Raw genomic sequence first — 57,671 nt, forward strand, 5'->3', positions numbered from 1 at the left:
CACGAGGGCCGAGAGGCTCGCGTCGATCGCGGCGCCAGACAGCGAGTTCAACACGACGTCGACCCCCTCGCCCTTCGTCGCGGCCAGCACTTGCTCGGCGAAGTCCAGCGACCGCGAGTCCATCACGTGCGCGATCCCCTGCTCGCGCAGCCACGCCCGTTTCTCCGGCGTACCCGCGGTCGCGAAGATCTCCGCGCCGAGGTGGCGGGCGACCTGCACGGCAGCGAGCCCGGTGCCCCCCGTCGCCGAGTGGATGAGCACGCGCTCGCCGGCCCGGAGCCGGCCCAGATGGACGAGACCATACCAGGCCGTCATGAACGCGATGGGCAGCGCGGCCGCCCGCGCAGCGGTCAGCGCCGCGGGGCGAGGCGCGACCATCCGGGCGTCGACGGTGACGTGGGTGCCGAAGCTGAAGGGCGCGATGGCCATCACCTCCTGGCCGATACGAAGGCCCTCGACGCCTTCGCCCGTCGCGACGATTCGGCCGGAGCACTCGGCGCCCAGCGCGACCGGACCGTCCCCCTGCCCAGGGCAGATCCCCATGGCCTTCATCACGTCGAGGAAGTTGAGCCCCGCCGCCTCGACGGCGATCTCGACCTCGCCCGGTCCAGGAGAGCGCCGCTCCGTGGCTCGGAGCACCAGGGAGTCGAACACGCCGGACCCATCGATCTCCAGCCGGAAGGGCCGGCCTCTGGCGGGCTCGATCGTCTCTCGGCAGCCGGCCTCGGGCAGCCTCTGGACGAGCCGGGCCACGCGCCGCTCGCCGCCACGGAACGCGACCTCCTCCTCGGCGTCGTCGGCCAACAGCTCGGCCAGCAGGACATCGACCTCTCCGTCGCGCCGCGCTGGATCGAGGTCGATCCGAGCGCAGCGCAGCTCGGCGTGCTCCAGGGCGATGACGCGGCCGAGCCCCAGGAGCGGCGCCTGCGTCACGGAGACGTCGCCGGCGCCGACGGCCTGCGCGCCGCGCGTCACGAGCCACAACCGCGGAGGATCTCGGAAGCCCATCCCGGCCACGGCTTGCACGGTCCAGAGCACGCTGTCGCAGCCGCGCACCAGCGACCCCTCGAGGGCTTCGGCGTCGAAGGGCCCCTCCGCGTCGAGCTCGCCGCGCTCATCGAGGCTGCCGAGGTGCACCACCGACGTCGGGGCCTGGCCGTTGAAGGACGCCTTCAAGAGCGCCTGCAACCCGGCGGCGCTCGTGCCGTGCCCTGTCTCATGAACGACGGAGTGGCCAGCTTCCGTCAGCGCCGAGCAGAGCGCAGCGCCGAGCCCGCCGCCCGAGCCGACGAGCAGCCACCGGCCCGCCGTGACCTTGGAGCCGGGGGCCGCGGCCGGTTCCCAGGCGGGCTCCAGGAACCAGTCGTCTTCTTCCCGCCGGCGCGCGCCTCCCGCGAGCCGCTGCATCACGAGCCCGGAGATCTCGGCGACCGCCGCGCCCGTGCCGTCGACCACCCAGAAGTCCGTGCTCCGCCGATCGGGGGTCGGCTCTCCGCGGCTCGCGCTCCGCGCATGGCACCACAGCTCCCCCGAGGGCCGCTGGAACAGCCGCAGCGAGCCGATTTCCACGGGTACCCACGGCGTCGTGTCGCCGCGGTCCGCGAAGGCGCTGCTCACATGGAAGCACGAATCCAGGAGCGCGGGGTGCAGCCGGTATGCCGCTGGGGAGCCGGCGGCCTCGGGAAGCCGCACCCGCCCCAGCGCCTCGCCCTCCCCCTGCCACAGCTCGACGAGCCCCTGGAACGCTGGGCCGTACGCGATCCCCATCTCGGCCAGCGCCGCATAGGTAGCCGCAGCGGGCGCGCTGGCCTGAAGCCGGGCGCGCAGCGCGGCCAGATCCAGCGTCGCGGGGACCTCGGCGCGCACCGCGTGGCGCAGCTCCGCACGGGCGTGGGTGCGAAAGGCAGCGCGGCCTTCGCCCGGTACCCGGCTCGCGACGTGGAATGACACGCGCCCTGGCTGCTCCTCGGTCGCCATGACCTGCACCGCCGCCGCCGTGTCACCAGCGAGGACGAGCGCCTCGATGAAGACCACGTCGGTGAGCTGGAGCGGACCGTCACCCAGGGCCTCGTGCGCGGACGAGAGCGCCATCTCCAGGTACGCCGCGCCCGGGAACACGACCGCCCCCTGCACCCGGTGATCGCCGAGCCACGGCAGCCGCCTGAGATCCAGCGTCGTCTCCCACACGCGCGCGCTCTTCTGGGTCGACAGGGTCTGCATTTCACCGAGGAGCGGGTGACCGCCCGCATGAACGAGGCGGCCGCCGTTCGCCGCGCCGCCGGCGCTCGCTTCGACCCAGTACCGCTCACGCTGCCATGGATACGTCGGCAGCGGCACGCGATGAAAGCCCGCGCCGTCCGCGGAGAACAGCCGCTCCCAGCCCACCGCAACGCCGTGTACCCAGAGCGCCCCCAGCGCCTCCAGCATGGACAGGCGCTCGTCCTGTCCACGCCGCAACGAGCCCACCGCGACGCCCTCCCGCTTCGTCGCCAGCCGGATCTCCTCGACCGACGTTGAAAGGATCGGATGCGGGCTCATCTCCACGAACAGCCCGTGACCGCCTTCCATCAGCGCTTGCACCGCCTCGGCGAAGCGCACCGGCTGTCGAACGTTGTCCGCCCAGTAGCTCGCCCCGAGCTCCGGGCCCCCCACGGTCGTCCCCGTCACCGTCGAATGCATCGACACCGTCGCTCGTCGCGGCTCGAGCTCGCCCAACGCTGCCACGAGCTCGTCGCGCAGCGGGTCGATCTGCGGGCTATGGCTCGCGACGTCCACCTTGACGCGACGGCAGAACACCCCCTTCGCCGAGAGGATCTCCAGCACCTCTGCCAAGGCTGCCGGCTCGCCCGCCAAGACCGTCGAGCGCGGGCTGTTGCTCACCGCCACGCTGAGCCGGCCTTCGTAGCCGAGGAGCGCGGCCTCGGCCTCGGCCAAGGAGAGCTCGACGACCGCCATCTCGCCCCGACCGCTGATCCGCCGCAGCAGCTGGCTGCGCCGGCAGATGATCGCCACAGCGTCCTCGAGCGACAGGGCGCCGGCGACGTGCGCGGCCGCCACTTCGCCCATGCTGTGGCCTACCACCGCATCCGGCTCGATGCCCCACGACCGCCACAGCGCCGACAGCGCGACCTCGATCGCGAACAGCGCCGGTTGCACCACGTCGATGCGGCCGAGCTGCGAGGTGGCCTCGTCGGCCGCGAGCTCCGCGAGCAGCGACCAGCCTGCCTCGGCCTGGATCGCTCCGTCGCACGCCGCGAGCGCGGCGCGGAAGACGGGCTCTTCAGAGAGGAGCTTTCGGCCCATGCCCAGCCACTGAGAGCCTTGGCCAGGGAAGACGAAGACCACCTTCGGGGCGCTGCCCGTGGAGGCGTGGCCGCGGACCGCTCCGGGCGGCGCCTGCCCCTGCGCCGCCGCGTCGAGCGCCGCACACAGCGCCTCGCGCGAGGTCGCCGCCACCGCGAGCCGGTACGCCATCGGGCTGCGGGTCGTTGCCAGGCTGAACGCCAGGTCGCCGAGGCCGAGCTCCGGGCGCGCAACCACATGCGCCGAGAGCCGCGTCGCCTGCGCCGAGAGCGCCGCGGCGCTCCTCGCCGACAGCACGAAGAGCTCCGCTGAACGCGCCGCCGCCGGCGAGAGCGTCGCCGCTGGCGCCTCCTCCAGCACCACGTGCGCGTTGGTCCCGCTGACGCCGAACGAGCTCACCCCCGCTCGTCGCGGCGCGCCGTTCCTCGGCCATTCGAGGGGGCTGGCGGCCACCTGCACGGCGAGCTCCGACCATGGGATGTGCGGGTTGGGCGCGCCGAAATGCAGGCTCCTGGGGATGAGCCCGCGCTCGATCGCCAGCGCCACCTTGATGACGCCGGCGACGCCCGCCGCAGCCTGCGTGTGCCCGATGTTGGACTTCACCGACCCGATCACGAGCGGCCGATCCGAGGGGCGCCCCTCTGCCAGCGCGGCGCCCAGCGCCTGCACTTCGATGGGGTCGCCCAGCGTCGTGCCGGTCCCGTGGCACTCGACGTAGCCGATGTCCGCCGGGGCCAGCCCCGCCTGCTCCACGGCCCGACGGATCACCTCTTGCTGCGACGACCCGCTCGGCGCCGTCAGTCCGTTGCTGCGCCCATCCTGGTTCACCGCGGTGCCGCGGATCACCGACAGGATCGGATCGCCATCGCGCTGCGCGTCGCGCAGCCGCTTGAGCAGGAGCATGGCGCAACCCTCGCCCCACCCCACGCCGTCGGCTGCGGCCGAGAAGCTCTTGCACCGCCCGTCGGGAGCCAGGCCCCGCAGCCGGCTGGACTCCACGAACGACGCCGGCGTGAGCATCAGCGCCACGCCGCCGGCCAGCGCCGCCGAGCACTCGCCGTGCCGCAGCGCCTGGCAGGCCAGGTGCACCGCGACCAGCGACGACGAGCACGCGGTGTCCACCGTCAGGCTCGGCCCCTTCAGCCCGAGCACGTACGAGATCCTGCCCGAGGCGACGCTGGCCATGGTGCCGGTGCCCAGGTAGCCGTCGAACGCCTCGAGCGGGCCGGCGAGCGCGGCGTACTCCTGGTAGAAGAGCCCCACGAACACGCCGGTTTCGCTGCCCACCAGCCGCTCGGGCGAGATCCCGGCGCGCTCGAGCGCCTCCCAGCTCGTCTCCAGGAGCAGCCGCTGCTGCGGATCCATGGTCGTCGCTTCGCGGGGCGAGATGCCGAAGAAGGCCGGCTCGAACCGGTCGATATCGGACAGGAAGCCGCCGAAGCGCGTCGTCATCTTGCCCCGCGCGTCCGGATCCGGATCGTAGAACGCGTCGATGTCCCACCGCTCGTGCGGCACCTCGGCGATGGCATCTCGGCCCTCTTCGAGCAGCCGCCAAAACGACTCCGGATCGGTCACGCCGCCCGGGAAGCGGCAGCCGATGCCGATGATGGCAATGGGCTCGTCGAGGGCGATCTGCGGTGACGACCTCGCGGACGACACGCTCGGCTCGGCCACGGCCAGGACCTCGTCGAGCAGCCAGCGCGTGAGCGCGTCGACCGTCGGGTGATCGAACGCCAGCGTCGCCGGCAGCGTCGCGCCCACCCGCTGGCCGAGCGCGTTGCGCAGCTCCACCGCCGTGAGCGAGTCGAGGCCCAGCTCCGACAGCGGCCGATCGACGGGCACGGCGCCCGCGGCGCTCCATGAAAGCACGCGCGCGATCTCGGCCTGCACGACCTTGCGCACCTCGTCGGCGCGGCGCGCCTCGGGCAGCGCCTCGAGCCGCGCGGCCCACGCCCCCTGCACCCCGGCCGCCGTCTGGGTCGCCTCCGGCGCGCGCACCAGCGCGCGCCACACAGGGGGCACCGCCGCCCCCAGGGCTTGGCTCGCCGCGCGCACGTCGAGCGACATCGCCCCGAGCTGCGTCTCCGGCCGAGCCAGCGCCTGTCCGAGCAGCGCGGTGCCCTGCGCCGGCGACAGCGCTCCCATCCCTTGCCGAGCGAGCCGCGCCTGCAGCGCCGCGCTGAGCCCCGCTGCCATGCCTCCGTCCGACCATGGGCCCCACGCGAGGCTCTGCGCCGGGAGGCCTTCGGCCCGCCGGTGCGCGGCCAGCGCGTCGAGGAAGGCGTTGGCCGCCGCGTAGTTGGACTGCCCGGCCGAGCCCAGCAGCCCCGACATCGAGGAGAACAGCACGAAGAACGCGAGATCTTTGCCCGCCGTGAGCTCATGCAGGTTCCACGCGCCAGCCACCTTCGGCGCCAGCACCCGCGAGAAGCGGTCGGTGGTCTGCTCATCGAGCACGCCGTCATCGAGCACTCCGGCCGCGTGGATCACGCCCTGTAGCGGCCGCTCCGCCGGAATGGCCCGGAGCACGGCGTCGAGCGCATCCCGATCGGCGACATCCGCCGCCGCGATCGTCACCCGAGCGCCCAGCGCCTCGATCTCCGCGACGGCTCCGGCAGCGCCGGGCGTGTCCAGGCCCCGTCGGCCTGTGAGCACCAGGTGCGGCACGCCCTGCTGCGCGAGCCAGCGGGCCACGTGGAGACCCAGCGCTCCGAGCCCACCGGTCAGCAGCACGGTGCCCTCCGGCGCCATGGACGCCGCGGAAGGCGCTTGCAGCAGCACGACCTTGCCCTGATGCCGCGCTTGCGCCATGAACCGAAACGCTGCCTCGGCCTTCGTGATCGCGAACGCATGCACGGGCAACGCGCGCAGGTGCCCCGCGGCGAAGCCCTCGACCACGCGCTCGAGGATCTCTTGAGTCCGATCCGGAGCGAGCTCCAAAATGTCGAATGCCCGATAGCGAACACCGGGATGCGCCGCCGCGACCGCGGCTCGATCCCGTATGTCGGTCTTGCCCATCTCGAGGAATCGCCCGCCCGCCGACAGCAGGGACAGGCTCGCGTCCACGAACTCGCCGGCCAGCGCGTTGAGCACCACGTCCACGCCCCGGCCGCCGGTGATCTGCCGGAAGGCCTCGGCGAACTCCAGCGTCCGCGAGCTGGCGATGTGCGTCCGCGGCACGCCCATGGCCTGAACCGCTGCCCACTTGGACGGGCTCGCCGTGGCAAACACCTCGGCCCCCATCCAGCGGGCGATCTGCACCGCGGCCATGCCCACCCCGCCGGCCGCAGCATGGATCAGCACCCGCTCGCCGCGCTGCAGGTTCCCCAGGTCGTGCAGAGCCAGCCAGGCCGTCAGGAACGCAATGGGCACCGTGGCTGCCTGCGCGGGAGTCAGCCCTGCAGGCTGCCGGACGACCCGCCGCGCGTCGACCGTGACGAATCGATGCAACGTTCCCAGCGTCATGACAGCATCGCCGACCGCGAGGTGGTGCACCCCCTGGCCCACCGCCGTGACGATACCGGCACAATCTCCGCCCATCGGCCCGGCGTCGCCCGGATACATCCCCAGCACATCGAGGACGGTCCGGAAGTTGAGGCCCGAGGCGGCTGCCTTGACCTCGACCTCGCCCGGGCCAGGTGCACGGCGCTGTGCCGGCGCGAGGCGGAGCTGGTCCAAGGTGCCCTTCTGCCCAACCTCCAGCCGATAGGACTCCGCGTCAGGGACCAGGAGCCCTTCTGGGGTCGTCGCTTTCACCAGCCGCGCCACGCGGCGCTTTCCGGAACGGAAGGCCACCTGTGTCTCGTCGTCGGAGCGACCGAGCTCCCGCAACAGGACATCCGCTGAATGCGCTGCGTCCGCCTCCGGTTCCAGATCCACGAGGGTGCAGCCGAGCTCCGGGCGCTCCAGCATCACCGTCCGGCCCAGGCCCCACACCGGCGCCGCGGCGACCTGCCCCCGCTCGCCTTCCTCGACAGCCGCTGCGCCCGTGGTCACCCACCACAGGCGCACCGCACGGCCCCTGAGCGCCTGCACCACCGAGAGGCCCTCGGTCGCCACGCGCTCCGCCGCCGCCGGCACCTCCTCGTGGGCTCCGGTTTCCCAGAGGCAGATCACACCTGCGGGAGACGCCCCCGCGAGGACCGCTTCGAGGCTTCGGGGCTCGGCGAGGACGCAGCGGCTGAGCCGTCTTGCCAGCGCCGCGGCCACCTCCGAGCCAGGGGCCGCCACCACGACCCAGCTCCCCGCGATCCGCTCCGCAGGCGCGCTGGGCAAGGGCGCCTCGGGCCAGTCGAGGCGGTACAAAGCCGCGGCCGACGCGCCCGACTCCTGCCGCAGGAACGCCTCTCGCGGCGCCCGGCGGCAAACAAAGCCCTCCACCTCGGCGACCACCTCGCCAGCGTCGTCGACCAGCACGAAGCTCGTGTCCCCCAGCGCGTGCGACCGCGGCACGGCGCCACACCGCACCCTTCCAACCGGCGCTCTCCACCACCGCACCCGTTCCACGGCGAACGGCAGCCGGGGCGTGCGGTCGTCGTCTGGCCCGCTCCGGGTTGCCAGCACGCTCACCGCAAAGCCGTTGTCCAGCAGGATCGGGTGCAAGGGCGCCACGTCGTAGGCGTTCGGATAGGTCGGCGCGAGGGTGGCGAGCAAAGCCTCCTCGCCGACGCGCCCGTCGTGCAGCCATCGCCAAAGCGGACCCCAGCCGATCTGCACGGCCGACAACCTGTCGAGGAACGCGGCGGCGTCGAGGGGCTGGATCGCGCGGTCCTCCAGCGCCTCGGGGCGTGGCAAGGCGCCGGGCGCGCCCTCCGTCGGCTGCACCCGACCGCGGGCGTGGGTCGTCCACCGGCGTTCGGTCTCCGGTGCCGCCAAGGTGGAGAGCTCGAACAGGTAGCCGTCCCCGGCAGCTTCGGGGGTGAGCACGGCGTGGAGCTCGACCTCCTGGCCGGGCTCCAGCGCAATGGCCTTCAGGAACTCCACGCCTGTCAGCTCGATCGCCCGCTCGGGCCAGCGCTCGGCGGCGACGCTGAGGATCACGGCGACGTGAAAGGCGCCGGGCACCACCACCTTGCCGAACACGACGTGATCGCTGAGGAAGGGCTGGTGGCGTGGGCCGATCGAGATCACGTGGTGCAGCACGGCGCCGGGCATGCAGAGCCCGACACCAGCGAGCGGCCAGCGACCCACGATCCCTGCGGGCGCGGAGCTACGCGGGAGGGGGGCCATCCAGTGGCGCTCACGCTGCCAGGGATATGTGGGCAGCGCGACGCGGCGCGCGCCCTCGGGGAACACGCCCTTCCAGTCGAGCGCGCCTCCCCCGGCATAAAGGGTCCCGAGCGCCGCGAGGACCACCTCGCACTCCGGGCGATCCGCGCGCAGCGAGGGCACGAGGATCGCGTCCGCTCCTCCGAGGCACGCTGGCACGAGCCCGAGCAGGACCGGCTTCGGGCCGACCTCGACGAACGTGGAGGCGCCCGCGGTATGCAGCGCCTTTGCCCCGCCGCCGAAGCGCACGGCGCTTCGAACATGCCGGACCCAATACTCGGGCGTGGCGATCTCGGGGCCTGCGACGTCGCCGGTGACGTTCGACACCACGGGGCGGTCTGGCGCGCTGTACGCGACCGTCGCGGCGACCCGCTGGAAATCCTCCAGCATCGGCTCCATGAGCGGCGAGTGGAACGCATGGGAGACAGCGAGCCTCTTCGTGCGTATCCCGCGCGCCGCGAACGCCGCGCCGAGGGCGAGCACCGGCGCCTCGGCGCCGGAGATCACGACGGCGTCAGGACCGTTGACCGCGGCGATCGACACCGAGGCGGCGTGGGCTGCCACGGCGGCGGCCACCTCGGCCTCGGACGCTGCGATGGCGACCATGGCGCCGCCGGCGGGCAGCGCCTGCATCAGCCGCCCGCGTGCGGCCACGAGCCTCACGGCATCTTCGAGCGAGAACACGCCCGCCACGCAGGCGGCTACCAGCTCGCCGATGCTGTGGCCGAGGAGCAGCTGCGGCTCCACGCCCCACGAGCGCCACAGGGCGGTCAGCGCAACCTCCAGCGCAAAGAGAGCCGGCTGCGCGTACGCGGTCTGATCGAGCTGCGCCGCCCGAGCGAGGTCCGGCGCAGCCCACATCACCTCGCGCAGAGGCTGGTCGAGCTCCCGATCGAAGAGCGCCGCGCAGCGATCGAACGCCCTCCGGAACGCAGGCCACGCCTCGTACAGCCCGCGGCCCATGCCCGGCGTCTGCGCGCCCTGCCCGGTGAACAGGAAAGCCAGCTTGCCGCGTGAGGACCCGGCCTTGCCGCGCGCCACGCCCGGCGGCGTCCGCCGCTGCGCCGCGGCGTCCAGCGCGCCCCGCAGCGCCTCGCGCGAGGTCGCGACCATGGCGAGCCGGTGCTCCATCGGGCTGCGCGTCGTCGCCAGGCTGAACGCCACGTCGCCGAGGCTCAGCTCCGGGTGCGCGGACAGGTGCGCCGAGAGCCGTGCCGCCGCGGCGTCCAGCGCCTCCGCGCTCTTGGCCGACAGCACGAAGAGCTCCGCGGAGCGCTCCGGCGCCGCGGGCGCCGGCTCCGCCTCCGGCGCCTCCTCCAGCACCACATGCGCGTTGGTCCCGCTCAACCCGAAGGAGCTCACGCCGGCCCGACGCGGCCGTGCGCCGCGCGCCCACGGCACCGCCTCGCGTGGCACCGCCACCGGCAGCGTGCTCCACGGCAAGTGCGGGTTGAGCTCCCCCAGCTCCGGCTGGGCTGGTATCTGCTCGTGCCCCAGCGCGAGCACCGCCTTGAGCAAGCCGGCCAGGCCCGCCGCCGCCTCCAGATGCGCGATGTTGGCCTTGGCGGCCCCCAGCACCAGAGGTCGGTCCCCGGGGCGCCCTGGTCCGTACACCTCGCTCAGCGCCTGCACCTCGATCGGATCGCCCAGCGCCGTCCCGGTCCCGTGGCACTCCACGAAGTCAACGTCGACCGGGGCCACGCCCGCTTGCGAGAGCGCCTGGCGCAGCACGGCCTGCTGGGCAGGCCCGTTGGGCACGGTCAGCCCGCTGCTCGGGCCGTCGTGGTTCACCGCGGTGCCCCGGATCACCGCCAGGATGGAGTCGCCGGCGCGCTGCGCGTCCTGGAGCCGCTTGAGCACCACCACGCCGCACCCCTCGCCCCGCGCGTAGCCGTCGGCGTCGGCCGAGAACGTCTTGCACCGCCCGTCGGGCGAGAGCGCGCGCATCCGTGAGAGCAGCACGAAGCTGTCCGGCGCGAGCAGCACGTTGACCCCGCCGACCAGCGCCTGGTCGCACTCGCCCAGTCGCAGGCTCTGGCAGGCGAGGTGCAACGCGACCAGGGATGACGAGCACGCCGTATCCACGGCCAGCGTCGGGCCGTGCAGACCCAGGAAGAACGACAGCCGCCCCGCCGCGACGCTGAGCATGTTGCCGGTGCCGCCGTACAGGCCTGCCGCTCCGTCGGCGAGGCCGCGCACCCGGTCCACGTAGTACTCGTTGAGCCCCGCGCCCACGAACACCCCGGTGCGGCTCTCGCGCAGCGTGTCCGGGTCAAGGCCCGCGCGCTCGATCGCCTCCCAGCTCACCTCCAGCAGCAACCGCTGCTGCGGGTCGAGGCTCATCGCCTCGCGAGGCGAGACGCGGAAGAAGGTCGCATCCAACCCCTGTACGTCGCGCAGGAAGGCGCCTTGGGTCACGTAAGTCCGGCCTGGGGTCTCCGGATCAGGGTCGTACCAGTCCGCGGCATTCCACCGGTCGGCCGGCACCTCGGCGCTGACCACCACGCCCTCGGCCAACAGCTGCCAGTAGGACTCCAGATCCTCGGCCCCGCCCGGGAAGCGGCAGGCGGCGCCCACGATGGCGATGGGCTCGTCGGTCGCCGGCGACCGGATGCTTCGCACGTCGGTGTGGTCCTGCAGGTCCAGCACCTGGCTCAGCAAGTAGTCCGCCAGCCGCTCCACGGTCGGATGGTCGAACGCCAGCGTCGCCGACAGCGGCATCCCCAGCTCACCCTGAAGCCGCTTGCGGATCTCCACGGCCATCAGGGAGTCGAGGCCCTGCTCGGCGAAGCCCCGCCGCACGTCGAGGGCGCCCTGGTCGGTGAAGCCCATCACCGCGGCGACCACGCCGCGCACGAGCGCGTGCAGCGCCGAGCGGGTCTCCGCAGCAGACGCTTTACGCCAGCGCTCCAGCGCTGGGGCGGTCGAGGAGGAGGCCCCTTTCGTGGCGGTGACCAGCCGCTCCAAGAAGCGGCCTCGGCTCGCGCCGGGCGGAGCCGCCCCCACGTGGGCCCAGTCCATCTGTACGACCACGCGCTGCGTCGTGCGCGTACCGAGCAGCCGTTCCATCGCCGCCAGGGCCCCGCCTGTCGGCATCGCCCGGATTCCCGAGGCCTCGTGCTCGCGGCGCTGCGCCTGCGAGCCCATTCCCCCCTCCGCCCACAGACTCCAGGCGATGCTCAGGGCCGCGAGCCCCTGCGCTCGGCGGAGGTCCGCCAGCGCGTCCAAGAAGGCATTGCCGGCCGCGTAGCTGCCCTGGCCGAGCGAGCCGAAGACGCCTGCCGCCGAGGAAAAGAGGACGAACAGGTCCAGCGGCTGCTCGCGGGTGAGGGTGTGCAGCACCCATGCCCCCTCCACCTTGGGGCGCAGCACCCGCGCGAGCCGCTCCGCGTCCTGGTGGGCCAGCAGCCCGTCGTCGAGCAGACCCGCGGCGTGCACGACCCCCCGCAGCGGCGGCTCGAGCGCCGAAACGAGCGCCGCCATGCCGCCGGCGTCGGCCACGTCGACCGCCGCCACGGTGACCCGCGCGCCCTGCGCCTCCAGCGCCTCGACCGCCGCGATGCGCGCGCGCACCTCGGGCGGCTGCTCTCGGCCCCACGCCTCCCGGTCGGGCAATCCGTGCCGGCCGAGCAACACCAGGTGCCCCGCCCCCCGCTGCACCAGCCACCGCGCCACGAGCAGGCCGAGGGCGCCCAGCCCGCCCGTCACCAGGTAGCTCCCCTCCGCGGACAGCGACACCGGCGCCGCGCTTCCCTCCGGTGGGGCCGCCACGAGCCGCGCGGCGCGCCGGCGCCCTCCACGCAACGCCAGCTGATCGTCGGCGTCCGGCGAAAGCAGCTCGGCCACCAAGGCCTCGACCTCGGTCGGGCTCTGCTCCGGATCCAGATCCACCAGCCCGCCCCAGGAGGCGGGGTGCTCGAGCGCCGCGACCCGGCCCATGCCCCATAACGCCGCCTGACAGGGGGCGATCGCAGGCCCGTCGCCCACCGCGCAGGCCCCTCGGGTCACGATCCAGAGCCGGGGTGAGCAAGACGCGGTGCTCAGAAACCGAGCCAGGCCGAGCACCGGCGCGGTGGCGCGACGGGTCGCGTCGCCGACCTCCTCGGCCGATGCCCCGGCCTCGACGACGGCGTCCAGACCCCACAGGTACAGCACCCCCTGCCAGTCGTTGCGGCCACCGAGCGCCTGGGTCACCTGCTCGGCGACCGCGGAGGTCTCGGCCGCCGCATGGAGCACGGCGCACGGAAGTCCGCGTGTCGACAGCGCCGCCGCGACCGCCTCGCCGACTCCACCCCTGTCAGCCAGCACCAGCCAGCCCCCGCGGCTCGCCTCCTCTGATTCCTGGAGGCTGCGAGGGATCTCCGGCCAGTCCACGCGATAAAACCAGTCCTGGGTGGGATCCTCGGCCGCGCGGCGACGGCTGTCAGGCTCGATGTCGATCCAGTACCGCTGCCGCTGCCACGGATAGGTCGGCAGCGACACCCGCCGCGCATCGGCGGGGAAGAGGCCCGCCCAGCGGACCGAGCCACCGGCGGCCCACAACCCGCCCAGCGCCTCGATCACGCTCGCAGGCTCCTCGCGCCCGGCGCGCAGGGACGCCAGCAGCGTCAGCTCCGTGTCCGGCAGGCACGCTGGCAGCAGGCCCAGCAGCGTCGGCTTCGGGCCCACTTCGAGGAAGGTGCAGGCACCGGCGTCGTGCAGCGCCTTGACCCCGTCCGCGAAGCGCACCGCCTCGCGCACGTGGCGCACCCAGTAGCCCGGCGCGCTCACCTCGTCCGTGACCAGCTTGCCGCTCAGGTTGCTCACCAGCGGAAGCGATGGCCGATGGTACGTCACCGACGCGGCCACCCGCCCGAACTCCTCCAGCATCGGCTCCATCAGCGGCGAGTGGAACGCGTGCGAGACCCGCAGCGGCTTGGTGCGCACGCCGCGCGCCGCGAACCCCGCCGCGAGCGCACGCACCGCTTGCTCGGCGCCCGCGATCACCACCTGCTCCGGCCCGTTGACCGCCGCGATCGACACCGACCCCGCGTGCGGCGCCACCGCCGCCGCCACCTCGGCCTCCGGCGCTCCGATCGACACCATCGAGCCGCCGGCCGAGAGCCCCTGCATCAGCCGCCCGCGCGCCGCCACAAGCCTCACGGCGTCTTCCAGCGAGAACACGCCCGCAACGCAGGCCGCCGCGAGCTCCCCGACGCTATGGCCGACGACCAGCTCCGGCTCCACGCCCCACCACCGCCACAACGCCGTGAGCGCCACCTCCACCGTGAAGAGCGCAGGCTGCGTGAAGGCCGTCTGGTCGAGCAACAGCGCCTCGGCGCTCCCCGGCTCGGCCCACATCACCTCGCGCAGCGGGCGGTCGAGCTCCCGATCGAACAGCGCCACGCAGCGCTCGAACGCCTCCCGGAACGCCGGCCAGGCGGCGCACAGCCCGCGGCCCATCCCCGGCGTCTGCGCGCCCTGTCCGGTAAACAGGAACGCCAGCTTCCCGCGCGACGAGCTCGCGACGCCGCGCGCCGCGCCCGCCGGCGTCTGCCCCTGCGCCGCGGCGTCCAGCGCCGCGCGCAGCGACTCGCGTGACGTCGCCGTCACCGCGAGCCGGTGGCTCATCGCGCTGCGCGTCGTCGCCAGGCTGAACGCCACGTCCCCGAGGCTCAGCTCCGGGTGGGCCTCCACGTGGTCGCGCAGCTGCGCCGCCTGCGCATCCAGCGCCCGCTCGCTCTTCCCCGACAGCACGAAGAGCTCCGCGGAGCGCTCCGGCGCGGCAGGCTCGAGCTCCGCCGCCGGCGCCTCCTCCAGCACCACGTGCGCGTTCGTCCCGCTCATCCCGAACGAGCTCACGCCGGCGCGGCGCGGCCTCGCGCCCCGCGGCCACGGCACGGCTGCGCGGGCCACCGAGACCGGCAGCGTCTCCCACGGCAGGTGCGGGTTGAGCTCCCCCAGCTCCGGCTGGGCTGGTATCTGCTCGTGCCCCAGCGCGAGCACCGCCTTGAGCAAGCCGGCCAGGCCCGCCGCGGGCTCCAGGTGCCCGAGGTTGGCCTTGGCGGCTCCCAGGATCAGCGGCCGGTCCGCAGGGCGGCCTTGCCCATACACTTCGCTCAGCGCCTGCACCTCGATCGGGTCGCCCAGCGCCGTCCCGGTCCCGTGGCATTCCACGAAATCGACGTCGGCCGGGAGCACCCCCGCGTGCGCCAGCGCCTGGCGCAACAACGCCTCCTGGGCGGGACGGCTGGGCACGGTCAGCCCGCTGCTCGGGCCATCATGGTTGATCGCCGTACCCCGGATCACCGCCAGGATGGGATCGCGGTCGCGCTGCGCGTCCTGGAGCCGCTTGAGCACCACCACGGCGCAGCCCTCGGCCCGCGCGTAGCCGTCGGCGTCGGCCGAGAACGTCTTGCACCGCCCGTCGGGCGAAAGCGCGTGCATCCGTGAGAGCAGCGCGAAGGCCCTCGGCGAGAGCAGCAGGTTGACCCCGCCGACCAGGGCCTGGTCGCACTCGCCCCATCGCAGGCTCTGGCAGGCGAGGTGCAACGCCACCAGCGACGAGGAGCACGCCGTATCCACGGCCAGCGTCGGGCCGTGCAGGCCCAGGAAGAACGACAGCCGCCCCGCCGCGACGCTGAGCATGTTGCCGGTGCCGCCGTAAAGCCCCGCCGCCTCGTCGGTGAGGTCCTGCACCCGCTCGGCATATTCGTTGGGGCCAGCGCCCACGAACACGCCCGTGGGGCTCTCGCGCAGCGTGTCCGGGTCCTGACCCGCGCGCTCGAGCGCCTCCCAGCTCACCTCCAGCAGCAACCGCTGCTGCGGGTCGAGGCTCATCGCCTCGCGAGGCGAGACGCGGAAGAACGCTGCATCGAACGTGTCGACCTCGCGCAGAAAGCCACCTTGGGTCACGCAGGTCTGGCGCTGCGCCTCTCCCGGACCGGGGCAGCGCCCGTCCGCGGCATTCCACCGGTCGGCCGGCACCTCGGCGCTGACCACCACGCCCTCGGTCAACAGCTGCCAGTAGGACTCCAGATCCTCGGCCCCGCCCGGGAAGCGGCAGGCGGCGCCCACGATGGCGATGGGCTCGTCGGTCGCCGGCGACCGGATGCTCCGCACGTCGGTGTGGTCCTGCAGGTCCAGCACCTGGCTCAGCAGGTAGTCCGCCAGCCGCTCCACGGTCGGATGGTCGAACGCCAGCGTCGCCGACAGCGGCATCCCCAGCTCACCCTGAAGCCGCTTGCGGATCTCCACGGCCATCAGGGAGTCGAGGCCCTGCTCGGCGAAGCCCCGCCGCACGTCGAGGGCGCCCTGGTCGGTGAAGCCCATCACCGCGGCCACCACGCCGCGCACGAGCGCGTGCAGCGCCGAGCGGGTCTCCGCAGCAGACGCTTTACGCCAGCGCTCCAGCGCTGGGGCGGTCGAGGAGGAGGCCCCTTTCGTGGCGGTGACCAGCCGCTCCAAGAAGCGGCCTCGGCTCGCGCCGGGCGGAGCCGCCCCCACGTGGGCCCAGTCCATCTGTACGACCACGCGCTGCGTCGTGCGCGTACCGAGCAGCCGTTCCATCGCCGCCAGGGCCCCGCCTGTCGGCATCGCCCGGATTCCCGAGGCCTCGTGCTCGCGGCGCTGCGCCTGCGAGCCCATTCCCCCCTCCGCCCACAGACTCCAGGCGATGCTCAGGGCCGCGAGCCCCTGCGCTCGGCGGAGGTCCGCCAGCGCGTCCAAGAAGGCATTGCCGGCCGCGTAGCTGCCCTGGCCGAGCGAGCCGAAGACGCCTGCCGCCGAGGAAAACAGGACGAACAGGTCCAGCGGCTGCTCGCGGGTGAGGGTGTGCAGCACCCATGCCCCCTCCACCTTGGGGCGCAGCACCCGCGCGAGCCGCTCCGCGTCCTGGTGGGCCAGCAGCCCGTCGTCGAGCAGACCCGCGGCGTGCACGACCCCCCGCAGCGGCGGCTCGAGCGCCGAAACGAGCGCCGCCATGCCGCCGGCGTCGGCCACGTCGACCGCCGCCACGGTGACCCGCGCGCCCTGCGCCTCCAGCGCCTCGACCGCCGCGATGCGCGCGCGCACCTCGGGCGGCTGCTCTCGGCCCCACGCCTCCCGGTCGGGCAATCCGTGCCGGCCGAGCAACACCAGGTGCCCCGCCCCCCGCTGCACCAGCCACCGCGCCACGAGCAGGCCGAGGGCGCCCAGCCCACCCGTCACCAGGTAGCTCCCCTCCGCGGACAGCGACACCGGCGCCGCGCTTCCCTCCGGTGGGGCCGCCACGAGCCGCGCGGCGCGCCGGCGCCCTCCACGCAACGCCAGCTGATCGTCGGCGTCCGGCGAAAGCAGCTCGGCCACCAAGGCCTCGACCTCGGTCGGGCTCTGCTCCGGATCCAGATCCACCAGCCCGCCCCAGGAGGCGGGGTGCTCGAGCGCCGCGACCCGGCCCATGCCCCATAACGCCGCCTGACAGGGGGCGATCGCAGGCCCGTCGCCCACCGCGCAGGCCCCTCGGGTCACGATCCAGAGCCGGGGTGAGCGCGGCCCTGTGCCCAGCGCCTGACTCAGCGCAAGCACCGGCGCCGTGGCGCGATGGGTGGCCTTGCCGACCTCCTCGGCCGATGCCCCGGCCTCGACGACGGCGTCCAGACCCCACAGGTACAGCACCCCCTGCCAGTCGTTGCGGCCACCGAGCGCCTGGGTCACCTGCTCGGCGACCGCGGAGATCTCTGCCGGCGCATGGAGCACGGCGCACGAAAACCCCTGCGACGAAAGCGCCGCCGCGGCCGCCTCCCCGACGCCGCCCCGGTCGGCCAGCACCAGCCACCCGCCGGACCGGGCTCGCTGCGCGTCCACGGATGCGCGGGGCATCTCGGGCCAGTCCACCCGGTAGAACCACTGCGCCGGCGCATCGGCGGCCGTGGCTCCGGGCGCTTCGGGGAGCGCCTCGATCCAGTGCCGCTGCCGCTGCCATGGATAGGTCGGCAGCGACACCCGCCGCGCATCGGCGGGGAAGAGGCCCGCCCAGCGGACCGAGCCACCGGCGGCCCACAACCCGCCCAGCGCCTCGATCACGCTCGCAGGCTCCTCGCGCCCGGCGCGCAGGGACGCCAGCAGCGTCGGCTCCGTGTCCGGCAGGCACGCTGGCAGCAGGCCCAGCAGCGTCGGCTTCGGGCCCACTTCGAGGAAGGTGCAGGCACCGGCGTCGTGCAGCGCCTTGACCCCGTCCGCGAAGCGCACCGCCTCGCGCACGTGGCGCACCCAGTAGCCCGGCGCGCTCACCTCGTCCGTGACCAGCTTGCCGCTCAGGTTGCTCACCAGCGGAAGCGATGGCCGATGGTACGTCACCGACGCGGCCACCCGCCCGAACTCCTCCAGCATCGGCTCCATCAGCGGCGAGTGGAACGCGTGCGAGACCCGCAGCGGCTTGGTGCGCACGCCGCGCGCCGCGAACCCCGCCGCGAGCGCACGCACCGCTTGCTCGGCGCCCGCGATCACCACCTGCTCCGGCCCGTTGACCGCCGCGATCGACACCGACCCCGCGTGCGGCGCCACCGCCGCCGCCACCTCGGCCTCCGGCGCTCCGATCGACACCATCGAGCCGCCGGCCGAGAGCCCCTGCATCAGCCGCCCGCGCGCCGCCACAAGCCTCACGGCGTCTTCCAGCGAGAACACGCCCGCAACGCAGGCCGCCGCGAGCTCCCCGACGCTATGGCCGACGACCAGCTCCGGCTCCACGCCCCACCACCGCCACAACGCCGTGAGCGCCACCTCCACCGTGAAGAGCGCAGGCTGCGTGAAGGCCGTCTGGTCGAGCAACAGCGCCTCGGCGCTCCCCGGCTCGGCCCACATCACCTCGCGCAGCGGGCGGTCGAGCTCCCGATCGAACAGCGCCACGCAGCGCTCGAACGCCTCCCGGAACGCCGGCCAGGCGGCGCACAGCCCGCGGCCCATCCCCGGCGTCTGCGCGCCCTGTCCGGTAAACAGGAACGCCAGCTTCCCGCGCGACGAGCTCGCGACGCCGCGCGCCGCGCCCGCCGGCGTCTGCCCCTGCGCCGCGGCGTCCAGCGCCGCGCGCAGCGACTCGCGTGACGTCGCCGTCACCGCGAGCCGGTGGCTCATCGCGCTGCGCGTCGTCGCCAGGCTGAACGCCACGTCCCCGAGGCTCAGCTCCGGGTGGGCCTCCACGTGGTCGCGCAGCTGCGCCGCCTGCGCATCCAGCGCCCGCTCGCTCTTCCCCGACAGCACGAAGAGCTCCGCGGAGCGCTCCGGCGCGGCAGGCTCGAGCTCCGCCGCCGGCGCCTCCTCCAGCACCACGTGCGCGTTCGTCCCGCTCATCCCGAACGAGCTCACGCCCGCGAAGCGCGGCCGCTCCGTGCGCGGCCACGGCACCGGCTCGGTCGCCAGCGCGAGCGCGCTGCCCTCGAGCCGGATCCGCGGATTGAGCGTGCGGAAGTTGAGGTTCTTCGGGATGCGCTCGTGCGCCAGCGAGAGCGCTGCCTTGATCAGGCCCGCTACGCCTGCCGCGGCCTCGAGGTGGCCGATGTTGGTCTTCACCGCGCCCAGCACGCAGCGCGTGCCATCGGAGCGCGAAGGGCCCACGATCGCCCGCAGCGCCTCGACCTCGATGGGATCGCCCAGCGAGGTCCCTGTTCCGTGGGTCTCGACGTAACCGACGGCCCCAGCGTCGACGTGGGCGCTCCGCAGCGCCTCGCGCAAGACCGTCTCCTGAGCCAGCACGTTGGGCGCGGTCAACCCGGTCGACCGGCCATCATGGTTGATGGCCGAGCCCTGGATGAGCGCCCAGATGCGGTCGCCATCCCGCTGCGCGTCGGAGAGCCGCTTGAGCACGACCATGCCGCAGCCCTCGCCCCGGACGAACCCGTTGGCCGAAGCATCGAAGGTCCGGCAACGACCGTCGGGCGACAGCGCCTGCGTGCGCTCCGTGGCCTCCATCGTGTCGGGGGAGAGGAGCATGCTGACCCCTCCCGCCAGCGCGAGGTCGCTCTCTCCGGCGCGCAGGCTGCGGCAGGCGAGGTGAACCGCCACCAGCGATGACGAGCACGTCGTGTCGACGGTCAGGCAAGGCCCCTGCAGCCCCAGCGTGTACGACAGCCGTCCGGCGGCGATGCTCAGCATGCTGCCGGTGGCGCTGTACGCGTCTTGCTCCTCGCGCGGCAGCCGAGCGACCGTGCGCGCGTAGTCCGCCGTGAAAGCGCCGACGAACACGCCGGTGCGGCTCCCGTCGATGGACCGGGGCGGGATACCGGCGTCCTCGAGCCCCTCCCAGGCGACCTCCAGGACGAGGCGGTGCTGCGGGTCGAGCGATCGCGCCTCCCGAGGCGAGATGCCGAAGAACGCAGCGTCGAAGTCCTCTATCGGCGCGGTGAGCAGCCCCGCCCAGCGCGGCACGGCCTCGGCGGGGGCGGCACCTACCAGCGCCCAGCGCTCCTCGAGCGGCTGGACCGCGTCGCGCCCGGCGTCGAGCAGCTCCCAAAATGCTCCCGGCGTGTCCGCGCCACCAGGGAAGCGGCAGCCGATACCGACGATGGCGATCGGCTCGGTCCGCTCCTGCTTCGCCTGTTCGAGCCGAGCGAGCCGCTCCTCCAGCCGCTGAATGACGATGGCTGCTTGCTTCAGCGGATTCTGCTGTGCCGTAGGACCGCGAGTAGTCATGTAAGCGCCTCGAATTTTGCTGCAATCAGCTGCGTCAAATCGTCCTGCGACATCTCGTCGATCTCGGCAGCAGGGTCGGCGGTGGTGTGCGGCGACTCCCCAGGAGCGGCCTCGCAGGTCTCACGCGCCAGGTGCCCGCTCAGCGCCGCCACGGTGGGGTAGGTCCAGAGCAGCGTCGCCGGTACGGTGATGCCCAGCATGGCCTCGATGCGGTTGCGCAGCTCGAGCCCCATCAGCGAGTTCATACCCAGGCTCGTGAGCGGGGCGTCCGCCTCGATCTTGCCCTCGGGGAGGCGCAGCACCTGCGAGACCTGCGCGCGGAGGAGCGGCTCCAGGAGCCCGCCCCGCGCGCCCGGCTCGGCGGCGGCGAGGCGGCCGAGCAGGTCCCGGTCGCCGGCTGGCCTGCCGGCGCTCGCGCGATGCGCCGTCACCAGGTACGACAGCGTTCGCGAAGACGCCGCCGCGGGGTAGAGCTCCACCCACAGCCGCGGGTCCAGCGGCATGACCCCCACCTGCGCGCGGTCGCCCTCGAGCAGCCGTGCCAGGGCGGACAGCCCCTCGCCGGGGGTCAAGCTCCGCATTCCGCGGGAGACCAGCCGCGCGCCGCGATCTGCCTGCGCGGCGGCCAAACCCACCTCCGCGAACAGGCCCCAGTCGACGCTCAACGCTGGCAGCCCCTGCGCCCTCCGGTGGTGCGCCAGCGCGTCGAGGAAGGTATTGGCCGCGGCGTAGTTGCCCTGGCCCGGCGAGCCCAAGAGCCCTACTCCCGAGGAGTACAGCACGAAGAAGGAGAGCGGCGCTTCGCGCGTCAACGCGTGCAGGTGCAAGGCCCCCTGGACCTTGGGCGCCATCACCTTGCGAAACCGCGCGGGGGTCTGCTGCATCAGCAGCCCGTCGTCCAAGACCCCGGCCGCATGGACGACGCCCCGCAGCGGCATCCCCGACGCGGCGACCTCGCGGAGGACCTGCTCGAGCTGCGCCCGATCGGCGACATCTGCCTTCGCCACGGTGACGCGCGCGCCGTGGGCCGCGAGCGCCTCGACGGCTGCCTGTTGCTCCGCGCTCGCCGCGCCGGAGCGGCCCACCAGCACCAGGTGACCAGCGCCGCGCTCGGCCAGCCATCCGGCCACGCTCAGGCCGAGCCCACCCAGACCGCCGGTCACGAGGTAGGTGCTGTCCGCGCGGAGGGTGACGCCGGACTCTGCCGGAGCGCCGCGCTCGACCCTCTCCCGGGGCTGGGCCTCGGGCTGCCGGCGGACGAGCCGAGCGACGCGTCGCTCGCCGCCGCGCAACGCGACTTCCTCCTCGGCGTCGTCGGCCAGCAGCTCGGCCAGCAGGACATCGAGCTCCCCCTCGGGCCGGGCTGGATCGAGGTCGACCCGAGCGCAGCGCAGATCCGCGTGCTCCATGGCGATGACGCGGCCCAGCCCCAGCAGCGGCGCCTGCGCCACGGAAACAAAGCCGGCGCGGACGGCCTGAGCGCCGCGGGTCAAGAGCCACAAGCGCGGGGCGTCTCGAAAGCCCACGCCGGCCAGGGCCTGCACGGTCCAGAGCACGCTGTCGCAGCCACGTACCAGCGCCGCCTCGAGGGCATCGGTCGCGGCGTCGGGGCTCCGGGGCTCGTCCCATGCGCCTTGCGCCCCGAGCCCCGGGGCGAGCTCGCCCCCTCCGTCGAGGCTGCCGAGGTGCACCACCGCCGTCGGAGCCTGACCGCCAAAGGCCTCTGCCAAGAGCGCGCGTACCCCGGCAGCGCTCGTCATGTCCTCTGCCGCGTGGACGACGGCATGGCCGAAAGCCTCCAGCCTCGAGCGCAACGCGGCGCCGAGCCCGCCGCCCGCGCCGAGGAGCAGCCACCGGCCCGCGTTGTTCTTGGCCGCGCCGACCGCCGCGGGCTCCCACGCGAGCTCCAGGAACCAATCGTCTTCTTCGCGCCGGCGCGCGCCTCCCGAGAGCCGCTGCGCCACGAGCCCGCGGACCTCGGCGACCACCGCCCCCGAGCTGTCGACCACCCAGAAGTCGGCGCCCTGCCGATCGGGGGTCTGGTGCCCGTGGCTCACGACGCGCGCATGGCACCACAGCTCCCCCGAAGGCCGCTGCGAGAGCCGCAGCGAGCCCACCTCCACGGGCACCCACGGCGTCGCCTCGCCGCCGCCGGCGAAGAGGCTGCCGATGACCTGGAAGCACGCATCCAGCAGCGCAGGATGCAACCGATACTCCGCTGCGGAGCCGGCCGCCTCGGGCAGGCGCAACCGCCCCAGCGCTTCGCCTTCGCCCCGCCATAGCTCGACGATCCCCCGGAAGGCTGGGCCGTACTCCAGCCCCATCTCGGTCAGCTCCGCGTAGGCGGCCGCGGCGGGTACGCTGGCCCGAAGCCGGGCGCGCACGGCGGAGAGCGGAAGCCCCTCCGGGGCTTCGTCGCGCTCGGCCCGGCGCAACGCGCCGCGAGCGTGGACCCGGAAGGACGCGTGGCCGGCGCCCGGCGCCCGGCTCGCGATCTGGAACTGCAGCCGTCCCGACGGCTGCTCCGTCGTCACCACCTGGACCAGCACCGCCGCGTCGCCCGCGAAGGCCAGGGCCTCGGCGAGCTCCACGTCGGTGATCTGCAATGGGCCATCGCCCAAGGCCTCGGCCCCCGACGAAAGCGCCATCTCCAGGTACGCCGCGCCCGGGAACACGACCGCTCCCTGCACCCGGTGGTCGCCGAGCCACGGAAGCCGTCCGAGATCCAGCGTCGTCTCCCACAGCCGCGTGCTCGTCTGGGTCGACAGGGTCTGCATTTCACCGAGCAGCGGGTGACCGCCCGCAGGAACACCGCGGCGACCGCCCGCTGCGCTCTTGGCCGGCGCTTCGATCCAGTACCGCTCGCGCTGCCAGGGATAGGTCGGCAGCGGCACCCTCCGCCCCCCCGCGGGATAGAGCCGCCCCCAGGGTACGGGGTAGCCATGCACCCAGAGCGCCCCCAGCGCCTCCAGCATCGCCGGCCGCTCGTCCTGCCCCCGCCTCAGCGAGCCCACCGCCGCGCCCGCCCGCTGCGCCGCATGCCGCATCTCCTCGACCGAGGTCGCCAGGATCGGATGCGGGCTCATCTCCACGAAGAGCCCGTGGCCGCCTTGAAGCAGCGCTTGTACCGCCTCGGCAAAGCGCACCGGCTGCCTGAGGTTGTCCGCCCAGTACCTCGCGCCGAGCTCCGGTCCCGCGACCATGGCGCCCGTCACCGTCGAGCGCATCGGCACCGTGGCCGCGCGCGGCCGGAGCGCGCCCAGCGCCGCCAGGAGGTCCTCTCGCAGCGGGTCGACCTGCGGGCTGTGGCTGGCGACGTCGACCTTCACGCGCCGGCAGAACACCCCCTTCGCCTCGTGTGCCGCCAGCACCTCCGAGAGCGCTGCCGGCTCGCCCGACAGCACCGTCGAGCGCGGGCTGTTGCTCACGGCCACGCTCAGCCGGTCCTCGTAGCCCCGGAGCGCCGCCTCGGCCTCGGGGAGCGACAGCTCGACGACCGCCATCTCGCCCTGGCCGCTGATCCGGCGCAGCAGCCGGCTCCTCCGGCAGATGATGGTCACGGCGTCCTCGAGCGACAGGGCGCCTGCGACGTGCGCGGCCGCGACCTCGCCCATGCTGTGGCCCACCACCGCGTCCGGCTGCACGCCCCACGACCGCCACAGCGCCGAGAGCGCCACCGAAACGGCGAAGAGCGCCGGCTGGACCACGTCGATGCGCCCGAGCTGCGAGGTGGCCTCCTCGGCGGCGAGCTCGGCGAGCAGCGACCAGCCCGCTTCCGCCTGGATGGCCCGGTCGCACGCCGAGAGCGCCTCCCGGAAGACGGGCTCCTCGGCGAGGAGCTCCTGGCCCATGCCCGCCCACTGCGAGCCCTGGCCGGGAAAGACGAAGACCACCTTCGGCACGCCGCCGGTGGAGGCGCGGCCGCGCACCGCGCCCGGCGGGGTTTGCCCCTGCGCCGCGGCGTCGAGCGCCGCCTGCAATGCCTCGCGCGACGGTGCCGCCACCGCGAGCCGGTGCTCCATCGGACTGCGCGTCGTCGCCAGGCTGAAGGCCACGTCGCCCAGCGAGAGCTCCTGGCGCGCCTGCAGATGATCTCGTAGCCGCGCCGCGGCGGCATCCAGCGCCGCGGCGCTCTTGGCCGATACGACGAAGAGCTCGGCAGCGCGCGCCGGCGCCGCGGCGACCCGCTTCGCCGCGGGCGCCTCCTCCAGCACGACATGCGCGTTGGTGCCGCCGATCCCGAACGAGCTGACGCCGGCCCGCCGCGGAGCGGAGCCGGCATTCCAATCCTTCAGCGAGGTATTGACGTAGAACGGGCTGTTGGCGAAATCGATCGAGGGGTTCGGGGACTCGAAGTTCAGGCTGGGCGGCAGCTGCCGGTGCTCCAGCGCCAAGACCGTCTTGATCAAGCCGGCGATGCCGGCCGCCGATTCGAGGTGTCCGATGCCGGTCTTCACGGAGCCGATGGCGCAAGACCTCCGGGCCGAAGCGTCGCGACCGAACACCCGCCGCAACGCCGCGATCTCGATGGCGTCTCCGAGCAGCGTGCCGGTCCCGTGGGTCTCGATGTACTGGATGGACCGGGCCTCGACCCCCGCCAGCGCGAGCGCCTCCACGATCGCTTGCGCCTGGCCTGCCTCGCTGGGCGCCGTGAACCCGATCTTCCTCGCGCCGTCGTTGTTCGTGGCGGACCCGAGGATGACCGCGCGGACGGGATCCCCGTCGGCGAGCGCCCGGTCCAGCGGCTTCAGGACGACGAGCCCGCAGCCGTTGCCCATGATCGTGCCGTTCGCCTTGGCGTCGAAGGCCCGGCAATGGCCGTCGGGAGAGAAGATGCCCCCCTCGGCATAGACATAGCCGGCGCGATGGGGGATCCGGACGGTGATCCCGCCGGCCAGCGCCATGTCGCACTCGCGGTCCAGCAGGCTCATGCACGCCATGTGAACCGCCACGAGCGAGGTGGAGCAGGCGGTTTGAACGGAGATGCTCGGCCCTCTCAGGTTCAGCCTGTAGGAGACGTGGGTCGCGAGGTAATCCTTGTCGTTGCCGATCAACGTCTGAAACCAGCCTGGCCACCGCATCATCGCCGGGTGCTGGTGGAGGTTCGACGTCAGGTAGGAGCTCATGTTGGCGCCGGCGTACACGCCGATAGCGCCCTCGTAGGCCGTCGGGTCGTATCCGGCGTTCTCCAGCGCCTCCCAGGCGCACTCCATGAAGATGCGGTGCTGCGGATCCAGGAGCTCCGCCTCGCGCGGGCTGATCCCGAAGAAGGCAGCATCGAACCGGTCGACGTCTTCCAGCACGCTGCCCGCCCGGACGTAGCTCGGATCCAGCAGCAGCGCGGGGTCGGCTCCGGAGGCCGCGAGATCCTGCTCCGAGAAGAGCTGCACGGCCTCCACGCCGTCTCGGAGGTTCCTCCAGAACTCGTCCAGACCCCGCGCACCAGGGAATCGGCCCGACATGCCGATGATGGCGATGGCGGAGGATTCTTGCTCTTCCATGGGCTCATCACTCCTCAGCGTTCGAACGATACGTCATCACGCGCCCCCCGCGATCGGACGAGCCCTGGCGGGGCGCTGCCAGCCCGGAGGCACCGACGGGCGGCCGGCGCCGGCAGGGGAGCCTGGCTCCTCTCCACGCCTCAACGCATCCGCAGCGGCTTTCGCCCTCTCAGGCGCCCCTTCAGCCGCGCCTCCTGCCCCTGCGACGAGCTTCCAGTCGATCCTGCATGCTCGGCCGCTGGATCGAATCTCTCGACCCTCGGCGCAAGCCGGAGGCCAGCGCGCCGATGCTCGGGTACTGGAACAGCTCGGTGATGGCGATCTCCCTGTCCAGCCTCTTCTGCAGCAGGCTCCTCATGCGGACGATGTGGATCGAGGTCGCGCCAAGCTCGGAGAAGCTCTGCTCGAGCCCAACCACCTCCAGCCCGAGCGCCTCCCGCACGACCGCGACGAGGATCTCCTCCAGGGCGTCCCGCGGCGCCATGTGCTCCGGAGGCGGCTGCGACGACGTATCCTTCCGCTCGCGCAGGGCCTTGCGATCGACCTTGCCGTTGGACGTCAGAGGCAACGCGTCGAGCTCCACGAAGGCCGATGGCACCATGTACTCCGGCAGCTTGGTCCTCAAGAAGTCGCGCAGGAGATCGGCGAAGCGCTCCTCGTGGCCAGGAGGGGCGCCGCGCGTCGTGACGCGCCTCGGGGAGGGCTCCTGGCCCAGCGTGCCGACCTGGTACTGCCGCGGGTCTACCCGCCCACCCAGCATGCCGTGCACGTAAACGTCCGAACGCCCCAGGTCGAGAGCCGGCCGGACCTGCTCGAAATCGAATTGGCCCACCGGGCAGACGCCGATGTTGCAGGAAGGCGCGTGCTCCATCAGGAGCTGCCCCATGTACCCTGCCTCCAGGACGCAGAAGTCCCGCGCAGACGAGCCGTACAGCGGCTCGATGGCGTCGAGCTTCCCCACGAACAGGAGGCCGAACGCCGCCTCGTCGAACACGCCGACATTGTGCGGCACGTGCGCTCCGCGCTCGAGCTCGTGGCTGGACAGCTTCAGCAGGTGATGCTCACGCGGGTGGTAATAGTAGAAACCCTCGTCCACCCCCTCGATGCGGTCGGCCTTGACATAGACGTAGGTTTGCACCGGATACGTGCTGCCAGCCGAGGGGTAACGGAACTTGGGGAGGGCCGCGCCGTCGGGGTCCACGCTGCTCAAGCAGCTCAGGAATCGGCCAAAGTCGGAGGACGAAATCGTCTCTTCGAGGAACGTTCGGACGCTGCGGCGGCGCGCGTAAGCCTCCAGCGCCGCCTCCCGTGGATCGGGCCTGGGCAGGCCGATGACGGGCGCTCTGTTCCGATCGCTCCGGAGCCCGTGTCGGGCGAGCTTGAACTCGACCTTCTCGCTGTCGCTCAGCCCGCCTGCCTTGGCGACGAGCGCTCCCGGCGCGACGGCCCCGGCGTCGGTCGGCGTCGCCGATCGCGCGGGCTCCCGCTCGCCCCGGCGGACCACGAAGGCCAGGAGGTGCTTGTTCACCGCGCTGTCCCCCGTGGCCAGGACGACCGCGTCCCGCACCCCCGCATGCTGCTTGAGCACCTCCTCGATCTCCCCGGGCTCGATGCGGTGGCCCCGGATCTTCACCTGCAGATCTCGTCGACCCAGGATCTCGATGTTCCCGTCCGGGAGCCATCGCCCGAGGTCCCCCGAGCGGTAAAGCCGCTCTCCGGTCCTGGGGTGGAGGATGAAGCTCGCGCGCGTCCTCTCGTCGTCCCGGAAGTAGCCCCGCGCCAGGCCGGCACCCCCGATGAACAGCTCACCGGGGACCCACTCCGGGCATTCTTCCAGCGATTCGTTCAGCACGCGGTACGTGGCGTTCCTCATCGGCCGCCCGTAAGGAATGCTGTTCCAGGCCGCGTCCACCTCCTCGATGGGGTAACAGATGTCCCACACCGTGGTCTCCGTCGGGCCTCCGGCGCCGATGACCGCGACCCCGCTGATCAACGAGCGCAGCCGATCCGGGAGCGCCACGGGGATGAAGTCTCCCGAGAGGATGACCCACCGCAAGGAGGCCGGCGCCGGCTCGCCGCGGCTCGTCGCGTCCTCCAGGTGCTCGACGAGCATCTGCATGAACGCCGGGACGGAGTTCCACAGCGTCACGCCGTGCTCCCTCATGAGCTCGGCCCAGTGCGCTGGATCCCGCACCCGATCGGCGTCGGGCAAGACGATCGCCCCGCCGACGAGCGACAGCACGCAGAAGAGGTCGAAGACGGACAGATCGTGGTGGAGCGCCGAGAGCGCCAGCGCTCGGTCCTCCGCCCGCAGCCCGAAGCGCTCCGCGACCTCGCTCATTCGGTTCATCACGCTGCGGTGCTCGATCATCGCCCCCTTCGGCTGCCCCGTGGAGCCCGACGTATAAAGGACATACGCGAGGTCGCGCGGCCCCTGGACCGACTCGAGCGGTAGCTCGTCGTCGTCGCCCGCCTCGCTCTCATCGACCGAGATCAGCGCCGGACCATCGAGCCAGGACAATCCATGGACGTATTTCGACTGGGTCAGGACGACGGAAGCTTCGCTGTTCTGGATCAGGAAGCGAAGGCGATGCTCGGGAGAGCTCGCATCCACGGGCACGTAAGCCCCGCCGGCCTTGAGCACCCCGTACACGGCGACGACCTGCTCCCACCCCTTCTCCATGACGATCGGGACCAGGTGGTCAGGCCGCACGCCCGCCGCGCGCAACCGGCGCGAGAGCCGGTTGGAGAGGCGGTCCACGTCCTTGTAGGTGAGTAGGCCGCTCGACGTGATCACCGCAGGGCTGTTCGGGTGCGCGGCCGCCTTTCGCATGAACATCTCGTGGATAAGCGCTTCGGGGATCGGCCCTTCGGTCGCGTTGGCGGACTCGCGCTTGCTCCGCTGTGCCGGCGGCAGCAGCAGCACGGGCGGCGCTTCCGTCCACGCGCCGTCGCCGTCGGCCAGGTCGCGCAGGAGCTGCTCGTAAGCGTGGAACATATCGCTCAAGAGCTCGTCGGGATACACATCCTGGACGATGTCCCACACGAGGACCAGCGCCCCGTCCTGCTCGTAGAGCTGATGATCCAGCAGCAGCTGAGGCGTCTGCGTGACGGCGTAGACCGGGGCGCCGAGCCGCCGCAGCGAGCTGATGCCGTCGACCTGCTGGTTGAGCGCGCTCGTGAGGACCACGGGGAACAAGGCGCCTCGGCGCATCCCCAGGACCCGGGCGGCCTCTCGCTGGACCTCGATGCCGCTCACGTCGCGGTGATCCATCGCCTCCCACAGCTGCTGCTGGATACGCTTGGCGCGCTGGTCGAAGCTCTCGTCGCGAGCGGTGTCGATGTCCAGGAGGACCATCGACGTGAAATCCCCGATGATTTCGTTCACGCGCGGGTGGACGGGGAGCCGGTTGAAGAGCGTTATGTTGAGCGTGAACCGGGCGCTCGCGCTCCAGCGCCCGATCACCTCGGAGAACGCGGCCAGGATGACGCCCGTCGGGGTCAGCCCGCGCTCCCCGGCGCGCTGCTTGAGCCGCCTCCAGGAGTCCGGCGTCAGCCGCTGCTCCGCGTGCCGGAAGCGGATCTCCTTCAGGGTCGACGGATCGGACTTCATCGGGAGCGTCGGCGGAGGCGGGAGCTCGGCGATGCGCCGCTTCCAGAAATCCATCGATCGCTGGTGCGTTTCGGACCTCTTGCGGGACTCCAGCGCGAGCACATAGTCGCGGTACGAGAGCTCCAGGACGGGGAGCGAGGCCTCGGGATCTTCGTAGAAACAGAGCCAGTCCTTGAAGAGGATGGACAGGCTGCCCAGGTCGACGTTGATGAGATCGACGCTGAGCACGAGGCGGGTCTGCCGCTCGTCCAGCCGGACGGCGACGACGTGATAGAGCGGAGGGCGCTCGGTGTCGTAGATGCGGTGGGACATCGCATCTCGCAACGACGCGAGCCTCGCTGCCTGGGTGCTCGGGTCGAGCCCGCGCAGATCGACGATCTCGATGTCGACGTCGACCTCTGGCTCGATCACCTGCATCATGTCGGGCAGCGTGTGGGCCCGGAGCATGTCGTGCCGCGCGACGACCTTCCGAAAGGCGCGGCTCAGCCTCGGCACGTCGAGGTCCGTGCAGTCGTACTCGCGATAGGCGTGGATCCCGCTGGGGACCGTAAACGCTCCTGTCCGACCCAGCCAGTAGGCTCCTTGGATGTCCGTGAGAGGGAATGGAGCGTGCCGCTCGGCTGGGGCAGGCACCACGGCATCTGCGGGGAGCCTCTGCCGGAGCAGCGTGAGGATCGTGCTTTTGTGCTCGGAGATCCGGGCGAGCAGGGCCGGGTTCAGGGCGTTCCTGGGGGCCTGGATCTGGAGGCGCTCCCCGTCCGCCGCCAGCTTGATGCCCTGGTGCTCGAGCTCGTTCAGAAGCTGATTGATCGTCATAGGGTAATGATCTCGCAGTCGTGGCCTGCGCCGGGCGAGACGGGGGCATCGTGCACGTCTGCCCGCAGGCTCTCCGCCGCCAGCCGCTCCAAGGAGAGAGCGGTGGCGAGAGCGTCCAGCAGGTTTCGGGTCAGCAAGACGATATTGGGGGACGTGGACAGGAACGTCGTCGACAGCTTGAGCTTGAGGCTCGCCTCGATACGATTGCGCAGCTCCACGGCCATGAGCGAGTCCATGCCGAGGCGGGTGAACAGGGCCTCCGCGTCGATCTTGGTCTCGGGCGTGCGCAGCACCTGCGAGACCTGCGTACGGAGGAACGCCTCCAGCGCCGCCGCGCGCGCGGCCGGCGCGGCGGACGCGAGCCTCTCGCGCAGGTCCCGATCCCCGGCGGACAGGCCGGCGCCGGCCTGGGTCGGAACGCGGATCTGGACCTCCGGGTCGTCCAGCGTGAGCACGACCTTCCCGAGATGCTGCGCCTGCGCCATCTTCCGGAACGCATCGATGGCACGGGCGATCGGGAGCGCCGCGATGGGGGGAGGGGTGAGCACGCCAGCCGCGATCAGGCCGAGCAGCTCCTCGAAGAGCGCGCGGACCCGCGCCGGCCGCTCGAGCATCATCCCCCGCAGGTCCACCAGCGAGAAGGACAGGTTGCGCAGGAACGGCCGCAGCCCGAGCTGGCCACCGGCGTAACAGTCGCGCTTGCCGAGCTCCACGAACCGGCCGTGCGGTCGCAGGAGCTCGAGGCTCTTGTCGATGAGCGCGCCCGAGAGCGAGTTGAGCACGACGTCGACTCCCTCGCCGCCCGTCCACGCGCGCACGTCGGAGACGAACCGGTCCGAGCGGGATTCGCTCACATACCGCACGCCCAGCGACTCCAGGTAGGCGCGCTTCTCGGGCGTGCCGGCCGTCGCATGGACCTCGGCCCCCACGTGCTGCGCCCATTGCACCGCGGCGAGGCCGACCCCGCCGGTCGCGGCGTGGATGAGCACCCGCTCCCCCGGCTGGAGGCGGGCTATTCTGTCGAGCGCGTACCATGCCGTCAGGTACGCGACGGGCATGGCGGCCGCCTCGGTCGCCGAGAGCGCCTGAGGCCGAGGCAGCACCAGCGTAGCCGACGTGGTGACGTGGGTCGCCAACGCTCCCGCAGAGAGGGCGATGACCGGCTGGCCCACCCCAAGACCGTCCACGCCCTCGCCCACGGCGACGACGCGCCCGGCGCACTCGCCTCCGAGCAGCAGCAGAGGGGTGGGCCCTCCCGGCCAATCGTCGAGCGTCATGCCCAGCGCGAGCTGGACATCGAAGAAGCTGAGGCCCGCCGCCTCGACGACGATCTCGACCTCGCCTGGGCCAGGGGCGCGCCGCTCCGTGACCCGGAGCGCCAGGCGATCCAGCTCGCCTGGCTCGTCGATCTCCAGCCGAAACGGACGGTCGCCGGCAGCTTCGACCGTCTCCCGGCGTCCGCTCTCGGGCAGCGGATGGACCAGCCGAGCGCTGCGCCGCTCGGCGCCGCGCAGCGCGCCTCCCTCCTCGCCCTCGAAGCGACCCGCTCCATGAGCGCGGCGGTCGCCGCGCGCCGCGTCGCTGGCGCTCGCGGCGAGCCAGTAGCGCTCGCGCTGCCAGGGGTACGTGGGCAGCGGCACCCGCCGGCCACCCGAGGGGAAGAGGCCGGCCCAGGAGACCGGGCCGCCGACGGCCCAGAGCCCGCCGAGCGCCTCGAGCACGCTCGTCGGCTCGTCACGCTCGGCGCGCGACGACGCGAGCAGCGTCGGCCTGGCGTCCGGCAGGCAGGCAGGCACCAGGCCGAGCAGCGTCGATCTCGGACCTACCTCGACGAAGGTGCCCGCGCCGGCCGCATGCAGCGCCCTCACTCCATCGGCGAAACGCACCGCCTCGCGCGCGTGGCGCACCCAGTAGCCCGGCGAGGTCACCTCGCCCGTGCACAGCTCCCCGCTCAGATTGCTGACCAGCGCGATCGACGGCGGCCGGTAGCTCACCGACTCGGCCACACGAGCGAACGCCTCCAGCATCGGGGCCATGAGCGGTGAGTGGAACGCGTGCGAGACGCGGAGCGGCTTGGTTCGCGCCCCGCGGGCGGCGAGCGCTGCCGCGATCGCACGCACGGCTCGCTCGGCGCCCGCGATGACCACCTGGTCCGGACCGTTGATCGCGGCGATCGACACCGACGCTGCGTGCGGCGCCACCGCGGCCGCCACATCGGCCTCCGGCGCCGCGATCGACACCATCGCCCCGCCGGCCGGCAGCGCCTGCATCAGGCGCCCGCGCGCGGCCGCCAGGCGCGCCGCGTCCTCGAGCGAGAACACGCCCGCCACGCAGGCGGCCACCAGCTCACCGATGCTATGGCCGGCGATCAACTCCGGCTCCACGCCCCACGACCGCCAGAGCGCGGCGAGCGCAACTTCGAAGGTGAACAGCGCCGGCTGGGTGAAGGCTGTCTGGTCGAGCAGCGCGGCGTCGGCGCTGGCGGGCTCGGCCCACATCACCTCGCGGAGCGGCCGGTCGAGCTCTCGGTCGAACAGCCCCACGCACAGGTCGAACGCCTCGCGGAACGCGGGCCAACCCTCGTACAACCCGCGGCCCATCCCCGGCGTCTGCGCCCCCTGTCCGGTGAAGAGGAAGGCCAGCTTGCCGCGTGAGGAGCTGGCGATACCGCGCGCCGCGCCGGGCAGCGTCTGCCCCCGCGCCACGGCGTCCAGCGCTGCCCGCAGCCCCTCGCTCGACGTCGCCGCCACCGCGAGCCGGTGCTCCATCGCGCTCCGCGTCGTCGCCAGGCTGAACGCCACGTCCCCGAGGCTCAGCTCCGGGTGGATGTCCAGGTGGTCGCGCAGCCGCGCCGCCTGCGCATCCAGCGCTGCCGCGGTCCTGGCCGACAGCACCAGCAGCTCTGCCGATCGCTCCGGCGCCGGCGGCGCGCACGTCGCCTCGGGCGCCTCTTCCAGCACCACGTGCGCGTTGGTCCCGCTCATGCCGAACGAGCTCACCCCTGCCCGTCGCGGCGTGTTCCAGTCCGGCCACGGGGTCTGGGCGCGCGTGACGGCCAACCGAAGATCACCCCATGAAATTCGGCGGTTCAGCGCCTGCGCGTGGAGGTGCGCAGGGATATGCCCGTGCTGAAGGGACAGGACGACCTTCAGCAGCCCAGTGATCCCCGACGCATACTCGGAATGGCCGAGGTGGGTCTTCACCGACCCGATCAGCAGCGGCGTGGCGACATCTCGCCCGAGGCCGTACACCGCATTCAGAGCTTGGATTTCGATGGGGTCGCCGAGGGGCGTGCCCGTGCCGTGCGCCTCGACATAGCCCACCGAAGACGCGGCGCAGCCTGCGTCCGCCAGGGCCCGTCTCAGCACGGCTTCCTGGGAGCTCCCGTTCGGCACGGTCAGGCCCCTGCTCGCGCCGTCGTGATTGATCGCGGATCCTCGGATCAACGCCAATACCCGATCGCCGTCCGCGCGGGCCGCGCTGAGCCGCTTGAGGACCACGACGCCGCACCCTTCACCCCGCCCGAACCCGTCGGCCTCCGCCGAGAACGCCTTGCAGCGGCCGTCCCTGGCCAGCGCGCGGGTCTTCGAGAGCCAGACGAGGGTGCTCGGCGACAGCATCAGCGATACCCCGCCCGCCAGGGCCGTGGTGCACTCCCGGGAGCGCAAGCTCCGACAGGCAAGGTGAACGGCCACGAGCGAGGAGGAATAGGCCGTATCCACCGCGACACACGGCCCTTGCAGCCCGAGGGCGTACGAGATTCGGCCCGCTCCGACGCTGGGCATCGTCCCCAGCCCGGCGTAAGCGTCGATCTCCGCAGAGGCCGTCGCTCGCGGCAGCGCGGCCTCATAGTCGGACGGGCCGATCCCGATGAACACCCCCGTCTCCGTACCGGCGAGCGCCGATGGAGCGATCGCGGCGTTCTCCAGCGCCTCCCAGCAGACCTCCAGCAAGAGTCGATGCGCAGGGTCCATCCGCAGCGCTTCGCGAGGCGAGATGCCGAAGAAGGAGGCGTCGAAGCAGGCGACGTCGCTCAGGAAAGAGGCGCGCGTGACGGGCGTCTTCCCCGGGGCGTCGGGGTCGGGATCGAACCACGCTGCCGCGTCCCAGCGTTCGGCGGGGACTTGCTGGATGGTGTCCCGCGAGCCCTCGAGCAGCGTCCAGAGCCCGCTCAGATCGACCACGCCGCCGGGCAGGCGGCAGCCCGCTCCGATGATCGCGATCGGATCCTCGGCTGCGCCCTCGACGGGACGATCCGCCACGACGGGCGCATCCTCAGCGGATGATCCGCGCGTAAACATCGCTACGTCCGTCGGCCGAGCCGCAGGCTCCTCGCGCACACCGAACCACGCGCTCACTCGAGCGGCGCCCGCGGTGTGCGCGGGAGCTCCTCGGCGTTTGCACCCTACCGATACGTTCACGTCTTGCGGATACGTTGCCCATAAAGACCCAATGTCCGCCCAAATTGAGAAGCCATGTTGACAGCTCTGCGCCGCGACCTGAGGAGCGCCGAAGCGCGTGCATCAAACCCATGGCGAGCGCCAGCAAGCGAGCTGCATGGCTACAGATCCATCAGAGACGGCGAGAGAGTCAGTTGCAATCCCTAGGCCACATGTCTCGCCGCAGGAGATCCCGGCAATATGCGTAGGAGGTCCGCCGTGGAGCCGTCGTCAACGTGCGATGTCACGTGACATCGCACGTGACATCGCACGGTTCCGGCGTGACAATCGCCCGCGCCACATGCGGCGCCGGGTGCTGGCCCAACCGGGGGTTGGTCGCCGAGCTCTACGTCGCCGCCGCCTGGCGGCCCACGCTGCCCCCCGCCCTACCGCGCCGCCCCGTTCGCGGGCAGCGCCACCGGCCGCGGGTGCGCGACGAGCGGCGCCTCGCTCGGGATGCGCAGGGGGCTCGGCAGGTACGGATCCAGCTCGCCCGGCTCGAAGCGGCACAGGCCGATGACGTGCCAGAACGACCCGCCGATGTCGCCGCCGAGCTTGTAACGGCCGTCAGGGCTGAACGCCGCCCAGCCCTCGGGACAGGGCAGCAAGATCGCGAGACACCCGCCCGTGCCCACGTCCCACAGGCGCAGGGTGCCGTCCGCGGACGCCGACGCGAGGAGCGCGCCGTCGGGGCTGAAGGCGATGCCCTGCACCGACGCCTTATGGCCCTCCAGGGTCCGCAGGACGCGGCCCCGCTTCACGTCCCAGAGCCGCACCGTCTTGTCCGACGATCCCGACGCGAGCATCTGGCTGGCCGGGTTGAACGCGACCCCGCGCACCCCGCGCGTGTGCCCCTCCAGGCAGCCCAGGGCACGGCCGCTCCCCACGTCCCAGAGCCGCACCGTCCGGTCGTCCGACCCCGACGCGAGCAGGACCCCATCCGGGCTGAACGCCACGCCACGGATCCCGTCCGTGTGCCCCTCGAAGGTGCGGATCGCCCGGCTCCGGCCCACCTCCCACAGGCGCAGCGTCCGGTCGTCCGACCCTGACGCCAGCGTCAGCCCCGCCGGGCTCCAGGCGACGCTGCACACCCGGTGCGCGTGGCCCTCCAGCGTGCGGACCGCGCCGCCGCTCACGACCTCCCAGAGCCGCACCGTCCGGTCGTCCGAGCCCGACGCCAGCATCTCGCCATCCGGGCTGAACGCCACGCTGCGGATCGCCTGCGCGTGCCCCTCGAACGAGCGCAGGAGCCGGCCCCGGGCGACCTCCCAGAGCCGCACCGTCTTGTCGTCCGAGCCCGACGCCAGCGTCACCCCATCCGGGCCGAACGCCACGCTGCGCACCCCGAGCGTGTGCCCCTTGAACGTGCGGATCGCCCGGCCGCTCCCGACCTCCCAGAGCCGCACCGTCTTGTCGTCCGACGCCGACGCCAGCACCTGACCCTCCGGGCTGCACGCCACCCCGAGCACCCAGTCGGTGTGGCCCTCGAAGCTGCGCAGCGCATGACCCCGGGCGACCTCCCAGAGCCGCACCGTCTTGTCGCGCGAGCCCGACGCCAGCGTCTGGCCGCTCGGGCTGAACGCCACGCTGCACACCCCCTTCGTGTGGCCCTCGAACCTGCGGATCGCCCGGCCGGTCCCGACCTCCCAGAGCCGCACCGTCCGGTCCAGCGACCCCGACGCCAGCGTGCGGCCGTCGGCGCTCCAGGCGACCCCGAACACCCAGTCGGTGTGGCCCACGAACGTGCGCAGCGCGCGGCCGCCCCCCGCGTCCCACAGCCGCGCCGTCCGATCCGACGACCCCGACGCGAGCGCCTGGCCGTCCGGGCTCCACGCCACGGCGAGGATCCAGTCGCTGTGCCCCTCGAACGTGCGCAGCGCGTGGCCGCTCCGGACCCGCCACAGGCGCACCGTCTTGTCCGACGACCCCGACGCGAGCGTCTGGCCATCCGGGCTCCACGCCACGCTGCGCACCCCGAGCGTGTGCCCCTTGAACGTGCGCAGCACGCGGCCCGTCCCGGCCTCCCAGAGGCGCACCGTCTTGTCCGACGAGCCCGACGCGAGCGTCTGGCCATCCGGGCTCCACGCCACGCTGCGCACCCCGAGCGTGTGCCCCTCGAACGCGCGCACCGCGCGGCCGGTCCGGACCTCCCAGAGGCGCACCGTGTTGTCCGACGAGCCCGACGCGAGCAAGAGCCCATCCGGGCTGAACGCCACGCTCATCGCCGCGCCGAGGTGCCCGTGCATCGCCCGGATCGCCTGCCCGGTCACCGCGTCCCAGAGCCGCACCGAGCCGTCCTCGTGGCCCGCCGCCAGGAGATCGCCGAGCCGGCTCCACGCCACCGCGTTGCACGGCGAGACCGGCGCCCACATCGCGTCGGCCTCGCGCGGCCGGGGCGGCGCCGCGCCGTCCGCCGAGAGCGACGCGGCGGGCACCCCCCGCGCGCCGACGAGCTTCGCGCCGCGCAGCTGCGCGCCCGTGAGATCCGCGCCCCGCAGATCCGCGCCGACCAGCCGCGCGAACGAGAGATCCGCGCCCCGCAGATCCGCGCCCGCGAGGTCGGCGCCGGTGAGATCCGCCCTCGAGAGCTGCGCCGCGCCGAGCGACGCGCCGGCGAGCCGGGCCTCGACCAGCGTGGCGCTCCAGAGGTTCGCCTGCGTGAGATCCGCCTTCCGCAGGTCGGCGCAGGCGAGGTTGCACCCGCTCAGGTCCTGCCCCGCCAGGTTGACGCCGGCCACGTCGAGGCCGTCCGGAGGGGCCCCGCCCCCGTCCTCCCGGGCCCCGTCGTCCTTGGCCAGCCAGCGCGCGACGCGCAGCGCGTTGTCCTTGGCGTTCCCCTCGGCCGCCCCGCGGAGGATCCGCTGCGCCCACGCCGCCGCCGCCCCGCGCCCCGCGAGGGACACGAAGAAGTCGACCATGAGCTCGCTCATCTCGTCGGCCCCGAGCGCCGCGCTGTCGCCCGTCGCCTTCACCTCGCGCGCCGCCGCCTCGGCCACCAGCCACTCCAGCGCCGACCGGTGCACGAACGAGAACGACCCCTCCGCGTCCCGCACGAGCAGCGAGCCCGAGCCGAGCAGGTGCTCGACGATCCCCCGCTCGAGCGGCGGCGCGTCGGCCGGCTGCGCGCTCCGGATCAGGCTCTCCGGCAGCTCGCCGAGCCCGACCGACCGCGAGCTCCGCTCCCAGAGCAGCCGCGCCAGCGCCGTCATCGCCGCCCGCAGCGCGTCGCGCGGGATGCCCCGCGGCGCGCCCGGCGGGTTCGCGCGCGCGTGCTCGAGATCGAGCCACTGCTCGACGAGCACCTCGTACAGCTTCGCCGCCGTGATCGTCCCGGTCCGCGCCTTCGCCTGCCGCAGCTTGTCCGGCTCGATCTTCGCGATGAACCCGAGCATGCGCGGGTTCTCGGACAGCCCGAGCAGGTCCTTGACCTCGTGGAGCAGCCGGTAGCGCGCCTCCGCCTCGGCGGGCTCCGGGCTCAGGTTGCCCAGAAACCGCCGGATCTGCTTCTCCCCGAACCCCTGGAGCTGCACCAGGCGGTAGCCCTGCAGCTGCTCGGCCCGCCGGGCGAGCTCCCGCTTGATCGGCGGATCGGTGAGGAAATGCTGCGTCCGGCTGGTCACGACGACCTTGGCGATCCCCTCCGCCGCCTGGACCACGGTGTCGAAGTGCTCGAGCGCGCGGTCGTAGGTGAGCCGCAGGGCGAGCTCGTCGAAGCCGTCGAAGAGGAGCGCGATCCGCCCCTCGGCCAGCATGTACCGGAAGGCCCGCAGGTCGACCGGCTCGTTCGCGAGGGCGAAGTGCTGCGCGAGGAGCGAGTCGAGCGAGCGCTGCTTCTCGATGCGGCCGAGCTCGATGAGCACGGGCACGAGCGGGTGCCGGTCCCGCGCCATCCGCCGGGCGAGCTCGCGCAGGAGGAACGTCTTGCCGGCGCCGAAGTCGCCGAGCACCAGCGCGAAGCGGCGGTGGGGCGCGTCGAGCAGCTTCCAGAGCGCGTCGAGCGCGCTCTCGGTCGCGCTCTTCTCGCGATCGCCGAGGCTCACCACCGCCGGCTGCTCGACGTAGAGCGACGGCGGGTACGACGGGTCGGCCTCGACGCGCTCGGTCTGCCACGCGAGGTAGCGGCCGAAGTCGATGAGCCCCTGGACCTCGGAGAAGCTCTTCAGCACGACGCCGCGGCGCGCCGCGCTCCGGGCGAGATCGGGCGGCGCCGGCGGGTCGGTGTGGACCAGCGTGGAGCGCAGGTACGGGTCCTGCTGCCGGAAGCGGTGCTCGACCTCGGTGACGTACCGCGTGACGAGCTCCTCGGTGATCGACCGGTCGAGGACGCCGATCACGCGGACGTCGACGCGCCGGCCGTCCGGCACCGCCACCTCGAGCGCGCCCGCGAACGGCGGCGGCGCGCGGTGCCGGGTCACGGTCGCGCCGGGATCGCGCAGGAGCGCCACGCGCTCGACGCGGTCGAGGAAGCTGTCCCGCCGGTCGTCGAACACGCGCTCCCGCTCGCCGTGGGGGCGCTCGCCATCCTCGGCCGGCTCGCGCAGGTCCGGCGCGGAGGCGCGCTCGATCCGCGGCTCGGGCGCGAGGTGCTGCTGCAGGAAGGCGAGCAGCGCGGCCGCCGAGGCGCGGCAGGCGAAGGCGCGCAGGCCGTCTTCACCGTCGCGCCCGTCGCGCCCGGCGGGGTCGGCCACCGCCCGCATCAGGATCGAGCGCCGCTGGAAGCGCGCCGCGAGGTCGCCGAGGGCCGCGCCCCCGGCCAGGAGGCCGAGCGTGCCCGGCACGACCCGCTGGAGCCGGTCCCAGATGTCCGGGTCGTCGAGCGCCGCCGAGAAGCTGGCGATCGCGCCGACGCGGACGCGGAGCGGCGGATCGGCCGGCAGCGCGTCGGGGTAGAGCAGCCGCTCCTCGAGCACCTTCTCGCGCCCCGCCCCGGTGAGGGCGAGGGCGCCGCCCTTCATCGAGACGAGGCCGTCCTCGAGGGCCTCCTTGAGCCGCGCGGTCCACCCCGGGCAGGCGCGCCGCCGGTCCGGGTGCGCCACGGGCGTCGGCCCGCCCTCGGCCTCGTGCGCGTACAGCGCGTGCAGGAGCCAGCGCCGGGCGGCCGACCGGGAGGGCGGGCGCGCGCGGGAGAGCGCCGAGAGGTCGAGCTCGCGCGCGAGGTAGGCGGCGTCCATCTTCCACGCGGCCTGGAGGTTGAAGGTGCAGAGGTCGTGGAAGAGCTCCGCCTCGCCGCCCGGCGGCGCGGCCCGCTTGCCGTGGTCGAAGCTGTAGAGCTGGTCGGCGACGATCACGTCGCCCGGCGACACCTTCCTCGGGTCGCCGGCGCAGGCGCCGCACATCGCGAGGCAGGCCGGGTCGAGCTCGGCGAGCAGGTGCTGCCCGCGGATGACGGCGGTGCGCTGCCCCGCCGCGCCGATCCACGCGGCGGCGACGACGAGCAGGCCGCCGCGCGCGCTCGGGAGCGTGCGCCGGTAGTAGCGGAGGCCGCCGAGGTCGCGGAGCTCGCGCCACCCCCGGTCGCCGGCCTCGCCGTCGCCGGCCGCGCCCTCGGCGAGGACCGCGTCGAGCTCGTCCTTCTGCGCCGTGACGACGAGCACGTCCACGTGCCCGACGTCCCGCTCGGCGCCCGGGCCCCCGCCCGAGGCCGCGTCCCTCTGCGGGTCCGCGGCGTAGAGGGCCTTGGCCTCCGAGATGCGCTCGCGGCCCTTCTGGGCGTCGTGCCGTCCGGTCGCCGCGAGCGCCTGGGCGGCCACGGCGGACGCCTCGAGGGCGCGGTCGCCGAGCCGCTCGGCGATGGCGCGCGCCTCGGCGAGCGGCGCCTCGGCCTCGGCGGCGCGGCCGGTGCGCGCGGCGATGCCGAAGGCGCCGATCAGGGCGCGGGCCTCGGCCTCGCGGTCCTCGACCTGGCGCGAGAGCGCGAGCGCCTCGCGGTAGCTCGCCTCGGCGGCGGCGAGGTCGCCGCCGTCCTCGAGCAGGCCGGCCATCTCGAGCTGGGCGCGCAGGCGCAGGGGCGGCGCGGCGCCGGGCCGCGCGAGCAGGGCGCCGAGGGTCGCCGCGGCGGCGACGGCGTGGCCGCGGCGGCGCTCGGCGGTGGCCTGGCGGAGGAGCTGCTCCGCCGCGGGCTCGGCCGCGCCGTGCGGCGCGGCGCGCAGCGAGCAGGCGGCGGCGCCCGGGCGTTGGGCGGCGATCTCCAGGGCGCGCGGCTCGGGGGCGCCGGGCGAGGGCTCGTCGGCGAGGCGGATCTCGGGGGTGCGGATGGCCCAGAAGTCGGGCGCCTCCTCGCGGCAGAGGGCGAGGAAGGCCGGCGGGCCGCACCAGAGCAGGGGGCAGCCGAGGCGGCTCGACAGCGTGTCGTGCCGCTGGTGCTGGTTGAGGAGCCGGAGCCCCTCGCGCGCGGCCGCGGGCGGGGGGTCGGAGCCGACGAGGACGACGACGCCGCGCGGCTCGGGCTCCGCCTTGTAGAGCGCGGAGACGAGGTCCTTCCAGGTGGCCTCGTCGCGGCGCGGCTCGATGACGAGCGCGCGGCGCCCCTCGCGGGTGAGGAAGTCGCCGAGCGCGCGGGCCACGTCCGGGCCGGGGATCTCGACGGGGAGCAGGACGAAGCCGGGGGTGCGCTGGAGGACGCGGAGCACCTCGCGGAAGCTGCCGAGGAACGGGGCCATCGAGGCGGGGAGCGGCGGGGTGGAGGCGGTCATGATCCCGCGCCGAGGCGCTCGGCCGGCGCGGGCGCGCGGCCGTGGAGGGACGAGGTGGTCACGGAGCTCCTCGAAGGGACCGTCGTCGCCGAGATCAACAAGATTGCCTTACCCCCCGCGATGCCGGGCAGGGCTGCGCTGCGCCGCGCCGTGCCTCTCCCCAGGCCACATCACGCATGGTGCGGCCAAAGCGTGGGGCCCTGCAATAGGCTCCGGAGAGGGCGCCGGCGTGGGTGCGGCGCGGGGCGCGTGGGCGGCGCGGGGCGGGCCGACGTCGCCGTCCTCGGGGCCAACGTTGGCCTGGCGTGGGGCGCGGCGTCGCCGCTCTCGGCGACAGCGTCGCTCCGGCGCAGGCGCGGCGCCCGCTGGATGCCCGACACGCCGGCGGCGAGCGCGCGCGGCAGCCGGCGTGGGCAGGCCGGGGTGCCCTGGCACGCCTTCGCTGTGCCCTGGCACGCACGTCGCCGTGCCAGGCACGCCTTCACGGTGACATCCACCGAGATCGCTGCGCCGCTGTCCCGCAGGACGGCGCGTCGCCGCCGCCTGCGCCGCAGTCCGCTGTCGCATCGAGCACAGCAGAGGTCGCCGGCGTTTCTTCCGCCATCGCAAGCCCGGGTCGCCCGCGGAATGAGAATCTGCCGCGGTGTCGCACAGGAACGACGCTGTGAGCGCGTGATCTGGACGGAACAAAGCGCGCGCGCGGAGAGGAGCTTTGGTAGCATCGTCCACGCAATGCCCGGCGACAGATGGCCGTCGACGAAGAGCCTCGGCACCACAGCCTCGATGCAAATCTGCACGCCGGTCACCGGACACGTGAGCTCGGGGGCGGGCATCGTGCTGCTCTATGCGCCCAATTACGAGCAGTTTCGCCCGGCGTACGCCCTGCCCGAGTCGGGCTCGGTCCTCGGCCGCGATCCGAGCGCGGACATCTGCGTACCGACGCGCACCGCGTCGCGCCTGCACGCCCGCATCGAGCGGCGCGGGGGCGTCTGGCAGCTCCTCGATCTCGGCGGCCGCAACGGCACGCTGCACAACGGCGAGTTCGTCACCAAGGCCGTCCTCGCCCATCGCGACGAGATCCGGATCGGCGACGCCATCTTCAAGTTCGTCGAGAGCGACGCCGAGAGCTACGCGCACTACCGCATCGACGGCGCCTATCTCGACGATCCGGACGCGCCGGCGAAGCCCCGGCCGCGCGCCTCGACGAGCCGGATCGTCGGCGGTTACCAGAGCCAGCGCCTCGCCGGGAGCCTGCGCGAGATCGCGCGCAGCGAGCTGTCGGTGCTGATCCTCGGCGAGAGCGGGACCGGAAAGGAGATCTTCGCCGAGCAGCTCCACGACTGGAGCGGCAGGCGCGGGCCGCTCCACGTCGTCAACTGCGCGGCGATCCCCGCCGCCCTCATCGAGGGGGAGCTCTTCGGACACCGGCGCGGCGCCTTCTCGGGCGCCGACCGCGACCGGGTGGGCATCCTCCGCGCGGCCCACCAGGGCACGCTCCTGCTCGACGAGATCGGGGATATGCCGCTCGAAGCGCAGGCGAAGCTCCTCCGGGTGATCCAGTCGAAGGAGGTCATGCCGCTCGGCGCGTCGCAGCCCGAGCAGGTCGACGTGCGGATCGTCGCCGCCACCCACCGCGACCTCGACGCGCTCCAGCAGGCGGGCGCCTTCCGCGCCGATCTGTTCGCCCGCCTGAACGAGTTCAGCATGACGCTGCCCCCCCTGCGCGAGCGCAAGGAAGACATCTTCTCGCTGTGCGTCGCGCTCGCGAAGCGCCACGGTCGGCCCGAGGCGCGCCCCGGCATGGCGTTCATGGCGGGCCTGCTCCACCACGATTTTCCCTACAACGTGCGGGAGCTCGAGGCGCTCATCAAGCGCTGGGCCGCCAGGGCGCGCAACGCCGAGCTCGACGTCGAGGACCTCAGCGACGAGATCCGGGACCGGATGCGGAGCTACGGCGCGCGGACCTCCGCGTCGCAGCCGCCGCCCGCGGACGGGGCCCGCGCCACGCTGGCCCCGGAGGACGAGGCGGCGCCCTCGGCCCGCGAGGGGGCCGACGCGCTGCGGGGGACGCTACCCCCGCGGGCCTCCCCGGACGAGAAGGTGCTGCGGGAGCTCCTGGTGCAGCAGCGGGGCAACGTCGCCGCGGTGGCGCGCGAGCTCGGGAGAGATCGCGCGCAGGTGCACCGGTGGATCCGGCGGTACAACATGAACGTCGACGACTTCCGCTGAACCGACGCGGCGGTCGACACCGGCTATTCGAACCGCTCGGGGAGGAGCGGGTTGCTCGAGTCCGTGGGGGGCGGCGCCGCGGCAGGCGCCGCGCTCGCCGCCGCTGCGGGCCGAGGTTTCCGCGCCGGGCTCCCGGAAGCCCGACGCGATGCCTGCTTCCGCTTCGCCGCGGCGGCGCCGGCGTCGGCGACGATGACCTCGGCGTCCCCATCGCCCTTCAGGACGTCGTGGACCTCCCCCGGGAGCCCGGGCAGCGCCGCCATGCCGTCCTTCCGCGCCGCGGGAGCCCTGTCGATCTCCGCCGAGGCCTCCCCGGAGGCGATCGCCCGCCCAATCCGGCGCTCGAACGGGGACGCCTCCGGCATCGGCGAGGGCGCCGGGCGCTCGACCGAGGGCGCCTCCAGCGCACCGCGGATCGCGCGCAGCCCCCCGGCGGACGCCGCGCCGGGCGCGCCGGCCGGCCAGGGCATCGCGGCCCCGCCGAGGCCCGCGGCGAGCAGCGCGAAGGCGGAGAGCCGCAACCTGGTCCGGTCCCGGTGCGGCGGCGGCGCGGGCTCGCTCGGCGGTCGCTTCGGTCGCTCGTCGACGCGGCGGTCCCTGCCGAGCGTCCGCTCGCCGTGGGCGCCGTGGTCCAGGCCGAGCGTCCGCTCACCGTGGGCGCCGTAGTCCCGGCTGAGCGTCGGCGCGCCGAGGACGCCGTAGTCCCGGCTGAGCGTCCGCTCGTCCGGGGTCGCGGTCCCGCTGTCCAGCGGGAGGTCCCTCCACCGTTGCGCGCCGCCCGCGCCGCCCGCCGGCCGCCGGGGGGCGCGCGCCCTCACCCGCGGCTCGAACCGCGGGGCGACCGTCAGGCGCTCGGAGGGCGCCAGGGGGACGAGCAGGCTCTCGTCCAGCGAGAGAGGGTCCTCCCCGAGCAGCGGCAGGAGGGCGTCGCGCATCGCCGAGGCGCTCGGATACCGGTCGGCCGGCTGGTACTGGAGCGCGCCGTCGATGACCGCGGCGACCTCGGGCGGGACCCACGGCGCGAAGTCCTGGACCGGCGCGGGCAGGTCGGCGACCAGGGCGGCGATGAGCTCGCCGACCGCCTTGACGTCCTCGGTCGGCGTTCGACCGGCCAGCGCGCGGTAGAGCACGACCCCGAGCGACCAGAGGTCGGTCCGATGGTCGATGTCCTTGATGCCCCGCGCCTGCTCGGGGGACATGTAGCGCGGCGTCCCGAGCACGTGCCCGGACCACGTGAGCCCCGTGGTATCCCGGCGAGGATCGTGGGCTGGCCGGATCTTCGCGACGCCGAAGTCGAGCAGCTTGACGACGAGCCCGCCGCCCCCCTCGCGCCGCGCGAGGAACAGGTTGGCCGGCTTGATGTCCCGGTGCACGACCCCGGCTTCGTGCGCCCGCTCCAGGCCGACGCACGCCTGGGCCACGATCCGGAGCGCGAGCCTGGGGGGCAGCGGGCCGAGGCGGTCGAGGAGGTGCGCGAGGTCCTCGCCGCGGAGGAGCTCCATGACCAGGAACGGCGAGCCCGTCGCCTGGTCGACGTCGGCGTCGAGCACGCGGACGATGTGCTCGGTCCGGATGGCGCTCGCGGCCCGCGCCTCGCGCTCGAACCGGCCCAGGGCGGACCGGCCGTGGGCGAGCTCCGGGGAGAGGACCTTCACGGCGACGCGGCGCTGCAGCGCGACGTCCTCGGCCTCGTAAACGGCCCCCATCCCCCCTTGGCCGATCAGCCGGCCAAGGGTGTACCTGCCGTTCAACGTCGTAGCGTCCACGAGAAGCATGTCCAATCAGGCGCGTTGGACCCTGGCCCGAGCCCGGGTCCGTGGCAGCGCTTGCATTTTCGATGCCAGGCTCATGCGGGAGAGCGCCCGGTCATGGCGGCTCCGGTGCGCGGCGCTCGCGCGACGTCCGCTTTCTACCTTGCGTGCGCCCCGCAGGAGGGGTGCTTTCCCCCGTTGGTTTCCTGCTCGTCTGCAGGCGGCGAACCCGGGGCGAGGGGCCGGAGATCGATGCAGGAGCGCGTGCGTAGGTGGGGGGACGCGGCGGTTCCGCTCCGCCGCGCGAAGGGTGAGAGACAGCGATGGCCAACGCAGATCGAGACAGCGAAACGAGAGCGCGCGTGTGGACCGGAGCCGGCGGGGGCGACCTCGGCGCGCCGCCGCGGCAGCGACGCCCGGTCCGGAGGTGGCGCGAGGCCGCATGCGCCCTGACGGGGGTGCTCGCGGCCGGGGCGCTCGGGCTGGGGATCGCGGGCTGCGCGCGCGCCGCGCCGGACCGGTCAGGGACGACCGCTGCCGAGGCCAGACCCGTCGCCGGCGCCGCGCCCGTCGCCAGCGCCGCGGCGAGCGCCGGCGCCGCGCCCGCGGCCAGCGCCGCGCCCGCGGCCAGCGCCGCGCCGGCCGCGACGCCGCCGCCGGCCGCGACACCGCCGCCGGCGGCCGCCGCGGGGTGGCGGTTCGAGAGCTCCCTCGGCGTGCAGATCGAGGTTCCGGCGGGCTGGGCCGTCAACGACTACGGCTGCAACATGACTGACAAGCCCACCGTCGTCCGGGCACAGGGGCTACTGCTCGGGTGCCTGACGCCGGAGAAGCCGACGAAGCAGGTCGCGCAGATCGGCGCCGATGCACCGGAAGAGGTGAAGAAGGGCCCGGAGTTCACGCGCCGCGACGTGTCGCTCGGCGGCGTGAGCGCCGAGCGCACGGAGGGGCGGGGCGCGGACGGGCGCCATTTCGGCTGGCTGAGGATCCCGTCGCGGCAGATCCTGATCTCGGTCCGGACCCACGATCCCGAGATCACCCGCCGGATCCTCGACAGCGCGCAGCTCGTCGGCGTCGATCACAACGGCTGCCCTGACAGGCGCCCTCCCAAGGCGGCGCACCCCGGCGCGGGCTCGGCCATGGCGCCTCGCGACCCGGCATCGATCTCCATCTGTTACTACGGCCCGAGGGGCGATGTGCTGCGGACCTCCGCGCGCCTGTCCGGGCGAGAGGCGGCGGCGCTGGCCGCCGCCCTCAACGCGTCGAGGCCCGGGCCCAACCCCGATGTCGATCCCAAGCAGTGCCTGCACCCGCCCGCGCCGCCCCCGGCAGATGCGGTGTTGCTCGTGGAGGACGCCGCCGGCAAGGGCGCGATCCATGTCGCGTTCTCCGGCTGCACGGGGCGCGGCCTGGACAACGGCGCGCAGCGCGCGCACGTCAACCTGCCGATGATCCAGCGCATCATGATCCCGCTGGGCACCGGCTTCACGTTCAACGGCGATCTGAGCCCCTGAACGGCGCACCGCGGGACCAACAGCCTCGCTCCAGTGGCGCCTTGTGTGGCCCGACCGCAAGCTACGGCTCCGATCACCCCGCGCGCGGCGCCCCCCTCGCGCGCGCCTTCCGCCCCGAGGATCCATGGGAAAGACCTTCTCCGAGCTGGACGACGACCTCACCGCCTTCATCGCCGAGCAACACCTCTTCTTCGTCGCCTCCGCGCCCTCCGGCAGCGGCGGGCACGTCAACCTGTCGCCGAAGGGACACGACACCTTCCGCGTCCTCGACCCCCGGACCGTGGCCTACCTCGACCTCACCGGCAGCGGCGTCGAGACCATCGCGCACCTCCGCGACAACGGGCGCATCACGCTGATGTTCTGCGCGTTCTCCGGCCCGCCCCGCATCGTGCGCCTGTACGGCCGCGGCGAGCCGGTCTTCCCCGGCGATCCGCGCTTCGACGCGCTGGCGGGCCTCTTTCCGCAGCTCCCGGGCGTCCGGTCGGTGATCCGCGTCGCGCTCGAGCGTGTCGGCACGTCGTGCGGATACGCCGTGCCGCGCATGGCCTACGAGGCAGAGCGAGACACGCTGTCGAAATGGGCAGAGCGCAAGGGGAAAGAGGGGCTCTCGCGGTACCGGCGAGAGAAGAACGCGGCGAGCATCGACGGCCTGCCAGGCCTGCCCCAGCCGCCCGGAGACGACTGATCCGCGGCCCCGGCGCGACCCCGCCGGGCGCTCGCCGGTGGGAGGCATGACCCCGCACGCGCGAGCATGGCGGTCCTGTGGCCACGAGCCGCGGGACAGGAGCGCCGGGACTACGGATCTTCTGCCGGGATGGTCACGGCGATGCTCTCGGTCGGCAGGGTGAAGGGCACGGTGATGGCCGGGAGCGGCGACGTGCCGATCTCCGTTTCCTCGTCGAGCTCCAGGTAGACCGTGAGCTCCAGCTCGTGGGATCCGTCGCCGGCGAGCGCGAGGCGGCCGCACGTCTCGTGCTCGGCGGAGATCGAAGGAGCGACGCAGCTGTCGACCACAGGGATCGTCTCGGCGAGGCGGCCGTGCCACTCGACGGTGACCGACGCGCCGGCCGCGAGCTCCTGGAACGACGGCCCGCACGCGTCCCCGCCGGGCTCACCCTCGTGCAGGCCCTCGCAGGTCGGAATCGCGGCCTCGAACATGCTCTTGCCGTCGACGGACCACCCGACCGGGGCGCAGCCGCCCGGCGTCAGGTACACGGGCGTGCTCCGCTCGTTCGTCACGACGATCGAGACCGGCTCCTCGAGCGCCTCGTCATCGAGCACGTCGTCGCAGCTCGCCCCGCCGCCGCCGGTGTCGCCGGCCCCAGCGCCGCCGCCGCCGGTGTCGCCGGCCCCGGCGCCGCCGCCGCCGGTGTCGCCCGCCCCGGCGCCGCCGCCGCCGGTCTCGTCGCCCCCGGCGCCGCCGGAGCCGCCGGAGGCACCGGAGCCGCCAGGGCCGGCATCATCGCCCGGGCAGCCCACGAGGAATGCGCTCACCAGGAACGCGAGCAGCGAGGAACCCCTCAAGATTGAGAAAGAAGGCATGATGTTCTCCCGGAAGCCGCTGGCACTCGACGACAAAAATGTGCCGTAGGCGAGGCACGGCTTCCGCTGGCACTGATCAATCACAGTTCGTGCCCGCCACGAAAACGGGCCTGTTTCGCGGCAGGCACACTCGCTTTTGACACAATTGTGCCACAAAGCGCCAGCGGGTGCTCTCCAGTGTGCCGTGACACAGATCGTCTCGGCGCTCGCGACCTGGGCCGTCGCGCCGTCGGCTAGGCTCCGCGGGCGAGCCGCCGATGCCTCCTGCGGCGGTCTCGCTTCTCCAGCGCTCGAGGAGGCGGAGGTGACCTGAATGGGTCGTGACATCGATCACCTGCACCACGTCGGCCACGTCGTGAGCGACATGAAGGAAGGGCTCGAGCTCTACCGCCGGCTCGGCTTCCGCCTGTCGCCGCCCGCCTACCCCATGCTGTCGCCCCGGGAGGGCGAGCCCCCGAGGCCGTTCGGCGCCGCGAACACCCACGCCAACTTCCGGCGCAACTTCGTCGAGCTCGTGAGCTGCGTCCGAGACGACGATCCCGGCGGGATCCCGAGCGACGCCAAGCTCGTCCCCATCCAGGCGCCCCCCGAGCACCTGCCGCGGCTCACCGAGGCCATCCGCAGCACCGTCGCCAGGATCGCCGCGTGCCTCGCGCGCTTCCAGGGCCTGCACATCCTCGCGTTCAAGACCCCCGACGCCGACGCCGCGGCCGCCAGGCTGAGCGCGGAGGGCATCCGCCACGGGGGCGTCAGCGCGGTCCGGCGGCCGGTGGACACCGCACGAGGACCGCGGGTGGAGGCGCTCCGCTTCATCGAGCTCGACAGCGCTCCGGAGGACGCCGGGCCGGGCCGCGCGCCCGAGGGGCGGCTCGCGATCGCGGAGAACCCGCCCGCAGAGCTGCTCGAGGCGCAGCTCCACATGGATCATCCGAACGGCGCGGTGGACCTCGTCGACGCCGTGCTCTGCGTCGCCCGGGCGGCGCTGCCGGAGGTCGAGCGCCGCTACGCGACGTACCTCGGCCGCGCAGCGCGCGCCGACGGTCCGGCGCGCGTCTTCGATCTCGACGGCGCCCGCGTCACCCTCGTCGCCGACGGCGATCTGGAGGCGATCCTGCCGGGCGAGCGAGCCCCGGCGCTCCCGGCCTTCGTCGCCTACACGGTCGCGGTGCGCGACGCCTCCGCCGCGCGGAAGCTCCTGGAAGGGAACGGCTTCCCGCTGAGGGCGTCGGCCTCGGGGGACCTCTTCGTCCCAGCCGCGTCGGCCTTCGGCGTCGCGATCCTGTTCCGGCAGGCCGAGGGTGTGAAAGCGGGCTGAACCGTGCGACCATCGGGGGAGCGCGGCATGGCACGCATCCTCCTCGTCGACGACGACGCCTCCCTGCTCGAGGTGCTCGCGCTCGCGTTCCAGGAGGCGGGGCACGCGACGCTCTCCGCGCGCGACGGGACGGCCGCGCTCGCCCTCCTCCGCAAGGAGCGGCCCGAGGCGGTCGTCTGCGACGTGAACATGCCGGGGCTCGACGGCTTCTCCCTGTGCCGGCGCCTCCGCGAGCAGGGCGACGCCGTGCCGCTCATCCTGCTCACGTCGCGCGACAGCGAGATCGACGAGACCCTCGGCCTCGACCTCGGCGCCGACGACTACATGGCCAAGCCGTTCAGCATGCGCGTGCTCCTCGCGCGCGTCGCCGCGCTCCTGCGCCGCGACGCCCTGCGCACGAAGGCCGAGGCCGAGCCCGCGCCGCCCGCGCCGATCGAGAGCGGCCCGCTCAAGCTCTCGCCCGACCGGCTCGAGGTCCTCTTCCACGGCCGCCACGTCGCGGTGACCGTCACCGAGTTCCGCCTCCTCGAGGCGCTGGTCCGCCGCCCCGACCTGGTGCTCTCCCGCGCCCGGCTGCTCTCGATCGTGCGCGGCGACGACACCGTGGTGGTCGACCGCATCGTCGACACCTACGTGCGGAGGCTGCGGCGGAAGCTCGAGCAGGTCGACCCCGCGTTCGATCGCATCGAGACCGTGATCGGCGCCGGCTACCGGTTCCGGGCCTTCCGTGGGTGACGGGAGGGCGCAGGGCGGCCCGCTCCCCTTCTTCCGCTCGCTGCGCTTCCGGGTGACGGCGCTCGTCGTCGCCGTCCTGTTCGCGCCCACGCTCCTCGTGCTCGCCTGGCTGAGCGTGGAGCGCCGCGTGCTCTCGCACCTCGTCGCCAACGCCGAGTTCTGCGCCCGCGTGGCGGCCGCCGCCCTCGACGAGCACGAAGGCGCCGCCGCGCCCCACGAAGGCGCCGCCGCGCCCCCGGACGCGCGCGCCCTCGCCGCCGTGCGGGCCGTCGCCGAGGAGCACCTGCTGCGGCTCCGGGTCCTCGACGCCGCGGGCGCCGTCGTCGCCGACTTCGACTACGACCAGGGCACCGACCTCAGCCAGCGCATCGGCGACCTGCTCCTCGGCGCCGTCGAGGCCGAGGCCCTGGAGACCTTCGACGCGTCCCTCGGCCCGATCGCCGAGCGCCCCGAGTTCCAGGGGGCGCAGCAGGGGACCCCGCAGCGCAACTGCCAGCTCACGAAGAACGCCTCGCTCCTCGTCTGCCACGCGGTGCACCCGAGCCGGCACGGGTACGTCTACGCGCAGGACAGCTCGCGCCGCCCGGTCGCGCACCTCCTCTACCTGCGCATCGAGCTGCCGCGCCTCGTCGCGATCACCCTGCCGCTGTCGCTGCTGCTCGCCCTGTGGCTCACGAGCCGGTTCGTCCGCCCGCTCGAGGCGCTCCGCCGGCGCGCGCTCGCGAAGATCCACGAGCCCACCCCGAGCGCCGACCTCCCCCTCCAGGGGTCGGCCGAGATGCAGGACGTGGCCGCGGCGTTCAACGCCCTGCTCGCGGCGCTCGCCGAGCGTCGCAAGGCGAACGAGGCGTTCGTCGCGGACCTCGTGCACGAGTTCAAGAACCCCGTGGCCACGATCCGCGGCTGCGCCGACGCGCTCGCCGAGGCGCCGGCCGAGCGCGAGCGGGCCGCCCGGCTCTCGCGGCTGCTCAAGGAGTCGAGCCACCGGCTCGACACGCTGGTGAGCCAGTTCCTGGAGCTCGCCCGCGCCGAGGCCGGCATGCTCCACGAGGCGCGCGAGCGGGTCGACGTCGCGGCGCTCGCGCGGGGGCTCGTCGTCGCCATGGCCGACGACGAGCGCTTCGCCAGGGTCCGCTTCACCGTTTCCGGGGCCGCGAGCGCGCGGGTCGTCGGCGTCGCCTACCGGTTCGAGTCCGTCCTCCGCAACCTGCTCGAGAACGCGGCGTCGTTCTCGGGCGACGGCGGCAAGGTGCACGTGAGCGTCGACGTGGTCGAGGGCGGGCGCGTCGAGATCCGCGTCTCCGACACCGGCCCCGGCATCTCGGCGGAAGATCTCCCGCGGGTGTTCGATCGCTTCTTCACGACGCGCGGGCGCGAGCAGGGCAGCGGGCTCGGGCTCGCGCTGGTCCGCGCCATCGTCGAGGCGCACGGCGGCGCCGTGAGCGCCGCGTCGAACCCGGGGCGGGGCGCCACCTTCGCGGTCGAGCTGCCGCTCGCGCCGGCCGGGTGACGGCGTTCACGCCGTTTTCACGCGGGCCGCCTCGGCGTTTCACGGCCGCTCCGCGCGGGGTCCCGCGCCGGCGCGCACCCTCGGGTCGTGCTGCCTGCCCTGCCCCTCCCCCAGACGCTGAACCTCTTCCTCGCCACCCTCGCGCTCGCCGCGGCCTCGGTGTGGCTGCTCTCCCGCGCGCGCCCGGCCGGCCGGCGCGCCCGGTTCGCCCGCGCGGCCGCCGCCGCGATCGCCGCCCTCGCCGCGGCGCCGGCCGCCGGCATGCTGCTCTGGAGCTCCGGGCGCGGCGCCGAGGCCGCCCTCGGCGTCCGCCTCGCGTGGACGGCGCTCGTCGTGCTCTGCCCGGCGACGCTCGGCCTGTTCGTCGCGTCGCTGCTCGCCGCCGCGATCGCCGCGCTCCGCCCGCCCGCGCGGCCCCGCCCCGCCCCGCCGCCCGCCGCCGCGCCCGCCGTCTCCCGCAGGGCGCTCGTCCGGGCGTCGCTGTCGATCCTGCCCGCCTCCGCCGCCGGCGCCGGCGTCGGCGGGCTCGCGTCCGCGCCGGACCCGCCGCGCGTGCCGCTCGTGCAGATGCGCTTCCGCGACCTACCCCCCGACCTCGAGGGGCTCCGGATCCTGCACCTCAGCGATCTCCACCTCGGGGTGGCGCGCCACGTCGAGGATCTCGAGGCCCTGCTCGCGCGCGTCGCGCCGCTCGCGCCCGATCTCATCGTGCTCACCGGCGACGTCGCCGATCACCTCGGGCAGCTCGAGGCGGCGCTGGAAACCCTGGATCGGTATCGCCCTCGACTCGGCATCTTCGCCTCGCTCGGCAACCACGAGTACCTCGGCGACATCGAGCGCACGCGGCCGATCTACGAGGCGAGCCGGGTGCAGCTGCTCGTGGACCGCGGCGCGACGATCGAGGCCGGCAGCGCGAGGATCTACGTCGCCGGCGCGGACGATCCGGTGGTGTGGGACCGGGACCGGGTGGCGGCGTTCCTGGAGCGCAGCGTCGCGCGCTGCAGCGCGGAGGCGCCGGAGGACGCCTTCCGGCTGCTCCTGTGCCACCGCCCCGAGGGGTTCGCGCCCGCGGCGCGGCACGGCTTCCACCTCACCCTCGCCGGGCACACCCACGGCGGCCAGGTCGGCCTCTTCGGGCGGAGCGCATTTCAGGCGCTCTTTCCGGATCTCCACCTCTGGGGCGCGTACCGGCGCGGCGAGCGCCGGCTCTACACGACCTCGGGGTTCGGCCACTGGTTCCCGTTCCGGCTCGGCTGCCCCACGGAGGCGCCGATCATCGAGCTCCTGAAAGAGCATGAATGACGCGTCGGCCGCGCCGCGCGCCAGGGGCCGCGCCGCGCGCCAGGGGCCGCGCCGCAAAAGCGCCTCTCGGAGAGCGGTCTTCGCCCCGAGCGCGGCGGCTCCCGAGCGCTCACCTCGTTGGTACATCAACGAAATCGCGACCTCCGGTCGGAGCGCAAATGTCAAGCGCGAACCGGGTTGCGAACCCGCGCGGCCGCTCGTGCCACAGCAGCAGAAAGGAAGCACCGCCCCCACCCGGCGCTGCGTCGCGCAACGCGCGTCAATCGTCAGCGGAGCTCTCGTGGCGTCCACCGAGAACGGGACGCCGCGCGGATGTGGCCGAGTGGAGGAGGATGAAGTGATTTTCGTCTAGAGGTGTGAAGGGCGCCCAGGCTACCCTGGAACAGGGTCGTCGACTTTCTGCCCGAGCGCATCCGCTCGTGTTCGTCGAGGTGTGTCGTGAGTTTGAGAACGTCTTATCTGGCTTTGGCGGTGGGATTGCTGCAAGTCGCTGCCGCCTGCGGCGGGGGGGCGCCCTCCACGGGCGATCCCGGCGCAGGCGGCGCGGGGACCGGCACGGACTCGAGTGGTTCCGGCGAGAGCGGCGGCGGCGGCAGCGACTTCGGCGTGGGCGTCGGCCAGGGAGGCAGCGGCGGAGAGCGGCCGGATCCCTGCGCCGGCGACGACCCGCCCCCCGAGTGCGAGCTGCCGCAGGAGCCCGCCTGCGGCGACGGCCTGATCAACCAGGCCAGCGAGGCGTGCGACGACGGCAACAGCCTGCCCGGCGACTGCTGTTCCGGCCTGTGCGAGATCGAGCCCTACTGCGAGTGTCCCGCGCCCGGCCAGCCGTGCGTGCTGACCATCGCGTGCGGCGACGGCGTGGTCGACCCGGGCGAGTTCTGCGACGACGGCAACACCGCGGACGGCGACGGCTGCAGCGCCGACTGCTACTTCGTCGACCCCTCGTACGTCTGTCCGACGCCGGGCGAGCCCTGCGCGCTGCTCTACGACTGCGGCGACGGCCGGGTGAACGGCTCCGAGACGTGCGACGACCGCAACGAGGTGTCCGGCGACGGCTGCAGCGCCACGTGCATCCGCGAGCCGGGCTTCGTGTGCCCTCGGCCCGGGCAGCCCTGCGAGCTCCTGCCGGTCTGCGGCAACGGGGTCAAGGAGACCGGCGAGATCTGCGACGACGGCAACGCGGTGGGCGGCGACGGCTGCTCGAGCCTGTGCCGGCAAGAGTCCTTCTACAACTGTCCCACGCCGGGCGAGCCGTGCGAGCTGCTCATCCGGTGCGGCGACGGCAGGGTGGACCCCGGCGAGCTCTGCGACGACGGCAACACGTCGGGCGGCGACGGCTGCAGCGCCGACTGCAAGGTGCTCGACCCGCTTTACGTGTGCCCCACGCCGGGCGTGCCCTGCACCCTCCTCTATCGCTGCGGTGACGGCCGCGTGAACAACGGCGAGCAGTGCGAGGACGGCGACGACCCGCCCGTGTCCGGCGACGGCTGCAGCGCCACGTGCATGCGCGAGCCGGGCTATGTGTGCCGCCGGCCCGGGCAGCCCTGCGAGCTCCTGCCGGTCTGCGGCAACGGGCTCCTCGAGAGCGGCGAGCAGTGCGACGACGGCAACACCGCCGGCGGCGACGGCTGCTCGAGCCTGTGCCGGCAGGAGGCGTTCTACGCCTGTCCGACCCCGGGGCAGCCGTGCCAGCTCCTCATCTGGTGCGGCGACGGCGCGCTCAACCCGGGCGAGGTCTGCGACGACGGCAACAACACGAGCGGCGACGGCTGCAGCGCCGACTGCAAGACGGTGGAGCCGATCTACACGTGCCCCACGCCGGGCGTGCCCTGCACCCTCCAGTACTGGTGCGGCGACGGCCGCGTGAACGGCTCGGAGGAGTGCGAGGACGGCGACAGCCCGCCCGCGTCCGGCGACGGCTGCAGCGCCACGTGCATGCGCGAGGAGGGGTATCAGTGCAGCCGGCCCGGCCAGCCGTGCACGCGGCTGCCCGTCTGCGGCAACGGCCTCAAGGAGACCGGCGAGGTGTGCGACGACGGCAACACCGCGAGCGGCGACGGCTGCTCGAGCCTGTGCCGGCAGGAGGCGTTCTACACCTGCCCGAACCCGGGGCAGCCCTGCGAGCTCCTGATCCGCTGCGGCGACGGCGCGGTCGACCCGGGCGAGATCTGCGACGACGGCAACACGGCGAACGGCGACGGCTGCAGCGCGGATTGCAAGGCAGTGGACCCGGCGTACGTGTGCCCCGATCCGGGTGAGCCGTGCATCCTCGTCTACCGGTGCGGCGACGGCCGCGTGAACGGCGGCGAGCAGTGCGACGACGGCGAGGATCCGCCGGTGTCCGGCGACGGCTGCACGGCCGATTGCCGGCTCGAGGACGGCTGGAGCTGCCGGCCGGGCCAGCCCTGCACCGAGCGGACCTTCTGCGGCGACGGCGTCGTGCAGCTCGGCGAGCAGTGCGACGACGGCGGCGGGGTGAGCCCCGTCGGCGGCGACGGCTGCACCCCGCAGTGCAAGATCGAGGTGGGCTGGACGTGCCCGCCGGCCGGCGGCCCCTGCACCCCGCCCCCGCCGCCCGTGTGCGGCGACGGCGTGATCGGCGGCGACGAGCAGTGCGACGACGGCGAGGAGCCGGCCGACGGCGACGGCTGCAGCGCCGACTGCGAGGCCATCGAGGACGGGTGGGACTGCTCGCGCGTCGGGTTCCGGTGCAAGACCCTCTGCGGCGACGGGGTCAAGGTCGGCGCCGAGCAGTGCGACGACGGCAACGCCGACGACGGCGACGGCTGCGACGAGACCTGCCGGATCGAGCCCGGCCGGGTGTGCGACGACCTCGAGCCCCAGGACTGCAGCGGCTACTCCGACTGCGGCAACCGCGTCGTCGAGGGCACCGAGGTCTGCGACGACGGCAACGGCGACTGGCGCGACGGCTGCACGCCGGACTGCAAGCGCGAGCCCGACTGCAGGGCCGGCGCGTGCCTCTCGATCTGCGGCGACGGCATCCTCCTGCCCGGCGACGCCACCGAGCAGTGCGACGACGGCAACACCGAGAGCGGCGACGGCTGCTCCGCCACGTGCGCGGTCGAGCCGGGCTACCTCTGCACCGTGACGCCCACCGAGATGCGGCTGCCGATGGTGATCCGCGACTTCATCGGCTGGTGTCCGGGCGACTACAACCGCAGCGTGAGCAACAGCCAGTGCGACGCCCGCCTGACGACCAACCCCATCGGGCACTTCGACTTCGAGATCACCCCCTCGGACGACTCGCAGCTCGACGGCACGGTCCAGCAGACGCTCGACGCCGCCGGCAAGCCCGTGAACGCTTACGGCCTCGGCTTCTTTACGCCGGCCCGCAGCAACGGCTACACCTCGGGGCAAACCAACTTCCAGTGGTGGTACCGGGACAATCCGCAGTTCAACCGGACGCTCTTCACCACGATCGAGCTGATCGAGCAGACCCCCGGCAGGTTCGTGTACGAGCGGAGCCCGTTCTGGCCGGTGGACATCGACCCCCCCGGCGCCGATCCCACGCTCGACAGCCTCCTCGCCACCGGGGACGAGAACCCGCGCGATGCCGGGCACAACTTCTACTTCACGAGCGAGGTCCGGTACTGGTTCCAGTTCAACCCGAACACCGCCGCGGCCGACCCGGTGCTCACCTTCTACGGTGACGACGACGTCTGGGTGTTCATCAAGAACACGCTGACCGTCGATATCGGCGGCATCCACGGGCGCATCCAGGAGAGCGTGACCATCCTGGACAACGGCGACGCCCAGGTGACCCCCTGCACCAACCCCGGCTGCCCCAACCTCGCCCCCTACCCCGTCGACCTCAACCTCGAGGCGGGCAAGGTCTACGAGATCGCGGTGTTCCAGGCCGAGCGCCACGTCACCGGGTCGAACTACCAGCTCACGCTGGCGGGCTTCAGCGCCGGCACGTCGGTGTGCACGCCGCAGTGCGGGGTCGACCCGCCGGTCGTCACGCCGGGCGAGGAGTGCGACGACGGCCGCGCGAACGGGACCGGCTATGGCCAGTGCAACGACTGCCAGCTCGGCGCCTACTGCGGCGACGGCGTGAAGAACGGCCCCGAGGCCTGCGACAACGGCGTCAACAACAGCACCTATGCCAACACCTCGAACGCCTGCGCGCGGGGGTGCGTGGCCCCGCCCCGCTGCGGTGACGGTCAGGTCAACACGCCCTACGAGGCGTGCGATCTCGGCTCCGGCAACACCGCGAGCGGCTACGGCGGCTGCACGACGGAGTGCGAGATCGGGCCGTCCTGCGGCGACGGGGAGGTCAACGGCGCCGAGACGTGCGACGACGGCGTCAACGACGGCTTCTACGACACCTGCAACCCGGACTGCACGCCTGCGCCGAAGTGCGGCGACGGCCACGTCGACGCCGAGTGGGGCGAGGAGTGCGACAGCAGCGACCCGAGCTGCGTGAGCTGCCAGCTCGGCGAGCACTGCGGCGACGGCGTGCTGCAGTCGGATCTCG

The 57,671-nt window shown here is 73.4% G+C and carries 15 protein-coding genes (2 of these 15 only partly in view); 8 read left to right on the plus strand and 7 right to left on the minus strand.

All coding sequences use genetic code 11. The annotated features are described in order from the left end of the window. From WME83_RS30270 to WME83_RS30290, 5 genes are all read right to left on the minus strand, one after another. Positions 1-20,214, minus strand: partial view of an SDR family NAD(P)-dependent oxidoreductase gene (locus WME83_RS30270; RefSeq protein ID WP_437313180.1) — the 5' portion only. Its footprint begins 2,232 nt before the window's first position; 20,214 of the gene's 22,446 nt are visible here — the first part of the coding sequence; its start codon is at positions 20,212-20,214; its stop codon lies off the left edge, out of view. Then, positions 20,211-25,715, minus strand: coding sequence for a type I polyketide synthase (locus WME83_RS30275; protein ID WP_437313181.1), 5,505 nt, complete (start codon positions 25,713-25,715; stop codon positions 20,211-20,213). Before WME83_RS30275 ends, WME83_RS30270 begins: the two co-directional genes overlap by 4 nt. 181 nt (positions 25,716-25,896) lie before the next feature. Beyond that, positions 25,897-30,144 (minus strand): amino acid adenylation domain-containing protein, encoded by a 4,248-nt coding sequence (locus WME83_RS30280; RefSeq protein ID WP_437313182.1) that lies wholly within the window; start codon positions 30,142-30,144, stop codon positions 25,897-25,899. After that, on the minus strand, positions 30,141-34,406 hold the full coding sequence (locus WME83_RS30285) for a type I polyketide synthase (protein WP_437313183.1): 4,266 nt from the start codon (positions 34,404-34,406) through the stop codon (positions 30,141-30,143). The genes WME83_RS30280 and WME83_RS30285 overlap by 4 nt, the downstream gene beginning before the upstream one ends. A gap of 563 nt (positions 34,407-34,969) precedes the next feature. Continuing rightward, positions 34,970-41,275 (minus strand): pentapeptide repeat-containing protein, encoded by a 6,306-nt coding sequence (locus WME83_RS30290; RefSeq protein WP_437313184.1) that lies wholly within the window; start codon positions 41,273-41,275, stop codon positions 34,970-34,972. Positions 41,276-42,007: 732 nt separating this feature from the next. Between WME83_RS30290 and WME83_RS30295 the strand changes: the two genes are divergently transcribed. Further along, entirely contained in the window at positions 42,008-43,504 is a 1,497-nt protein-coding gene (locus WME83_RS30295; protein ID WP_437313185.1) for a sigma 54-interacting transcriptional regulator, read from the plus strand. Positions 43,505-43,527: 23 nt separating this feature from the next. Here WME83_RS30295 and WME83_RS30300 read toward each other — a convergent pair whose 3' ends face one another. Then, positions 43,528-45,279 carry a protein kinase domain-containing protein gene (locus tag WME83_RS30300; protein ID WP_437313186.1) on the minus strand — a complete coding sequence of 584 codons (1,752 nt, stop codon included), beginning with the start codon at positions 45,277-45,279 and terminating at the stop codon, positions 43,528-43,530. Positions 45,280-45,617: 338 nt separating this feature from the next. Here WME83_RS30300 and WME83_RS30305 point away from each other — a divergent pair, with 338 nt between their 5' ends. Both WME83_RS30305 and WME83_RS30310 read left to right on the plus strand, forming a co-directional pair. Next, positions 45,618-46,769 carry a hypothetical protein gene (locus WME83_RS30305; protein WP_437313187.1) on the plus strand — a complete coding sequence of 384 codons (1,152 nt, stop codon included), beginning with the start codon at positions 45,618-45,620 and terminating at the stop codon, positions 46,767-46,769. Between the two features lie 124 nt (positions 46,770-46,893). After that, positions 46,894-47,454, plus strand: a complete 561-nt coding sequence (locus WME83_RS30310) for a pyridoxamine 5'-phosphate oxidase family protein (RefSeq protein WP_437313188.1) — start codon at positions 46,894-46,896, stop codon at positions 47,452-47,454. Positions 47,455-47,564: 110 nt separating this feature from the next. On the opposite strand, the gene WME83_RS30315 is transcribed toward WME83_RS30310, so the two are convergent. Then, positions 47,565-48,311, minus strand: coding sequence for a hypothetical protein (locus WME83_RS30315; protein ID WP_437313189.1), 747 nt, complete (start codon positions 48,309-48,311; stop codon positions 47,565-47,567). 313 nt (positions 48,312-48,624) lie between these two features. Here WME83_RS30315 and WME83_RS30320 point away from each other — a divergent pair, with 313 nt between their 5' ends. From WME83_RS30320 to WME83_RS30340, 5 genes are all read left to right on the plus strand, one after another. Beyond that, positions 48,625-49,626, plus strand: a complete 1,002-nt coding sequence (locus tag WME83_RS30320) for a VOC family protein (protein WP_437313190.1) — start codon at positions 48,625-48,627, stop codon at positions 49,624-49,626. 27 nt (positions 49,627-49,653) lie between these two features. Continuing rightward, on the plus strand, positions 49,654-50,361 hold the full coding sequence (locus tag WME83_RS30325; RefSeq protein WP_437313191.1) for a response regulator transcription factor: 708 nt from the start codon (positions 49,654-49,656) through the stop codon (positions 50,359-50,361). Continuing rightward, positions 50,354-51,871 carry a sensor histidine kinase gene (locus WME83_RS30330; RefSeq protein WP_437313192.1) on the plus strand — a complete coding sequence of 506 codons (1,518 nt, stop codon included), beginning with the start codon at positions 50,354-50,356 and terminating at the stop codon, positions 51,869-51,871. The genes WME83_RS30325 and WME83_RS30330 overlap by 8 nt, the downstream gene beginning before the upstream one ends. A gap of 87 nt (positions 51,872-51,958) precedes the next feature. After that, positions 51,959-53,173, plus strand: coding sequence for a metallophosphoesterase (locus WME83_RS30335; RefSeq protein ID WP_437313193.1), 1,215 nt, complete (start codon positions 51,959-51,961; stop codon positions 53,171-53,173). Positions 53,174-53,650: 477 nt separating this feature from the next. After that, positions 53,651-57,671, plus strand: partial view of a DUF4215 domain-containing protein gene (locus WME83_RS30340; protein WP_437313194.1) — the 5' portion only. The gene runs 1,490 nt beyond the window's last position; the window shows 4,021 of its 5,511 coding nt (coding positions 1-4,021); the start codon lies at positions 53,651-53,653; the stop codon falls past the right edge of the window.

It is taken from the genome of Sorangium sp. So ce385 (assembly GCF_051474135.1).
In the GTDB taxonomy this organism is placed as follows: domain Bacteria; phylum Myxococcota_A; class Polyangia; order Polyangiales; family Polyangiaceae; genus Sorangium; species Sorangium cellulosum_D.

Excerpts from the sequence above, each read along its gene's own strand:
- WME83_RS30300 (WP_437313186.1), bottom strand. The coding sequence starts at position 45,279 with ATGCTTCTCGTGGACGCTACGACGTTGAACGGCAGGTACACCCTTGGC.
- WME83_RS30315 (WP_437313189.1), bottom strand. The coding sequence starts at position 48,311 with ATGCCTTCTTTCTCAATCTTGAGGGGTTCCTCGCTGCTCGCGTTCCTG.
- WME83_RS30320 (WP_437313190.1), top strand. The coding sequence starts at position 48,625 with ATGGGTCGTGACATCGATCACCTGCACCACGTCGGCCACGTCGTGAGC.
- WME83_RS30325 (WP_437313191.1), top strand. The coding sequence starts at position 49,654 with ATGGCACGCATCCTCCTCGTCGACGACGACGCCTCCCTGCTCGAGGTG.
- WME83_RS30310 (WP_437313188.1), top strand. The coding sequence starts at position 46,894 with ATGGGAAAGACCTTCTCCGAGCTGGACGACGACCTCACCGCCTTCATC.
- WME83_RS30295 (WP_437313185.1), top strand. The coding sequence starts at position 42,008 with ATGCCCGGCGACAGATGGCCGTCGACGAAGAGCCTCGGCACCACAGCC.
- WME83_RS30275 (WP_437313181.1), bottom strand. The coding sequence starts at position 25,715 with ATGGAAGAGCAAGAATCCTCCGCCATCGCCATCATCGGCATGTCGGGC.
- WME83_RS30280 (WP_437313182.1), bottom strand. The coding sequence starts at position 30,144 with ATGACGATCAATCAGCTTCTGAACGAGCTCGAGCACCAGGGCATCAAG.
- WME83_RS30290 (WP_437313184.1), bottom strand. The coding sequence starts at position 41,275 with ATGACCGCCTCCACCCCGCCGCTCCCCGCCTCGATGGCCCCGTTCCTC.